The sequence below is a fragment of the Streptomyces sp. NPDC031497 genome (assembly GCF_055580905.1).
In genome coordinates this window covers 168,892-224,716 of sequence record NZ_JBVIKO010000018.1, presented here as the reverse complement: position 1 = coordinate 224,716, position 55,825 = coordinate 168,892, and the positions used below count along the sequence as shown (strand labels likewise).

Annotated in this window: 56 protein-coding genes (2 of these 56 running past the window's edge); 41 read left to right on the top strand and 15 right to left on the bottom strand. The window is 69.7% G+C overall.

Going from position 1 to position 55,825, the window contains the following annotated elements; translation table 11 throughout:
* The 7 genes from ACZ5K7_RS32310 to ACZ5K7_RS32280 all read right to left on the bottom strand — a co-directional run.
* Positions 1-603, bottom strand: the 5' portion of a protein-coding gene (locus tag ACZ5K7_RS32310; protein WP_468918793.1) for a hypothetical protein. The gene continues 75 nt to the left of window position 1, outside the view; 603 of the gene's 678 nt are visible here — the first part of the coding sequence; its start codon is at positions 601-603; its stop codon lies beyond the left edge, outside the window.
* A gap of 30 nt (positions 604-633) precedes the next feature.
* A complete protein-coding gene (locus tag ACZ5K7_RS32305) occupies positions 634-1,299 on the bottom strand; it encodes a hypothetical protein (protein WP_468918790.1) in 666 nt (221 codons plus the stop codon).
* A 24-nt stretch (positions 1,300-1,323) separates the two neighbouring features.
* Positions 1,324-2,667 (bottom strand): putative T7SS-secreted protein, encoded by a 1,344-nt coding sequence (locus tag ACZ5K7_RS32300; RefSeq protein WP_468918787.1) that lies wholly within the window; start codon positions 2,665-2,667, stop codon positions 1,324-1,326.
* On the bottom strand, positions 2,664-2,981 hold the full coding sequence (locus ACZ5K7_RS32295; protein ID WP_450972818.1) for a hypothetical protein: 318 nt from the start codon (positions 2,979-2,981) through the stop codon (positions 2,664-2,666). The genes ACZ5K7_RS32300 and ACZ5K7_RS32295 overlap by 4 nt, the downstream gene beginning before the upstream one ends.
* 258 nt (positions 2,982-3,239) lie before the next feature.
* Entirely contained in the window at positions 3,240-3,941 is a 702-nt protein-coding gene (locus tag ACZ5K7_RS32290) for a hypothetical protein (protein ID WP_468918784.1), read from the bottom strand.
* 18 nt (positions 3,942-3,959) lie between these two features.
* Positions 3,960-4,835, bottom strand: coding sequence for a hypothetical protein (locus ACZ5K7_RS32285; RefSeq protein ID WP_468918781.1), 876 nt, complete (start codon positions 4,833-4,835; stop codon positions 3,960-3,962).
* 155 nt (positions 4,836-4,990) lie between these two features.
* The gene (locus ACZ5K7_RS32280; RefSeq protein WP_468918779.1) at positions 4,991-5,635 is read right to left on the bottom strand and encodes a hypothetical protein; all 645 of its coding nucleotides are present in this window, start codon (positions 5,633-5,635) and stop codon (positions 4,991-4,993) included.
* Between the two features lie 325 nt (positions 5,636-5,960).
* Here ACZ5K7_RS32280 and ACZ5K7_RS32275 point away from each other — a divergent pair, with 325 nt between their 5' ends.
* From ACZ5K7_RS32275 to ACZ5K7_RS32245, 7 genes are all read left to right on the top strand, one after another.
* Positions 5,961-6,245, top strand: coding sequence for a hypothetical protein (locus ACZ5K7_RS32275; protein WP_468918777.1), 285 nt, complete (start codon positions 5,961-5,963; stop codon positions 6,243-6,245).
* Positions 6,242-7,645 carry a hypothetical protein gene (locus ACZ5K7_RS32270; protein ID WP_468918774.1) on the top strand — a complete coding sequence of 468 codons (1,404 nt, stop codon included), beginning with the start codon at positions 6,242-6,244 and terminating at the stop codon, positions 7,643-7,645. Before ACZ5K7_RS32275 ends, ACZ5K7_RS32270 begins: the two co-directional genes overlap by 4 nt.
* Positions 7,646-7,680: 35 nt before the next feature.
* Positions 7,681-8,526 carry a hypothetical protein gene (locus ACZ5K7_RS32265; RefSeq protein ID WP_468918771.1) on the top strand — a complete coding sequence of 282 codons (846 nt, stop codon included), beginning with the start codon at positions 7,681-7,683 and terminating at the stop codon, positions 8,524-8,526.
* Positions 8,523-9,188, top strand: coding sequence for a hypothetical protein (locus tag ACZ5K7_RS32260; protein WP_468918769.1), 666 nt, complete (start codon positions 8,523-8,525; stop codon positions 9,186-9,188). The genes ACZ5K7_RS32265 and ACZ5K7_RS32260 overlap by 4 nt, the downstream gene beginning before the upstream one ends.
* Complete coding sequence (locus tag ACZ5K7_RS32255; protein WP_468918766.1) at positions 9,188-9,784, top strand: hypothetical protein; 597 nt, start codon at positions 9,188-9,190, stop codon at positions 9,782-9,784. The genes ACZ5K7_RS32260 and ACZ5K7_RS32255 overlap by 1 nt, the downstream gene beginning before the upstream one ends.
* A 266-nt stretch (positions 9,785-10,050) precedes the next feature.
* On the top strand, positions 10,051-10,860 hold the full coding sequence (locus ACZ5K7_RS32250; protein WP_468918763.1) for a hypothetical protein: 810 nt from the start codon (positions 10,051-10,053) through the stop codon (positions 10,858-10,860).
* The gene (locus ACZ5K7_RS32245) at positions 10,857-11,318 is read left to right on the top strand and encodes a hypothetical protein (protein ID WP_468918761.1); all 462 of its coding nucleotides are present in this window, start codon (positions 10,857-10,859) and stop codon (positions 11,316-11,318) included. The genes ACZ5K7_RS32250 and ACZ5K7_RS32245 overlap by 4 nt, the downstream gene beginning before the upstream one ends.
* On the opposite strand, the gene ACZ5K7_RS32240 is transcribed toward ACZ5K7_RS32245, so the two are convergent.
* Both ACZ5K7_RS32240 and ACZ5K7_RS32235 read right to left on the bottom strand, forming a co-directional pair.
* Positions 11,308-11,874, bottom strand: a complete 567-nt coding sequence (locus ACZ5K7_RS32240; protein WP_468918758.1) for a hypothetical protein — start codon at positions 11,872-11,874, stop codon at positions 11,308-11,310. The genes ACZ5K7_RS32245 and ACZ5K7_RS32240 overlap by 11 nt on opposite strands.
* An 18-nt stretch (positions 11,875-11,892) precedes the next feature.
* The gene (locus ACZ5K7_RS32235; RefSeq protein ID WP_468918755.1) at positions 11,893-12,564 is read right to left on the bottom strand and encodes a hypothetical protein; all 672 of its coding nucleotides are present in this window, start codon (positions 12,562-12,564) and stop codon (positions 11,893-11,895) included.
* A gap of 589 nt (positions 12,565-13,153) precedes the next feature.
* Between ACZ5K7_RS32235 and ACZ5K7_RS32230 the strand changes: the two genes are divergently transcribed.
* The 9 genes from ACZ5K7_RS32230 to ACZ5K7_RS32190 all read left to right on the top strand — a co-directional run bounded on the left by ACZ5K7_RS32230 (position 13,154) and on the right by ACZ5K7_RS32190 (position 19,613).
* Complete coding sequence (locus tag ACZ5K7_RS32230) at positions 13,154-13,870, top strand: hypothetical protein (RefSeq protein WP_468918752.1); 717 nt, start codon at positions 13,154-13,156, stop codon at positions 13,868-13,870.
* 17 nt (positions 13,871-13,887) lie between these two features.
* A complete protein-coding gene (locus ACZ5K7_RS32225; protein ID WP_351694080.1) occupies positions 13,888-14,727 on the top strand; it encodes a hypothetical protein in 840 nt (279 codons plus the stop codon).
* Entirely contained in the window at positions 14,724-16,031 is a 1,308-nt protein-coding gene (locus ACZ5K7_RS32220; RefSeq protein WP_468918749.1) for a CpaF family protein, read from the top strand. Before ACZ5K7_RS32225 ends, ACZ5K7_RS32220 begins: the two co-directional genes overlap by 4 nt.
* A 30-nt stretch (positions 16,032-16,061) precedes the next feature.
* Entirely contained in the window at positions 16,062-17,018 is a 957-nt protein-coding gene (locus ACZ5K7_RS32215) for a type II secretion system F family protein (RefSeq protein WP_468918868.1), read from the top strand.
* The gene (locus tag ACZ5K7_RS32210) at positions 17,015-17,935 is read left to right on the top strand and encodes a type II secretion system F family protein (RefSeq protein ID WP_468918746.1); all 921 of its coding nucleotides are present in this window, start codon (positions 17,015-17,017) and stop codon (positions 17,933-17,935) included. Before ACZ5K7_RS32215 ends, ACZ5K7_RS32210 begins: the two co-directional genes overlap by 4 nt.
* A gap of 73 nt (positions 17,936-18,008) precedes the next feature.
* Positions 18,009-18,260, top strand: a complete 252-nt coding sequence (locus tag ACZ5K7_RS32205; RefSeq protein WP_468918865.1) for a hypothetical protein — start codon at positions 18,009-18,011, stop codon at positions 18,258-18,260.
* A 28-nt stretch (positions 18,261-18,288) separates the two neighbouring features.
* A complete protein-coding gene (locus ACZ5K7_RS32200) occupies positions 18,289-18,738 on the top strand; it encodes a TadE family protein (RefSeq protein ID WP_468918744.1) in 450 nt (149 codons plus the stop codon).
* On the top strand, positions 18,739-19,155 hold the full coding sequence (locus ACZ5K7_RS32195) for a TadE/TadG family type IV pilus assembly protein (RefSeq protein ID WP_468918741.1): 417 nt from the start codon (positions 18,739-18,741) through the stop codon (positions 19,153-19,155).
* Positions 19,152-19,613, top strand: a complete 462-nt coding sequence (locus ACZ5K7_RS32190) for a pilus assembly protein TadG-related protein (protein WP_468918739.1) — start codon at positions 19,152-19,154, stop codon at positions 19,611-19,613. Before ACZ5K7_RS32195 ends, ACZ5K7_RS32190 begins: the two co-directional genes overlap by 4 nt.
* A 30-nt stretch (positions 19,614-19,643) precedes the next feature.
* Here ACZ5K7_RS32190 and ACZ5K7_RS32185 read toward each other — a convergent pair whose 3' ends face one another.
* Positions 19,644-21,149, bottom strand: a complete 1,506-nt coding sequence (locus tag ACZ5K7_RS32185) for a sigma-70 family RNA polymerase sigma factor (protein WP_468918736.1) — start codon at positions 21,147-21,149, stop codon at positions 19,644-19,646.
* 203 nt (positions 21,150-21,352) lie between these two features.
* Here ACZ5K7_RS32185 and ACZ5K7_RS32180 point away from each other — a divergent pair, with 203 nt between their 5' ends.
* The 5 genes from ACZ5K7_RS32180 to ACZ5K7_RS32160 all read left to right on the top strand — a co-directional run bounded on the left by ACZ5K7_RS32180 (position 21,353) and on the right by ACZ5K7_RS32160 (position 27,973).
* Positions 21,353-21,703, top strand: coding sequence for an SsgA family sporulation/cell division regulator (locus ACZ5K7_RS32180; protein ID WP_382528137.1), 351 nt, complete (start codon positions 21,353-21,355; stop codon positions 21,701-21,703).
* Positions 21,704-22,159: 456 nt separating this feature from the next.
* Positions 22,160-25,168, top strand: a complete 3,009-nt coding sequence (locus tag ACZ5K7_RS32175) for a hypothetical protein (protein WP_468918733.1) — start codon at positions 22,160-22,162, stop codon at positions 25,166-25,168.
* Positions 25,165-26,247, top strand: a complete 1,083-nt coding sequence (locus ACZ5K7_RS32170) for a prepilin peptidase (RefSeq protein WP_468918730.1) — start codon at positions 25,165-25,167, stop codon at positions 26,245-26,247. The genes ACZ5K7_RS32175 and ACZ5K7_RS32170 overlap by 4 nt, the downstream gene beginning before the upstream one ends.
* 72 nt (positions 26,248-26,319) lie before the next feature.
* Positions 26,320-27,519, top strand: a complete 1,200-nt coding sequence (gene mqnC / locus ACZ5K7_RS32165; protein ID WP_351694053.1) for a cyclic dehypoxanthinyl futalosine synthase — start codon at positions 26,320-26,322, stop codon at positions 27,517-27,519.
* A gap of 7 nt (positions 27,520-27,526) precedes the next feature.
* Positions 27,527-27,973 carry an imidazolonepropionase-like domain-containing protein gene (locus ACZ5K7_RS32160; protein WP_468918727.1) on the top strand — a complete coding sequence of 149 codons (447 nt, stop codon included), beginning with the start codon at positions 27,527-27,529 and terminating at the stop codon, positions 27,971-27,973.
* Between the two features lie 86 nt (positions 27,974-28,059).
* Here the strand turns inward: ACZ5K7_RS32160 and ACZ5K7_RS32155 are convergent, their stop codons facing one another.
* Complete coding sequence (locus ACZ5K7_RS32155; protein ID WP_468918724.1) at positions 28,060-29,133, bottom strand: chitinase; 1,074 nt, start codon at positions 29,131-29,133, stop codon at positions 28,060-28,062.
* A gap of 306 nt (positions 29,134-29,439) precedes the next feature.
* Between ACZ5K7_RS32155 and ACZ5K7_RS32150 the strand changes: the two genes are divergently transcribed.
* The 4 genes from ACZ5K7_RS32150 to ACZ5K7_RS32135 are packed head-to-tail and all read left to right on the top strand — an operon-like array spanning position 29,440 to position 34,364.
* Positions 29,440-29,829 carry a hypothetical protein gene (locus ACZ5K7_RS32150; RefSeq protein WP_468918722.1) on the top strand — a complete coding sequence of 130 codons (390 nt, stop codon included), beginning with the start codon at positions 29,440-29,442 and terminating at the stop codon, positions 29,827-29,829.
* A 22-nt stretch (positions 29,830-29,851) separates the two neighbouring features.
* Complete coding sequence (locus tag ACZ5K7_RS32145) at positions 29,852-32,329, top strand: bifunctional polysaccharide deacetylase/glycosyltransferase family 2 protein (RefSeq protein WP_468918719.1); 2,478 nt, start codon at positions 29,852-29,854, stop codon at positions 32,327-32,329.
* The gene (locus ACZ5K7_RS32140) at positions 32,329-33,645 is read left to right on the top strand and encodes an acyltransferase family protein (RefSeq protein ID WP_468918717.1); all 1,317 of its coding nucleotides are present in this window, start codon (positions 32,329-32,331) and stop codon (positions 33,643-33,645) included. Before ACZ5K7_RS32145 ends, ACZ5K7_RS32140 begins: the two co-directional genes overlap by 1 nt.
* Positions 33,646-33,668: 23 nt before the next feature.
* Positions 33,669-34,364, top strand: coding sequence for a demethylmenaquinone methyltransferase (locus ACZ5K7_RS32135; RefSeq protein WP_468918714.1), 696 nt, complete (start codon positions 33,669-33,671; stop codon positions 34,362-34,364).
* Positions 34,365-34,421: 57 nt separating this feature from the next.
* Here the strand turns inward: ACZ5K7_RS32135 and ACZ5K7_RS32130 are convergent, their stop codons facing one another.
* Positions 34,422-34,730, bottom strand: a complete 309-nt coding sequence (locus ACZ5K7_RS32130; protein ID WP_351694030.1) for a PASTA domain-containing protein — start codon at positions 34,728-34,730, stop codon at positions 34,422-34,424.
* A 110-nt stretch (positions 34,731-34,840) separates the two neighbouring features.
* Entirely contained in the window at positions 34,841-35,365 is a 525-nt protein-coding gene (locus ACZ5K7_RS32125; protein ID WP_351694027.1) for a GNAT family N-acetyltransferase, read from the bottom strand.
* A gap of 48 nt (positions 35,366-35,413) precedes the next feature.
* Between ACZ5K7_RS32125 and ACZ5K7_RS32120 the strand changes: the two genes are divergently transcribed.
* Positions 35,414-36,748: a geranylgeranyl reductase family protein gene (locus tag ACZ5K7_RS32120; RefSeq protein WP_382528174.1), complete on the top strand. Its 1,335-nt coding sequence runs from the start codon at positions 35,414-35,416 to the stop codon at positions 36,746-36,748.
* Positions 36,749-37,067: 319 nt separating this feature from the next.
* Here ACZ5K7_RS32120 and ACZ5K7_RS32115 read toward each other — a convergent pair whose 3' ends face one another.
* Entirely contained in the window at positions 37,068-37,418 is a 351-nt protein-coding gene (locus ACZ5K7_RS32115; protein WP_055612311.1) for a putative quinol monooxygenase, read from the bottom strand.
* A 156-nt stretch (positions 37,419-37,574) separates the two neighbouring features.
* Here ACZ5K7_RS32115 and ACZ5K7_RS32110 point away from each other — a divergent pair, with 156 nt between their 5' ends.
* Positions 37,575-37,949, top strand: coding sequence for a MerR family transcriptional regulator (locus tag ACZ5K7_RS32110; RefSeq protein WP_214964288.1), 375 nt, complete (start codon positions 37,575-37,577; stop codon positions 37,947-37,949).
* Positions 37,950-38,352: 403 nt separating this feature from the next.
* Here ACZ5K7_RS32110 and ACZ5K7_RS32105 read toward each other — a convergent pair whose 3' ends face one another.
* Entirely contained in the window at positions 38,353-39,159 is an 807-nt protein-coding gene (locus ACZ5K7_RS32105; protein ID WP_351694019.1) for a C40 family peptidase, read from the bottom strand.
* 754 nt (positions 39,160-39,913) lie between these two features.
* Between ACZ5K7_RS32105 and ACZ5K7_RS32100 the strand changes: the two genes are divergently transcribed.
* The 14 genes in view from ACZ5K7_RS32100 to nuoN are tightly spaced (at most 14 nt apart) and all read left to right on the top strand, a layout consistent with a single transcriptional unit that may run on beyond the window.
* Entirely contained in the window at positions 39,914-40,273 is a 360-nt protein-coding gene (locus ACZ5K7_RS32100; protein ID WP_086791863.1) for an NADH-quinone oxidoreductase subunit A, read from the top strand.
* Positions 40,274-40,287: 14 nt separating this feature from the next.
* Positions 40,288-40,842 (top strand): NuoB/complex I 20 kDa subunit family protein, encoded by a 555-nt coding sequence (locus tag ACZ5K7_RS32095; RefSeq protein ID WP_351694015.1) that lies wholly within the window; start codon positions 40,288-40,290, stop codon positions 40,840-40,842.
* Positions 40,839-41,582: an NADH-quinone oxidoreductase subunit C gene (locus ACZ5K7_RS32090; RefSeq protein ID WP_351694012.1), complete on the top strand. Its 744-nt coding sequence runs from the start codon at positions 40,839-40,841 to the stop codon at positions 41,580-41,582. Before ACZ5K7_RS32095 ends, ACZ5K7_RS32090 begins: the two co-directional genes overlap by 4 nt.
* Entirely contained in the window at positions 41,579-42,919 is a 1,341-nt protein-coding gene (locus tag ACZ5K7_RS32085; RefSeq protein WP_351694010.1) for an NADH-quinone oxidoreductase subunit D, read from the top strand. Before ACZ5K7_RS32090 ends, ACZ5K7_RS32085 begins: the two co-directional genes overlap by 4 nt.
* The gene (gene nuoE, locus ACZ5K7_RS32080; protein WP_351694005.1) at positions 42,916-43,773 is read left to right on the top strand and encodes an NADH-quinone oxidoreductase subunit NuoE; all 858 of its coding nucleotides are present in this window, start codon (positions 42,916-42,918) and stop codon (positions 43,771-43,773) included. The genes ACZ5K7_RS32085 and nuoE overlap by 4 nt, the downstream gene beginning before the upstream one ends.
* A complete protein-coding gene (gene nuoF / locus ACZ5K7_RS32075) occupies positions 43,773-45,119 on the top strand; it encodes an NADH-quinone oxidoreductase subunit NuoF (protein ID WP_450972830.1) in 1,347 nt (448 codons plus the stop codon). Before nuoE ends, nuoF begins: the two co-directional genes overlap by 1 nt.
* A complete protein-coding gene (locus ACZ5K7_RS32070) occupies positions 45,116-47,620 on the top strand; it encodes an NADH-quinone oxidoreductase subunit G (RefSeq protein ID WP_468918703.1) in 2,505 nt (834 codons plus the stop codon). The genes nuoF and ACZ5K7_RS32070 overlap by 4 nt, the downstream gene beginning before the upstream one ends.
* On the top strand, positions 47,617-48,984 hold the full coding sequence (gene nuoH / locus ACZ5K7_RS32065; RefSeq protein ID WP_468918700.1) for an NADH-quinone oxidoreductase subunit NuoH: 1,368 nt from the start codon (positions 47,617-47,619) through the stop codon (positions 48,982-48,984). Before ACZ5K7_RS32070 ends, nuoH begins: the two co-directional genes overlap by 4 nt.
* Complete coding sequence (nuoI, locus tag ACZ5K7_RS32060) at positions 48,977-49,579, top strand: NADH-quinone oxidoreductase subunit NuoI (RefSeq protein WP_351693993.1); 603 nt, start codon at positions 48,977-48,979, stop codon at positions 49,577-49,579. Before nuoH ends, nuoI begins: the two co-directional genes overlap by 8 nt.
* Positions 49,576-50,418 carry an NADH-quinone oxidoreductase subunit J gene (locus tag ACZ5K7_RS32055; protein WP_351693990.1) on the top strand — a complete coding sequence of 281 codons (843 nt, stop codon included), beginning with the start codon at positions 49,576-49,578 and terminating at the stop codon, positions 50,416-50,418. The genes nuoI and ACZ5K7_RS32055 overlap by 4 nt, the downstream gene beginning before the upstream one ends.
* Positions 50,415-50,714: an NADH-quinone oxidoreductase subunit NuoK gene (gene nuoK, locus ACZ5K7_RS32050; protein WP_046726439.1), complete on the top strand. Its 300-nt coding sequence runs from the start codon at positions 50,415-50,417 to the stop codon at positions 50,712-50,714. The genes ACZ5K7_RS32055 and nuoK overlap by 4 nt, the downstream gene beginning before the upstream one ends.
* Before the next feature lie 14 nt (positions 50,715-50,728).
* A complete protein-coding gene (gene nuoL / locus ACZ5K7_RS32045; RefSeq protein WP_468918695.1) occupies positions 50,729-52,624 on the top strand; it encodes an NADH-quinone oxidoreductase subunit L in 1,896 nt (631 codons plus the stop codon).
* A gap of 5 nt (positions 52,625-52,629) precedes the next feature.
* Entirely contained in the window at positions 52,630-54,201 is a 1,572-nt protein-coding gene (locus ACZ5K7_RS32040) for an NADH-quinone oxidoreductase subunit M (RefSeq protein ID WP_468918692.1), read from the top strand.
* Positions 54,198-55,825, top strand: partial view of an NADH-quinone oxidoreductase subunit NuoN gene (gene nuoN / locus ACZ5K7_RS32035; RefSeq protein WP_351693978.1) — the 5' portion only. The gene runs 22 nt beyond the window's last position; only the first 1,628 of its 1,650 coding nucleotides appear in the window; the start codon lies at positions 54,198-54,200; its stop codon lies beyond the right edge, outside the window. The genes ACZ5K7_RS32040 and nuoN overlap by 4 nt, the downstream gene beginning before the upstream one ends.

Sequence of the window (55,825 nt, the reverse complement as noted above, 5' to 3'; positions counted from 1 at the left end):
GTATTGGACGCGTCGTTCCACCGCGGTGGTGCTCAGTGTGAGAACCGCCATGCGCTTGTGGTCCGGGTGGGGAAGGTAGGCGTAGATCTGGAGCAGTGGGGTGGGCGGAAGTCCGGACTCGGGGGAGGGGGTGCGCACGGTCTCACCCATGGATGCCGGTCCGCCGGGCAGGTCCAGGTACTCGACATGGGCATGGTGTTCGGCTGTCGCCACCGCCCGCGCCGCGCTCACCGACCGTGGAGCCCAGGCGATGTCCCGCCATGACACGGTGAAGAGGGAGTGCAGAGTCCCGCCGCTGCCTTCCGCGATGTCGTCGCGGTGGACGCCCAGAGCGCAGTGCACGGTGCCCACTTCCCGCAGAGCGCGGAGGAGCTGCTGTCCCGATGCCAGTTGAGCGATGAACTGCTGCCTGGTGACTCCGTCGGGGATGGCCTCGACCAGGGGGGACAGCGTCTGACGGAGCCGGTCCGCCTCGGCGGAAGCGGGACTGGCGAGGAGAACGTCGATGGGTAGCTCCGTGAAACCGCCAGGCACGGCGAACCAGATTCCGGCGTTCGGGTCACTGGCCGAATCGTCGATGATGAGATTGGGTGCTGTGTCCATGTTCTTCGAAGGTTTCGTCGGTGTCGGAATTCAGGGACGGGCGGGCACAATGCCGGCCCGACGACCGCGTTCGACGTCCTCGGCGGTGGCACCCCAGTCGGCGACGCCGCGAAGTCCTCCGTCCGACCCGGTCTGCTGACGAAGGAAACGGAAGCGGCGCGGCATCGACCCGTCGGACGCGGGCGCGGCCAGCACCCCGATGAAACGGGGGTCGCCGGCCAACCACACCTCGCCGATCTGTGCCTTGAGCTCCGATGCCGCACGGGGTGACATACGGCGGCTCCACCAGCCGACTCCCCAGTGCCGGCCGAACACCATGGGCAGCGCTTCCTCCGGCCGGGCCGGGTTCGGGAACTCGAACCAGCCGAACTGCCTGCCGACGACATCGGTCCGCTTGGTGAGGCCGTACCGCACTTCGTGGGACAGCTGCCACGGGTACACCTGGAGGACCCGACGCATCCGGAAGACAGCGGAGAGGACGAAGAACTGCAGGAAGGCCCGGTAGAAGCTGTAGATCAGGAACGGCACGACGACGATCGCGTATCCGGGCCCCAGGATCACCGCCAGAACGGCCAGCAGGGCGAACCACAGCGCGATCCAGGCGAGGAGAGCCAGTACGTTCATCACCAGCTGCTTGCCCCAGGCGCGCCGGGTCGGAGGGTGCTCCCAGGCTGTGGGATGGTCCGCGGGGTTCATATGGGCTCTCTCTTGCTCTTCGATTCAGAACACATGCCGTGCGAGGTCGATCAAGGCACCGCCGTCCAGGACGCTTCGCACACCGTCGACTCCGGTGCCACTGTCCTTGGCGCCGTCATTGTCCAGGGCGTCCCAAGCGCTGGACACCAGTCCGTACCCTGCGGTCACGGCACCGAGCGAAGCCGAGGTGATCTCCACGATCTCACCGGCCCGCGCCGAGTCCCGCGCTCCACGCACCACGAGGTCCAACGCGGGATTTCCGAGGCCCGTGATCGCCTTGGCGTGCGTCAGCGTTTCACTCCCGAACGTGGTCAGCACCTTCCCGAGGGTGACCGCCTCCTCGCCGGCTCGCAGGGCGTTCACCGCTCCACGGGCGCCCAGGCCCACGGCGCCCACACCCGGAACGGCGCCTAGAACGTCGCCACCGAGGCTGACCACATTGCCCCAGAAGTCGGAGTCGAACTCCCCGTTGGTGAAGCCGTCCTTCAGGGAGGCGAGCACCTCGGAGTCACTCAGCCGCATGGTGAGAGCGGTCGCGCTCAGCGCGGCGGCCGTGAGCAGCAGGACGGCCGCGGCCACACCGCCGGTCGCCACGAACAGCGCCACCAGGCCGATGACACCCGCGGTGAAACTCAGGATGTCGGGCAGGTTTTCGGTGAACCAGTCGCCGAATTCCTCCAGCCAGCCGGGTTCGTGCGGTGCCAGTTTCTGTGTGGCTTCGCGGATCTTTCCGGCGCGGTAGCGCGCCTTTTCCTCGTGTTCTTCGGCGAGCTTCTTCGCGCGACCGATGATCTTGTCGAGCTCGGACTGGGCCGTTTCCACTGCGGTGTTGGCATGAGTCAGGGACTTCTGGGCCTTGTCGTGCTCGCTTCCCTTGCCTTTGAGGCCGGGGTCGTTCTTGGCCTTCGACGCGTTCCCCTGCGCCGCGTCCAGGGCGTCCTGCGCGTCGTTGGCCTCCTGCTCAAGCTTCTTGGCCCGGCGCTGGAACTCCTCGAGCTCGCCCTCCCAGCTGTTGAGCTGGCGAGCGGCTTTGCGAATGGAGTGGGCCGCGTTCTTCAGATTGAGCGGGAGGGGGCCTCCTTCGATCTGCTCACGGAAGGCCACGGCAGCGTCCCCCTCCCAGTAGCTGCCGTCCATCAGCTTGGTGACGAGCCCATGCGACTCTTCCAGGACCTTGGCGCAGTTGCCGAGCTTTGTGTAGAGGTCGTGGACGGTGTCGGTGTCACCCGGAGTCGGGTTGAAGCCCAGGTGCGGATAGTTCGGGTTCGGGATGGGCGGAGAGGATTTCAGGCCCTGGGGCAGGTTGCCGTCCCGAGTGGCTGGGGAGTTGGCGTACGGCGGCTGTTCGAGGCCCGGCGTGTACGTCACTTCTTCCCCTCTGCGCCGCTGCTCTTTGACTTCTTCAAGGCCTCTTCCAGGGCCTTGTCGACCTCTTCGTAACTCTTCTTGCTCTCACCGATGATCTTGGCGAGGTCCTCGGTCTGCTTGCCGATCTCCTCGGTCCCGTACTTCCAGTCGTCCTGGAAGTCCTCGCAGGCCGAGTCCAGGTCGTCCGTGCCCAGCCCCGTGACGGTGGCATCGCTCAGGGCTTTGCGCAGCCCCTTCAGCGAACTACTTGACTTGTTGAGGAGTTTCATGAAATGGGCGAGTTCGCCGCCGTCCACGACCAGCCGGTCAGCCATGCGCCGATTCCCCTCCGCGCCCAGAGTTGACGGCGGCCGACTGCCTGGCGCTCAGCGCGCTCGCGGCGTGTGCTTCGCTGCAACGCGCGTGCGGCAGCGTTCGGCGGCGCTTCAAGAGTGGACTCCCCCGCGAGTCAGAAGTTCGTCAAGAGATACCAACGTTATCTTCAAGAACTTCGCTTCGCCAGCGCGAACGTTCCAGCGGGTACAGGCATTGCTTGGCCCGTGGGGCAGTTCGAAGGGGGAATCGCGTCGTGCTCAATCAGCAGATGTACGTCGGTGGCTACCCGGCCGGGGCTGTTGCATCACGTGCGTGTGCACCTCACTCCGCCTCTCCTCGGTGACGACCGTGAGCCACGATCCGTCGCTGAACCGGATACGCAGCAGGTCGCTCGTGTGCAGCCCGGCGAGGGGATCCTCCACGACCGCTTCGGTGGCCGGAATGTCGGCGACGACCCGAAGTCGTTCTTCCTGTCGTACGGACACGCGCTTGGGCGGGGCGGCGAGGACGATGCGGTCCTGGGTCAGGGCGAGGACGCGGGTGTGGTGCGACGAGTGGCCGTACCAGCGGAGCAGGAACTGGCCGGCCGCTTTGTTCCAGTCGCCGTCGAAGACCTGGTCGAGGCCGTGGGCGCGGACGGCGGCCTTCCCCTCCTTGGCCTCGCGTGCCTTGGCTCGCGCCCTGGCGCGTTCCGACGCCGAGGCACCCAGCCACTCCTCAGCGTCCGCAACCTTCGAGAGAAGGAAGAAGAGGAGCATCAGTGGGGAGAGGAGCCCGGAGAGGACCATGCCGAGCGCACCCAGCGGCCTGATGAGCGCGGGCCTGAGCGGTCCGTCCCCGGCCGCCCGGTGCACGTCCTTCGGAGGCGTGGGGATTCTGCCGATCCTGCACCAGGCGGCACACTCGGCGGGGACACCGAGACGGCTCTGTATGCGTCCGGCGAGGCTTTTCCTGTCCATGATTGGAGATGTATCCCGTCAGCGGTTCACGGCTTGGGCTTCCTGGACCTTGATGTCCTGGGTCGTTCCGAAGGTGCCGTCCGGCAGGTCGCCGCCCGCACCCCCGGTTCCCGACCAGTTGATCTGCCAGGTGATGGTCGCCTTCAGGTGGTAGGCGCCGTCGCCGGACGAGCGCAGGTACTTAATGCCGCAGGGCGGTGTCTGATCGGCCTTGCCCTTGGCGTACTGCTCACCGATCGAGCCGTCGGAGTTCAGGGTGCACACGCCGGAAGCAGGATAGGTCTCGGCGTCGCTGGTGCCCGGCTCGAGTTTCAGGGAGATCGGCTTGGCCGTGGTCGTCGCCTGGATGTTGAGGCCGCCGACATTGAGTGACGCGGTGACCGAGACCACCTTGAAGTCGGCCTTGTCCAGCCAGGCCCAGGTGGCGAGGTTGACCTTGGTGATGTTCGCGGGGGCGTGGGCGACCTTGGTGTCGGGAAGCTGAATCGCGTCGTAGGCGGCCTCGGCCAGGATCTTCGGGGTGACGGCTTGAGGGACTCGGGGGGCGTCGTTGTTCGCCACCCAGAAGGGGAGGTCGCTGCATTCCCAACTGGCCGGGTCGTCCAGGCGGTCGGGATTCTGGACCGCGACCCACCAGTTCCCATCGTCAGCCTTGTCCTCGTTGTAGTTCTTGTACTTGCCGTCCTTGTAGATGCCACGGAACTCGCCGACCGCGGCCTTGGCGTAATTGGCCTGGCCGGGAGTGTTGATCGTGTCCGTGTACATCGTCTCGACGTAGTTCTTGAACTCCGCGACCGAGCAGGGCTCGTACCAGCACGCGGGCGGGGTCCAGTCGGTGACGGGCTGCACGGCGGTACCGCTGCCGCTCGAGCGCACCGAACCGGAATAGGTCACCCTGGAAACGAGCGTGCCGGCGTTGGAGCTACCGCTCTGCTTGGTGCTGCCCTGAGAGCCTTTACTCGGCGGCCAGGTCGCGGACGCCGTTCCCGGGACGGTGAGAACAAGAACTCCTGAGAGCAGCCCCGCCACGATGTATCGGCTGTTGGGTGTCACGGCGTGCACGACTTGCTACCCCTCTGCGAAGTGAGCTTTGTCGTCGGCCATACGCCTTGCTTGTTCTTTTCGATGCGTGTCGTGTAGATGACGTATGAATCGTCGTTTACCGGCGTCTTGATGATCTTGCCTGACTTGCGAACCTTCGCGAAGGCCTTGCTCTGGTCCTCGCAGTACACGACTCCCGCCGACGCCGAGTCGAATACATCGATCTTGGCGTTGTAGTAGCGGTTGGTGCCGGTGATCGAGTAACCGTCCTTCGTGATGGACTCGACCCAGTCCTTGGCGTCCGCCAGTGCGCCGCCGCTGTAGTAGAAGCTGAGCGTCGGCAGTTCGGGATTGCCTTGTGTGATGGCGTAGTTGGTCGCGTTGATCCGCTGGGCGACGTCCTCGAGGACCGCGTCCTTGGTTGAGTCTCCGGTCTTCCAGCTTTCGAAGGTGTCGGTCAGATCACTCGGCAGCGTGATCTTGGGCCTGTCGGCCGTGTTGCCGGCACTTGGCGAGGCCGACGCCTTCGTGTCGCCGCTGTCGGCGCCGGCGATCTTGTCGGTGGCTTTCGAATCCCCGCCGCCGCAAGCCGTTAGTAGCAAGGCTGCGGAGGCGGCGAGCGCGGCAGTGACGGGCAGGGTGCGGCGCTTCACTGTGGACTCCCCGTGAGAATGAAGTTCGTCAAGAGTGTGAACGCTATCGGTGGGGTGCGCGGTTTCGCTACGGCGAACGTCTCAGCAAGCTCCTGCCACCAGAGCGTGGTGTGGTGGTCGGCCGGGCCAGTTGTGGGGGGCGTGTGGATGTGGAGTGGGGACGGTGCGGTCCCGCCGGGCGACACCCCTCCTTTGAGCTCCCTTTGCGGTCCATTGGTTGTGACCCCGAAAACCCTCGACCCACAGTGACCCTGGCCGTCTGCGTCCTGCGGGGCGGCCGGGTACGCGCGTATTCACGGGGGTAGTAGTGGCGGATCACGTCAAGGTGTCCACAAGCGAGTTGCGGGAGATCAGCCGGTCGGTCGCGAAGTTGAAGTCCAGTTTTGAGCATGCGAAGGATCTCGTCGACTCGTACGGCTCCGAGATCGGGTCCGGTGAGGTGGCCGGTGCGCTGGGTGACTTCGCCGACGACTGGAAGAAGAAGCGCAAGCAGCTCTGCGACGGGCTGGAGTTTCTCGGGAAGACCGCGGGCGAGGCGGCCAAGGCCTACGACGGGGTCGATCAGCATCTCGCCGACGCGTTGCTCAAGGCTGGGTCGGGGGACAAGTGAGCGATCACGACTTCTCCGGCGTCGACTGGCAGACGGCTCGGTACGACGACAAGGAGTTCGCGCCCGGGGATCCGTACGAGGTCGCCCGGCTCGGCAAGCGGATCTCCGACACCGCCAGGCTGATCGAGGAGCAGGCCGGCAAGCTGAACAACCTCGTCGACGGGAACGGGTGGGACTCCGACGCGGGCAGGGAGTTCACCAAGAAGACCGGGGAGACCGTCAAGCTGCTCGGTCAGTCGCATCAGCGGTATGCGGCGGCCGGGGCGGCCCTCGGTTCCTCCGTGCCGTACGAGCCCATCGCCGACACCGTCCGGGAGAACTGGGCCACCGCCCTCAACCACGCCCAGAACCGGGTCCGTTCGGCGCTGAAGAAAGCCGCCGCGGCCGATGCCGACAGTAGCAACTACCAGAAGCAGATCGACCAGCATCCGTCCAGTGACGACAACCATCCCGACAAGCAGAAGCTGAAGCGGCAGAAAGAGGCCTCCGACGGAGAGCTCGACGCCGCCAAGCGGGAGCTTCGGGCCGCGCTCGACTACCGGGACACGCAGGCCGGGTATGCCGCCAGGGCGATACGGGACGCCATCGACCACGACGGGCTGAAGGATCCCAAGCACCACTGGTGGGACAACTGGAAGGACTGGGTTGCCACCATCGGCCACTGGGCGGGGGTGGTCGCAGGCGCGTTGTGCCTGCTGTCCCTCGTCATCGGCTGGATTCCCGTCATCGGCCCCTTGATCATTGCGGTGGCCCTGGTCGCGTCCGTGGTCGCCCTCGTCTGCGACACCGTCTCCGCCCTGGACGGCAAGGGAACCTGGTTGGACGTCGCCATCGACGTGGTCGGTGTGCTGTCGTTCGGGGCCGGGCGGATCCTGGGGACGACGGCCAAGGAGGCGGCCCTCGCGGCTCGTGGCTCGTCGGCGGCGAAAGACGTTCTGGCCGCGCGTGAGCTGGGCGCGAGCAAGGAGTTCGCGGCCGAGATCGCCGAGACGCTCTCGGGGGTCAAACCCGGAAAGATCGGTGAGGCGCTGGCGAAGGGACCGACGAGTCTGCTGCCCAGGATGCGGTCGGTCGTCAGGGAATCCTTCGACATCAAGTCCTACTTCACCGCTATCGGCAAGAACGAGGACCTGGCCAATGGCATCGTCCGTGAGGGCAAGCTGCCCAAGCTGCGGATGCTCTCCGACTCCGAGTTCAAGGGTATGGCCCGTTCCGCCAACCGCCTCTACTGGGCGAGCCAGGTCGGGCCGACGGTCGCCGGCGTCCTGAATCTGTCGCCCGCGACGGGCTTGGAGAAGTACGCCGAGGCCGACCTGTTCAGCAGCATCAAGAAGGGCGTACCCGGTCTCGGCGCCAACGGAATCCCCTTCTACAACGGACATCTGACCGTCCAGGGCTGACGTCCGGGGCTGACGAGAGAACGAGGGCACAGCACGTGGCACGACAAGGTGACGACGACAGCGTCGACGAGCAGTTCGCACGGCTTCCGCCGACCGCGCAGACCGCGCTCGAGGAGAATGGGCTCGGTCTGCCCCAGCTGCGCCGGATGGCGCAGGAGGAGGGCGGCGAGCGGCGGGTGCGGCTCATCCTCTCCGAGTTCTCGCCGTCCCCTCCCGATCCGGTCGGGTGGTGGGAGTACGGCGGCGACATCGACGGACTGCGCCGCGGGCCCGTGTGGCCCTGGCTGCGGCTGCTCCTGGTGGCTGTCGCCAGCGTCGCCCTCTGTCTTCTCACCACGTACTGGATCAACCGCCAGGCGCTGTTCGTCGGCGTGGCCCTCGCCGTCCCCGTGGCCTGGGCCGCGTTCAGGACTCGATGGTCGCGTGGCGGGTTCGTGGCCCTGAGCCTGGTCGGGGCCGCGTACGCCGTCCTGGTCTGGACGGGCTCCTATGCCGCCGACGAGTGGTACCTGCAACTTCGCGGCCAGGAGGCCACGGTCACTTATGAGAAGCCCGAGAACGTGGGGTCGCACGGGGTCACGACTCTGGCCTGCCGGGTCAAACTGCCCGACGGATCTGTCCGCCAGGCGTTTGAGAACGACAAGTGGTGCACGGACGAGGTCATGATCGGCACCAAACGGACCGCGGTGATCGACCCGTCAGATCACTACCGGCCGTTCCTGGGGCACAAGTCCGACATCGGCGGCACTGTTTCCGGCTACCTCTGCCTGGGGGCCGCCGCCGTTCTCGTTCTCGCTCCGCTGTCCGCCGCCGTCATGAGCCGCGCGAACGAGGTGCGGGGCAGACGGGGCGGCCGGGCAAAGGGAACGGCAGACGTATGACCGACACTCAACCGGCCCCTGCCACCCCCGTCCCACCCCCCTCCGACTACCGCCTGGCCGTCCCCGACGGCTGGGAGCGGATCGTGCTGGACAGCCCGGAGCGCTGGACCCACCGCATCGACAAGCTGGTCAAGCGGAGGCTGCGGCGGACGCAGGCCACGCCGCAGCTGGAGGCCGCGCTGGCGGAGCGGATGCGGACACAGGCCGAGGCCGCGCAGGCCAACGGTGGCGTGGAGATGTACGTCGTCGACCAGGTCCTCGGCCAGGTCCCGGTCTCCGCCGGTCTGGTCGTGACGGTGCTGCGGCCGGCACCCGGCACCGAACCCGGCGACCTCGGCGACATCGCCCGCTCCCTCGCCCTCCGCGCCGACGCCAAAGACGCCGATGACGCCGGTGGCGCAGGCATCGACGACGTCACCCTCGTCGACCTCCCCGCCGGCCCCGCCGTACGCCACCGCTACCTCCGCCGGCCCGCCGCCGACGACCCCGACGGCAACAGGCTCGTCCTCGCCCACCTGGACGTCTACCTCGCCGTCCCGAACAGCGGCCAGCGGCTGCTGCTCTCCTTCTCGACGCCGACGGCACCGCCGCTGGAGCCGCTGGTGGAGGCCCTGGTCACGCTGTTCGACTCCGTCGCCCGAACCCTGCAATGGATGGCCTGATGCCCGAGTTCGCCGCCGCCACCGTTCGTCTGCGGACGCCGGAGGACGCCGTCGCGCTGCCCGTGCGCACGTCCGTCGAACTGGGCGCCTGGGCGGAGGAGGCCGCCCGGCGGCTCGTCGGCCCCGACGACGGCGACCCGAAGCTGCTCCGCGCCCTCGCCGCCGAACTCCGCGAGGCCGCCGCCGACTCCCGCGGGCGCGGACCCGTCACCGCGCTGTCGTACGTCCCCGAGCCGCGGCTCGGGGAACTGGCCCGTGTCGAACTGTCCGCGCTGGTCGCCGACGACACGTACCCGACCCTGACCGTCGACCTCCTGCAGCGGTATCTCGCCGCTCCCACCGCCGACTCCTACCGTCCGCCCGAGGCCGAGCTCCGTACCCTGCCCGCCGGGCCCGCGGTACGCGTCCGGCACGCGTACGTCCGGGACGTCGGCCGGGACGGGCTGGGGACGATCATGGAGACGTGCGCGTACGGCATCCGGGCCGACGAGACGTGGGGGCTCGTGCTGCTGACGTCCTGGCAGGCGCCGGCCCACACGGACACCCTGTGCGAGCTGACCGACGAGCTGGCCAAGACCGTCCGGGTCACGTCCTAGCCGCGTCGCTCCACCGGGTCAGGCCAACGCCCGCCAGGACGGCAGCCAGGACGGCAGCCATGTGCTGCCGCTCCTGGCCGGCTGGTCGAACCTGGCACACATGCACCCCGGCGAGCCGTGGGGCACCGGGCCGAACCACCTCCAGGGGGCGAAGGAGATCCCGGGCATCGGGGCCGGCGGCACACCGTTCTACGACTGGCACTGGAGTACCAGCGGCCGACCCGGTCGGCTGTCAGGTACCCCAGAGCGGAGAGAGCAAGGATCACGTGGCGAGCGAGGACGAGCGGTCCGTCGACGAACTGTTCGCGGAACTGCCGGAGAAATGGCAACGGGCGCTGGAAGAGGCGGGCTTGGGGCTGCCGGAGCTGCGCCGTGTCGCGGCCGGCCCGGACGGCATGCGGCGGGTACGCACCGTCCTCGCGGAGTTCTCCGAGCCCACCTCCGAGGGCCGGCCGGCACGGTTCGGGTACGGCGGTGGGACTTCGGTGTGGCCGTGGGCCCGGCTGCTCCTGGTGGCCGCCGCGTCGGTCGCCGTCTGTCTGCTCTCCAGCCTGTTCATCGGCAAGGCGGCGGCGTTCGTCGGCCTGCTGCTCGGGCTGCCGGTGTTCTGGGTGGCCTTCAGGACCCGTGACTCCCGCGGGGCCCCCGTCGCCCGGTATGTCACCGCGGCCGCCTATCTCGTGCTGGTCCTGGTCGGCTCGTACTTCGCCAACGCCTGGTATTTGCAGCTGCGCGGGGTGGAACAGACGGTCACCATCGCCGCCCCGACCCATCAGTGGACGCACGGGACCCGTGAGACGTACTGCCGGGTCCGGCTGCGGGACGGGTCCGTCCACGAGGTGATCGACAACAAGGAGGACTGTGCCGACCGCGTCGGGCGGACGACCACGGCCGTCGTCGACCCGGCAGGTCACTACAAGCCCTCCCTCGGCACCAAGTCCGGCATCGGCGGCGTTCTCGAGGGCTACGTCTGCCTGGGCGCCGCCGCGGTGCTCGTGCTGGCACCGGTGACGGTCGTCGTCATGGGACGGCGCGGGCGGTACGGCCAGGCGATCGAGGCAGGGGCAGCGGGATGAACGGCGAGACGGCCAGGTCGGCAGATGCGGCCAGTTCGGCCGCCGCGGACTCCCGCGAGCGCGGCCCGATCACGGCGTTGTCGTACGTCCCCGAGCCGCGCCTCGGCGCACTCGCCCGGATCGAGCTGTCCGGGCTGGTCGCCGACGACACGTACCCGGCCATGACCGTCGGCCTGCTCCAGGGCTATCTCGCCGCCCCCACCCCGGTCTCCTACCGTCCGCCCGAGGCGGAGCTCCGTACGCTTCCCGCGGGCCTGGCGGTGCGGGTACGGCACGCGTACGTCCAGGACGTCGGCCAGGACGGACTGGGGACGGTCATGGAGACGTGCGCGTACGGTATTCGGGCCGACGAGACGTGGGGGCTCGTCCTGCTCACGTCCTGGCGGGCGTTGGCCCACACCGACGCCCTGTGCGAGCTGACCGACGAGCTGGCCAAGACCGTCCGGGTCACGTCCTAGCCGCGTCGCTCCGCCGGGTCAGGATCACCGTCAGCCACACCAGCACTACGACCGTGGCGAGCGTCGAGAAGATTCCCACCGCCCACAGCCAGGGGTAGTGGCCGAAGACCCAACTCGGTGGTCCCGAGCGGTGTTTGCTCTTGCCGCTGTCCACCGCGTTGAAGGCCAGGGACAGGAAGGGCACGAGCGGGGCCGCCGCCAGGACGGCGAGCATGGTGGAGCCCAGGGCGCGGGCCGGGTGGGCCTTCCAGGACTTGCGGTCCGTGCCGCCCATCGCCCGGAGGAAGAGGGCGAAGAGGAGCGGGGCGGCCACGCCAAGGCACACCGCGAAGGCATACGCCCCGCCCGGCCAGTTCCGTGCCGCCCACCGCCAGGTGCCGTCGCCCCACAGCGCGTCGATCGCCGCCAGCAGGACGATTGCGCCCACGATCAGAAGGAAGACCAGGCACCCGAACAGGCCGTCCCTGCTCTTCTTCTCCTTCTTCTTGCCGGCCCCCCGGACCCGCAACGCGGCCGGAGCGGCCCTCGGGCGCCTGGGCTTGGCCGATCCGCCCACGGTGTACCTCCCTCTCGGTCAGCCGGCGGTCAGATGACGAAGCAGGGCGTCGCCCTCCGAGGACGTCAGACGGCACCAGGAGCCGTCCGTGAAGGTGATCCTGAAGTCCCGCTGGCCGACGCTGAACGGGCGTCGTTCGACCGAGGCGACCGTGCTCAGGTCTGTCTCCCAGAGGACCTCCTCCCAGGGCTCCCTGGGGTCCTTCAGCCCACCGAGCACCAGCAACCGGCGGTCGGTCACGACCAGGTGTGTGACGTCGGTGTCGGGGCGGCGGGCCGGGTCGAGTTCCCAGGGGAGGGTGCGGGCGGTCGTGCCGGGGGCGGCCCACAGCACCGGGAAGTCCGTCTCCTCGTTCTCGGGGTCCTCGCTCCTGCGCAGGGAGTTCGGGCCACCGGGGCCGCCGTTCGGCCCATTGCCTCCGGAGACCATGGTCAGGACGAAGAGCCCGAGGAGGAACACGGCCGTCAGCACGGCCCAGACGATGGGACCCACCCGCGACACGAGCCGGTACGTCGGACCGGTCGGCCAACCATCCAACTCACCCTGGATGTCCCGTCGTTCGGGGTCACGGAACCAGCGCCGCCCCTTCACCCGGTCGGCCGCACCGGTCGCGTAGGACACCGTGGCGCGCGCCACGAGTTCCTCCCCCGCAGGGGGCTTCCACTGATGGCGGTACGACGGCTCGATCACGGCCTGGCACCCTCCCCGTCATTCATGCCGGCGAACCTTCACCCGGCCGGCTGATCCTATTCGGACCGCTCCGCCGGCAACCGCCGCGGCCCCCACGACAGTTCGGGCACCGCCGCCACGACCGGCAGGGCCGTGACCGCCATCACGCGCAGGGCCGGCCCGGCCTGGCCCGGCACCCGCCAGGCAAAAATCATGGCATGTGTCGGTCAAACCGACGTGAGTGATTCGTGCAGGCCTCATGGGTGCGTGGTGAGGGCTCGTGGCGTGGAGGGCGTGCGAGCAGGGCGTTCGGGATTCGCCGGCGCACAGCTCGACTCGTGTCCGCGGCCCCCTACTCCCAACTGGCCCAATGGCCACCCTCGTTGCAGATCGCAACGACGATTTCAGTGAGGTCAAGGAGTCCGTCCGCGCCTTGAGGGGCTTATGTGCGGCTGATACGGTGCGATCGCTTGACACTCACCCCGCGGCGGAGTAATCCCCCGATTCGGGGTGATTCGTGTGGAGTGTCCGCTTTCGCGGTGTGGAAAGCGTTGACGGCATTTCAGAGTTCTTGACAGACAAAGTCTTGGCTTTAACGGGGAGCGGTTGCGTGAAGATCCAGGAGCGTACGGGGGCGGGCGCCGGTCGTTCCGCCGGTCCGGCTCAGCCTTCGGTCGGTGACCGGCTTCCCACCGCACCGCGCGAGCGCAAGCCCGCCCTGGCCGCGCTCGCCGTGCTGCTGATCCTGCTCGGCGCGCTGGGTGCGACGACGCTCGTGCTGCAGGCCGGCAAGCGGATCGAGGTCATAAAGATCACGCAGGAGATTCCGGCCGGCTCGTCCGTGACCGGGAGCAACGTGACCTCCGTCATGGTCGCCGACGACTCCAGCATCCACTACGTCAGGTGGTCCCAGCTGGAGAGCCTGAAGAAACTGAAGGCCGTCAGCACCATCCCGGCCGGTGTCGTCGCCGTCGGTGAGATGTTCGGCAGCGGCAGCAAGCTTCCCGCCGGAAAGTCCACCGTCGGCCTGGCCCTCAAGGAGGGGCAGTACCCGTCCGGTATCGAGATCGGTGACACCGTCGCCGCCTACCGCGTCACCGGCTCCTCGTCTGCCGGCGGTTCGTCCTCCTCCGCCGGCACCGACTCGCTGATCACGGGCAACGCCAAGGTCAGCGCCGTACCGAGCGACAAGAGCAGCTCGGACCTGGTCAGCAGCACCAACTACGCCATCACGCTCACCGTCGACAGCGACAAGGCCGCCGACCTGGCCGACGCCGCGTCCAACGGCGAGGTCGCCCTCGTCCTCGTACCCGGCAACGGCAACTAGAAGGCGGCCCCCACCCCATGGCGCTCATCGCAATCGCCGCCGACAAGGGTTCCCCCGGCGTCACCACCGCGGCCGTCGCTCTGGCCGCGGTCTGGCCGCGCCGGGTCCTGCTCGCCGAGGCCGACCCGGCCGGCGGGGACCTGGTCTACCGCAGTGCCGCCGCGCACGGCGGGCCGCTCAACCCCAACACCGGCATGCTCTCCATCGCCGCCACCGCCCGGCGCGGGCTCGTGCCCGACCAACTCTGGGACCACGTGCAGCCGTTGAGCGGGGGCCTCGAAGTCCTCGTCGGGCTCGGTATCGCCGAGCACGCCGCCGGTCTCGCCGGACTCTGGCCCACCCTCGGGCACGCCTTCGCCTCCCTCGCCGACTCCCCGAACGCCCCCGCCGACGTCATCGCCGACTGCGGCCGGATCAGCGGCGACACCCCCGCCGTGGAACTCCTCCCGCACGCCGCGCTCGTCCTGCTGGTCTCGCGCACCGAGCCCGAGGCCCTCGCCCGCGTCCGGGACCGTGCCGCCGCGCTCGCCCAGAAGCTGCACGGCGGCCCGCGCGGTGCCGCCGCGCTCGCGACCCCGCTGATCGGGGTCGTCCTGATCGCCGACCCGGCCGGCTCCGGCAAGCTGGTCAACCAGGTCAACGACATGCTCGTACACGCCCAGACCGGTGCCCGGGTGGTCGGCACCATCGCCGACGACCCCGCCGGCGCCGACCAGTTGGCCGGCCGCAAGCGCGGGCGCCTCGACAAGTCCCTGCTCATCCGCTCGGCCCGCAAGGTCACCGCCGACCTCCACCAGCAGTACGGCGCCGCCTGGTCCGTACCGACGCAGGCGCCCCATGCGGGGGCCGGCCGATGACGGCTGTCGACCACCAGTTGGTCAAGCGGTTCCGGCAGGACGCCGGCGACCGGATCGCCGAGCAGCGCCGCCAAGACCAGGTGTCCGGCGTCACGCCGATGTCCACCGAGGACGAACGGCAGTACGCCCGCGCGGTCATAGCCCAGATCCTGGAGGAGAACGCCCGTTCGGAGATCAACGCCGGGCGCACCCCGCTGGACGCGGAGACCGAGGAGCAGTACGCGGCCGCCGTGCACGCGGCGCTCTTCGGGGTGGGGCGGCTGCAGCCGCTGCTGGACGATCCCGAGGTCGAGAACATCGACATCAACGGGTGCGACCAGGTGTTCGTCGGGTACAGCGACGGGCGGGAGGCCAAAGGGGAACCCGTCGCGGAGACGGACGAGGAGCTCGTCGAGCTCATCCAGGTGCTCGGCGCCTACTCCGGTCTCTCCTCCCGGCCCTTCGACTCCGCCAACCCGCAGCTCGACCTCCGCCTCCCCGACGGCTCCCGGCTCTCGGCCGTCATGGACGTCACCCGGCGGCCCGCGCTGTCCATCCGCCGCGCCCGCATGGGCAAGGTCTTCATCTCCGACCTGGTCGGCAACGGCACGCTGACGCCCGAGGTCGCGCACTTCATGGCCTGCGCCGTGCGCGCCCGCAAGAACATCATGATCGCGGGGGCGACCAACGCCGGAAAGACGACGCTGCTGCGCGCCCTCGCCAACGAGATCCCGCCGCACGAGCGGCTCATCACCGTCGAGCGCGCGCTGGAGCTCGGCCTGGACACCTTCCACGACCTGCACCCGAACGTCGTCGCGTTCGAGGAGCGGCTGCCCAACTCCGAGGGCCAGGGCACTATTTCCATGGCCGAACTGGTCCGCCGTTCCCTCCGTATGAACCCGTCCCGGGTCATCGTCGGTGAGGTCCTCGGCGACGAGATCGTCACCATGCTCAACGCGATGTCGCAGGGCAACGACGGGTCCCTCTCCACGATCCACGCGAACAGCTCCAGCGAAGTGTTCAACCGCATCTCGACCTACGCCCTCCAGGCCTCCGAGCGACTGCCCATCGAGGCCAGCCAGATGCTGATCGCGGGCGCGGTGAACTTCGTCGTCTTCATCCAGCGGCGCAACAACTACCAGACCGGCGGCCGCCTCCAGCGCATGGTCACCTCGGTCCGTGAGGTCAACGGCGTGGACGGTCGGGTGCTGTCCAGCGAGGTGTTCGCGGAGGCCCACGACGGCCGGGTCGTACCGCACGCGCCCATAGCCTGCCTGGAGGACCTGATGGCCTACGGCTACCAGCCGCACGGGGCGTGGGGGTGACGTGACATGAACCTGGGTTCCCTGGGCTCCATGGGCGGGCTCTTCTCCGTCCCGGTCCTCTCCGCGCTCGCCTGCGGTGTCGCCGTCGGCGGCGGGCTCGCGCTGCTGATCCTGGCGATCCGCGGCCTGCCCGCCAAGCCCGACCACGAGAAGCAGAAGGCCAACGAACGGGCCGCCGAGCTCATCCGGTTCGCCGGTCAGCGCGGTTCCCTCGCGGCCATCGTCGGCCTCGCCGTGCTGCTGCTGACCCGCTGGGCGGTGGCCGGTGTCGCCGCCGGCGTCCTGGTCTTCTTCTGGGACAAGCTGTTCGGCGGCGCCGGCGAGGAACGGGCCGCGATGAAGCGCGTGGAGGCGCTCGCCTCCTGGACCGAGTCGCTGCGCGACACCATCGCCGGCGCGGTCGGCCTGGAGCAGGCCATCCCGGCCTCCGCCCGCGCCGCCGCACCGATCCTGCGGCCGCACCTCGACGCCCTCGTCGACCGGCTGCGCGCCCGCACCCCGCTGCCCGACGCGCTCCAGCACCTCGCCGACGAGATCAACGACGCCTCGGCCGACATCATCGTGGCGGCGCTCATCCTCAACGCCCGCCTCCGCGGCCCCGGACTGCGCCAGGTCCTCGGCGCGCTCGCCAAGTCGGCCCGCGAAGAGGTCGACATGCGGCAGCGCGTGATGGCCCAGCGGGCGTCCACGCGGCGCTCGGTGCAGATCGTCGTCGCCGTGTCGGTCGCGTTCGTCCTCGGCCTCGCCGTCTTCAACCGTGACTTCGTGGAGCCGTACGGCACCGCCGTCGGCCAGCTGGTCCTCGCCCTGGTCTGCGCGCTGTTCGCGCTCGGCTTCTGGTGGCTGCGCAAGCTGTCCACCATCGAGACCCCGGAACGGTTCCTGGTCCGTGACCAGTCCTCCGTCCAGTTCGTACGACCGCCCCGCACCGCGGCCGGGCAGCCCGGTCAGCAGCAGCTGCCCACCGAGGAAGGGGTACGCCGATGAACCTCACGATGCCGATCCTCGTCGGCGTGACCCTCGGACTGGGCGTCTACGCCCTGATCCGCGCCCTGATGCCGTCAAAGCGCAGCGCCGTCGCCCAGGTCGCCCGGATCGACGCGATGCGGGCCCGCGGCGCGGCCTACGAGTCGGCGCGGCAGACCCAGGACACCGGCCGCTTCGGCTCGCTGCGCGCCGAAGTCGGTGAGCGAGTTGCCGAGTTCTACCGGCAGCAGGGCTGGGAACAGCGCTCGCTCCGAGCCGACCTCGCCGTGCTGGACCGCAGCTGGGAGAAGTTCCTGGCGACCAAGGCGCTGCTCGCCGCCGCCGGCCTGATCTTCGGGCCGTTCTTGTTCGCCGTCGCCTACACGATGGGCTTCGGCCACAACCCGGTCATCCCGGTCTGGCTGGCCCTGGCCTGCGCGGCTCTGTTCTTCTTCCTGCCCGACCTGGAGGTACGACGGGACGCGGCCGAGAAGCGCCGGGACCTCAGGCGGGTCATCGGGGCCTACCTCGACCTGGTGTCGATGAGCCTCGCCGGTGGCCGGGGTCTTCCCGAGGCGCTGATGGCGGCCGCGGAGATCTCCGATGGCTGGGCCAACGTGCGCATCCGCAACGCCCTGTCCGACGCCCGGATCACCGGCGTCAGCCAGTGGCAGGCCCTCGGCGCGCTCGGCGAGGAGCTGGGTGTCGAGGAGCTGAAGGACCTGTCGGCCTCGCTGGCCCTGGTCGCGGACGACGGCGCCAAGGTCCGTGAGTCCCTCGCTTCCCGTGCCGAGACCATGCGCCACCGCGAACTCGCCGAGATCGAGGGCAGCGCGGGCGAGAAGTCCCAGTCGATGCTCGTCGCCCAGCTGCTGCTGTGCGCCGGCTTCCTGGTTTTCCTGATCTTCCCGGCGGCGATGCGGGTGTTCCAGGTGTGAGCTGTTCCAGAAACCTTCGACAACTGCTGATTCGATCAACGTAACGGGAGAACTCACCATGAACGAACGGAACATGACCGGGCGGAACTTCAGCACCGGTATCCCGGCGATGGACTTCCTCGTCACCTTTCTCCAGGGCCGGGTGCAGCGCGCCCGCTCCGGCGAACTCGACCGCGGTGCCTCCGCCGTCGAGTGGGTCATCATCTCCGCGGTCGTTGTGTCGATCGTCGGTGTGGTGGCCTTCATCATCAGTAACGCGCTGCAGACCGGCGCCAACAAGGTCGGTACCTGCATTGCGGGCACGACCGACAGCAAGACCTGCTGACCAGGCGCACGACGGAGACGAAACGGGGATGACGGGGGTCTGTGTGGACGTGAACGGATGGCTGCGCCGGCGTGCGGCCGCCGCGCGCGGTGACTCGGGCATGACCGCGATCGAGTTCGTGTTCCTCACCCCCGTCCTCTTCTTCATGATCTTCGCGACCGTGCAGTTCGCGCTGTACTTCTTCGCCGACCACGTGGCCCAGGCGGCGGCCCAGGCCGGCGCCCGCAAGGCCCGCGCCACCGCCGACGCGGAGCCCGGCGCCTGGCGTGGCGAGGCGCAGGACGTGGTCGACTCCTACATCAGCCAACTCGGGCCGCAGCTGGTCCTGTCGCCCGACGTGAAGATGCTCCAGCCGGAACAGAACACGGTCGGCGTCGAGATCACGGCCCGCATCCCTACGGTGTTCCCGGGCCTGGACCTGACGGTGCACGCGCAGTCCTCGGGGCCGGTCGAGCGGTTCGTGGAGGATACGAACTAGATGTCCACCCGCCGCGAAACCGCGCTCGACGACCGGGGGTTGTCGACCGTCGAGGTCGTCATCCTCGCCCCGGTCATGATCCTGTTCATTCTCGTCCTGGTCGCCTTCGGCCAACTCGTCGACGGGCGGGGCGCGATCGACGGCGCCGCGCGCGACGCGGCCCGGGCCGGCTCCATCCAGAAGGACCACACCACGGCCATGTCGGAGGCGCGCAAGGCCGCCGAGGCGGACCTGTCGGACGTCTGCTCCGGCCCGGTCTCCGTCGTCCAGACCAGCGCGGGCTTCGCGCCCGACACCATCTTCACGGTCGAGGTGAGCTGCGAGGTGCGGGGCCTGGCCATGCTGGGCCTGGACATCCCGACCACCCTCACCGCGAGCTTCTCCTCGCCGCTGGACCCGCTCCGGAGGTCGGCGTGAGCGTCGCACTGCTGCGCAACTGGTGGGCCGCGCGCCGGCTCCGGCTCGACGACCGGGGCTCGGGCGCCGGCGCGGTCATCATCTTCAGCCTGGTCTTCCTCTCCCTTTCCGCCTTCGTCATCGACGGCGGACTGTCCATCTCCAAGCGGGAGCGTGCCGCCGACATCGCGGAACAGGCGGCCCGGTACGCGGCGCAGGACATCGACAGGGAAGCCCTGTACGAGAACAAGGGCGCCGCGCCGATCAACTTCCAGGACTGCGACGCCCGGGTGAAGACCTTCGCCCGCGAGATGGACATGTCCACCGCCGACATCGCGGGCACGCACTGCGTCGCCGCCGACGCCCAACAGGTCCAGGTCGAGGTCCAGTTGACGTACGACCCGGTCTTCACGGGCATGTTCTACGGCGGCGCCGTCGTCGTCCACGGCCAGGCGACCGCGGAGAACGAGGTCGGCTGAGGGTTGCCGCGCCGACGGCTGTTGCCGCTACTACTGCGGGACTCGGACGTTGTTGCCGTTGCCGTTGCCGTTGCCGTTGCCGTTGCCGTTGCCGTTGCCGTGCCCGGGTGTGCAGTCGTCGGCGGGTGGGGTGGCCGGGGCCGGGTCGGGGTCCTGGACCGGCGGGGTGTCCACGGGAGCCGGGTCGGTCGGCTCGGCGGGGGGAGCGGGGTCGGTCGGCTCCGCCGGGGGAGTCGGTTCGGTGGGTTCCGTCGGAGGAACGGGGTCGGCCGGGGGAGTCGGGTCGGTCGGGTCCGTGGGCTCGGACGGTGCCGGCTCGGTCGTCACGGGCGGCGCGGCGTCACCGTTCCCACCGTCTCCCGCGCCTCCCGAAGCCTTCCCGCCGGGATCCGACGCGGCCCCACCGGCGTCCGACGGCCGGGTGACGACCGTACGCACCTGCTGGGCCGTATCCCCGGACCCGCCCGCACGCTCCGCCCGTGCCGCCCCCGCACCGCCACCCTTCCCGGTCGCCGCGGGCTCGTCCTTCGGCACCACCGGCGTCCCGGCCACCGGCACCTGGGTCACCGGTGCGTCTGCGACCGGCGTCCGCTGGGCCGGGACCGAGGCGGACCGGCCCGGGCTGAGTATGAGCACCAGTGCCGCCGCCCCGGCCACCATCGCGCCCGCCGCGACCGCCACCGGCGTCTTCGCACCGCCGATCGTCGTGCCCTGCCGTACGCCGTGCAGCAGCCCGCCGCCGCCCCCGCCCCCGTGCGCGCTCGCGGCGGTGCCGGAGGTGAGGGCGAGCAGGAACCTGCCGGCCGTACCCCCGACCGCGAACACCAGCAGAGCCGGGCCGACGAGGGCCGGGAGCCGGTCGTTGGCGGTCATCAGCGCGGCGAGGCGGGCACGGCAGTCGTCGCAGGTGTCCACATGGGCGAGCAGCCGGTCGGACTGCCGTTCCGTCGCGGTGCCGCGCACGTACGCCGGCATCCGGCTCCAGTGGACCTGGCAGGCGGGGTCGTCCGGCGCGCCGGTCTGCGTGCGCAGGAACGCCTGCCGCATGCCTTCGCGGGCGCGGTGCAGCAGCACGGCGGTGGCGCCCTCCTTGGTGCCCAACTGCGGTCCGATCTGCGCCAGCGACTGCCCCTCCGCCTCGGCCAGCCACAGCGCCTTGACCCAGCGTTCGGGCAACTGGGCCAGCACACGCACCAGCAGATCGGCGGAGGAGACCTGCTCGGCCGGGTCGTCGCCGTGCCGACCCGCCTCGGCCTGCTCGTCGGCGTGCGGATCCCGGGGCGTCTCGCGCACCGCACCGCCGGCGGCGTACGCGAGGTGCCGGACGGTCGTCATCAGATACGCCGACACGTTGTCGATCTCGTGCCCCTCGGCCAGCCGCCGCCAGACCCTGAAGTGCGCCTCGGCGACGAGGTCTTCGGCGACCCACGCGTTCCTGGTGAGGGAGCGGGCATACGCGACGAGACGCGGTTGCTGCTCCTCGTAGATCCGGGCGTAGGCGGTGGCGCTGATGACTGCAGAGGAACCGTCGTGCATGGCGGAACGCTCCAGTTGCCGGCGTAGGGCGGGGAAAGGGCTTGTCACTGTAGATGGCAGAACTTTCAAGCAAAGTTTCAAGCACCTCGAAAAGTGACACATGTCACTCAACTAGCTTGTGTTTCCCGCGTAATCAAACGGAATCCGGGCGCTCTCACAGTTACGACGACCTGCACCGCATCGCATCGCACCCGGAGAAGCCCGTGCCCATCACGCTCGAACAGCCCACCGGCGCCCGCCTGCTCACCGCGGACGAGCAGGAGGTGGCGGTCCCCGCGACCCTCCGCTACACCTCGGCCGATCCGCAGGCCGTGCACTTCGTCTTCCCGCCGTGGATCTCCCTGGACGGCGAGGAGGTCACCTGGACCTTCGCCCGCGCCCTGCTGGAGGAGGGCCTGGCGGGGCCGGCCGCCGTGGGCAACGTGCATGTCCGCCCGCACGGCCCTGCCCGCACGGTCGTCGAACTCCGCGCGGAGGAGGGCGTGGCGGCGATCAGCTTCGCCACGTCCGCCCTCACCCGCTTCCTGCTGTCCTCCCTGAGGGTCAGCGGTTGACGGACTGGATCTCCTGGACGGTGATCTCCTGGGCGGTGATCTCCTGCGTGGTGCCGAAGGTGCCGTCGGGGAGCTCGCGGCCGGCGCCCCCGTCTCCGATCGCGACGGTGGGCGTGGCTCCCGGCAGGACCGCGACGGGTGCGGCCGGCCACGGTTGAGTCTCCCCCGGAGTTCGACGTGTGTGCAGCTGGGAACGAAGCTATCAGGGGGGTATGACAGTCCCTCGGGTGCTGGTGGGGGGTTGTGTGGGGCGTGTGGAGAGGCGGTGTGCGCACCGGGTGGCGGTAACTCCGGCCAATGGGGCCCCGCTTGATGAAAGCGGAGGAAACGGGCCGCCGTTCGCCGCTCTTCCCTTCGACGCTGTCGGTGCCAGTCAATAGGATCGTCAAGGGGACCTCGATAGGCTCGATGCGCCCCCGGCCCACTCCGTCCACTCACGACCCCAGGACACCCGCCATGGCGCGACGCAGCACATCAAGCTCGACGGGAAGACCGACGGGGAACCCGTCGGGTCCGCGGAACCGGACCCCGCAGCCGGTGCGGGTGCGACGGCGTACGTTCGGGGACTTCGTCAAGGCGTTCCTCGCTTTCGTGGCGCTGCTCGCGCTCGTCGTCGGCGTCCCCGGCGCCCTCGCCATGGCCGGCTGGCCCCTGCCGCACAGCGCGCCGACGATGGACTGGCTGTCGCAGCCGATCGGCGTCGATACGTTCGTGAACATCCTGACGGTCATCGTGTGGCTGGCCTGGGCCCAGTTCACGGCCTGCGTGCTGGTGGAGGTCAAGGCCGCCGTCTCCGGCGTCGGCCTGCCCAGCCGGGTCCCCGGCGCCGGCCCCAGCCAGCTGCTCGCCCGGCAGCTGGTCGCGGCCCTGCTGCTGGTCGGCGCCACCGCCGCCAGCCTCACCCCGGGCCTGTCGCAGCTCGGACACAGCATGGAGGGCAACCAGAAGGGCACGGTGGCCGCCGCCCAGGCGACCCCCGGTCTCCTCGCCCAGCAGCAGGAGCAGGCCAAGAGCACCGCCGCCGCCCTCGCCGAGCAGGCCGGCCATGCCGCCGCCCAGGCCCAGGCCGAGCACGGCTCCACCACCGCCGCGCACGGCGCGACGAAGTACTACCGGATCCAGCCGCCCGAGGGCCGCCACCACGACTCCCTCTGGGAGATAGCGCAGCGCCACCTCGGCGACGGCCGCCGGTACAAGGAGATCTACGAGCTCAACAAGGACCGCGTCCAGCCCGACGGCTCCCGGCTCTCCGAGGCCAGCCTCATCCGGCCCGGCTGGATCATGGAGATGCCCGGCGACGCCCACGGCGGCGAACTCGTCGAGAACCCCGACGCGCATGTCTCGCCGGACGTCCAGCGGCAGATCGGCGACTACGCCAGGACCGGCGACCACGCCCAGCAGCACCAGCACCAGCAGGGCGGGCAGCACGCGGGCGAGGACGGGGCCACCGCGCAGATCTCGGTGCCCAGCCAGCGCCAGGCAGGCGACGCGGGCACGCCCGCCCAGGCGCACGACGCCTCCGGCCACTCCTCCTCCGGATCGGCCTCCGGGTCGGCCTCCGGATCGGTCTTCGGGGCTGCCTTCGGGCTGTCCGAGGCGCTGCTCGGCGCTCCCCTCCTCGCCGCCGGGCTGCTCGCCGCCCTCGGCCGCCGGCGCCGGCAGGCCCTGTGGCAGTCGGCGCTCGGCGCCCTCGGCGGCCGGCGCGGCATGGAGCCGCCGACCCCGACCGGCGACGCCCAGGACGTGCAGGACGCGCTCCTGGTCGGCGCGGACCCGGAAGGCGTACGACTGCTCGACCGGTCCCTGCGCGGACTCGCCGCCGCCCTCACCGCCGAATCCCGTTCGCTGCCGGTGGTCTACGCGGCCTGGCTCAGCCACGGCGACCTGCATCTGCAACTCGCCCAGCCCGCGGGCAAGCCCCCCGCCCCCTGGCAGCTCGGCCAGGACCAGACGTTCTGGACGCTGTCCCGCGCGGACGCCGAGCGCTACGAGGACACCGACGCCGCGGCGCCGTACCCCGGCCTGGTCAGCCTCGGCACCATGGACGACTCGCGGCTGCTGCTCAACCTGGAGGCCGTGCCCGGCATCGTCTCGCTGAGCGGCCGGGAGGCCGACCGGGACGCCGTGTTCGCCTCGGTCGCCGCCGAACTCGCCACCAACGGCTGGTCGGACCGCATGACCATCACCCTCGTCGGCTTCGGCGCCGACCTCACTCCGCTCGCCCCCAACCGGCTGCGCCATCTCGACGACGTGGAGGCGCTGTTCGAGACGATGGAGGCGGAGACCCGGCAGCGGCGCGGCGCGCTGGGCGCCGCCGACCACCACTCGGTCCTCACCGGCCGCACCGGCCCGGCCCAGCACACCCGCTGGGCGCCGAACCTGGTGCTGCTCGCCACCCAGCCGTCCGCCGAGGACGCGGTACGGCTCGCCGAACTCGCCGCCGACGCCGCCCGGCTGGGCATCGGCTACCTGGTCGGCACCGAGAGCGCCGACCTGCCGGGCGCCTCCTGGGCGATGGAGATCACCCCGGACGGCAAGCTCCTCGCCCCGCTCCTCGGCCTCGAACTGGAAGCCCAGCTGCTGCCCGCCGTGCAGCAGCGCGCGGTCGTCGAACTGTTCGTCGAGGCCGACCCCGAGCACGACCCGGACGGACCGACCAACGCCCCGCCGTTCCTCGTCGACATCAGCGAGCAGGGGCGGCCCGCGGTGTACGCGCGGCTGGTGGGACCGTACGAGATCATGGGCCTCGACACCCCGGACGGGGACCGCAGCGCGCTCCTCCACGAGGCCTTGGCGCTTCTCCTGCTGCACCGCGAAGGTGTGCACCCGCGCGTGCTGTCGTCCGCGCTGTGGCCGCGCGGGGTGACGGAGGACGTCCGCGACGCGCTCCTCGAGCGGCTGCGGGCCTGGCTGGGCACCGACCCGGACGGCAGCCCGCGGCTGCGCGCCGACGCCACCGGCCGTCTCATGCTCGCCAAGTCGGTGGTCTCCGACCTGGACGTGCTGCGCTCCCTCTACTACGAGGCCACCCAGGGCAAGGGCGTCGACAGCCGCGCGGTCCGCGGCCGCCTCCTCACCGACGCCCTCGTGCTGGTGCGCGGCCCGTTGCTCGCCGATCGCGCGGAGGGCCGGTACCGCTGGCTCACCCACGAGATCATCGACGCCCAGCTCCCGCTGCTGGTCGCCGACATCGGCCTCGCCCTGTCCGCGTTCCACCTGGAGAAGGACCGCGCGGAGAAGGCGATCGAGGCGCTCGGCGCGGCGCTGAGGACCGCCGCGACCGACGAGCGCCTCTGGAACGAGCTGCTGCGCGCCACCCACGCCACCGGCGACCCGGACCGCGTCCGCGCCCTCGCCGCCGACCTCGTCACCCGCAGCGGGGCGCGCGGCCTGCCCCCGCGCACCGAGGCTCTCCTCGACGAACTCCTGCCGACCTGGCGCGAGGGCGCCGCCGCGACCGGATGACCGCCCTGGACCTCGCCCTCCCGGCCGCCGCCGCCCTCTGGGGCGCGGCGGCCGGCACCCTGCTGCCCCGCGCCGCGTACCGCTTCTCGGCACCGGCGGGGGAGCAGTGGCGCACCACCTGCCCCGCGGGCCACCCACTCAGGGGCTGGCTGGGCCGCGCGCGCTGCACGGAGTGCACGACACCCGAGGGGGCGCAGACCTCCCCGCTCACACCGGCGCACGCCCCCAACCCCACGCCGACGCCCGACAACCGCCCCACACCGGCGCCCGAAGACAGCCCCGCGCCCGGCGCCCACCCCACCGCGCCGGCGCTCACCAACAGCTCCACGCCCGCACATGCCGACGGCGGCGCGCCCGGCGCGCACCCCACGGAGCCGGCGCCCGGCGGCGGGTCCGCGCCCGTGCCCGACGACGGGTCCGCGCTCGGCGCCCACCCCATCCAGCCCGCGCCCAGCGATGGCCGCGCGCCCGGCGCCCACCCCACTCCGCCCGCGCCCGGCCAGCAGTGCACGCCCTCCTCTCGCCCGCGCGCTGTCTACGGCCCCCGCACCACCCCCCTCGCCGTCGCCACCGCGCTGGTCTGCGTAGCCCTGGCGCTCGTCACCGGTACCCGTCCCGAGCTGGCCGTCTGGCTGGTGCTCGCGCCGGTGGGCGTGCTGCTCGCGGTCGTCGACTTCCGGGTGCAGCGCCTCCCGGACCCCCTCACGCTCCCCCTCGCGGCCGCGGCGCTCGCCCTCCTCGGTGGGGCCGCGCTGCTCCCCGAGCACGCCGGCGACTGGCCGACCGCCCTCTACGCGGCCCTCGCGCTCGGCGGCGCCTACTTCGTTCTCTTCCTCATCAACCCGGGCGGCATGGGCTTCGGCGACGTGAAGCTCGCGCTCGGCATGGGCGCCGTCCTCGGCTGGTACGGCTGGCCCACCGTGCTGCTCGGCACCTTCGCGGGCTTCCTGTTCGGCGCGCTGTACGGCGGTGCGCTCGTCGTCGTTCGGCGGGCGGGGCGCAAGACGGCGATCGCGTTCGGACCGTTCCTGATCGCCGGCGCCTTCGCGGGGCTGCTGGTCGGCGCGTACACGGCCTGAGGTCGGGCCGCCCGGAGGCCTGGCGTAGGCTGGCCGGGTCCGTCCACAACCCTTGACGAAAGGGACCTCCTGGTGACCGAGAAGGCCGACCTCCAGTCTGTCCTCGACCGTGCCGCCGCCGGTGGGCGGATCACCCCGGAAGAGGCGCTCGACCTCTACCGCGACGCGCCCCTGCACGCGCTGGGCGCCGCCGCCGACGCCGTACGCCGCCGCAGGTACGCGGGTACCGAGCACATCGCGACGTACATCATCGAGCGGAACATCAACTACACGAACGTGTGCGTCACGGCGTGCAAGTTCTGCGCCTTCTACGCGGCCCCCAAGGACACGGCCAAGGGCTGGACCCGCGACCTCGACGACATCCTGCGCCGATGCGCGGAGACGATCGAGCTGGGCGGCACCCAGATCATGTTCCAGGGCGGCCACCACCCCGACTTCGGCGTCGAGTACTACGAGCAGAACTTCAAGGCGATCAAGGACGCGTTCCCGCAGCTGGTGATCCACAGCCTGGGGGCGTCCGAGGTCGAGCACATGGCCCGGATCTCCGGCGTCTCGGTCGAAGAGGCCATCACCCGCATCCACGAGGCCGGCCTCGACTCCTTCGCGGGCGCCGGCGCGGAACTCCTCCCCGCGCGCCCCCGCAAGGCCATCGCACCCCTCAAGGAGAGCGGCGAGCGCTGGCTGGAGATCATGGAGGCGGCGCACCAGCTGGGCGTGGAGTCCACGTCCACGATGCTCATGGGCACCGGCGAGACCAACGCCGAGCGCATCGAGCACCTGCGGATGATCCGGGACGTCCAGGACCGCACGGGCGGCTTCCGCGCCTTCATCCCGTACACCTACCAGCCCGAGAACAACCACCTGAAGGGCCGCACGCAGGCGACCCTCTTCGAGTACCTGCGGATGATCGCGATCGCCCGGATCTTCCTCGACAACGTCGCCCACATCCAGGGCTCCTGGCTGACGACCGGCAAGGAGGTCGGCCAGCTCTCGCTCCACTACGGCGCCGACGACCTCGGCTCGATCATGCTGGAGGAGAACGTCGTCTCGTCGGCCGGTGCCAAGCACCGCTCCAACCGTCTGGAGATCATCGACCTGATCCGCAAGGCGGGCCGGGTCCCGGCACAGCGCGCGACGACGTACGAGCACCTGGTCGTCCACGACGACCCGGCGAACGACCCCGTGGACGAGCGGGTGATGTCGCACATCTCGTCGACGGCGATCGAGGGCGGCACGGCGCACCCGGAGTTGAAGCTCCTCACCTCCAACTGACCGGGCCGTGGAGACGATTCACACGGCGGGCCGGGTCTTCGTCGCCTGGGACTGCGAGCCGGTCGAGAACGGCGCCGTGGTGGTCGTACAGGACCGGATCGGTGCCGTGGGGACGTACGAGGAGCTGCGTGAACGGTTCCCGCAGGCGCGGGTACGCCGGTGGCCGGGGTCCCTGGGCCCCGCCCGGCTCCACGACGGCCCCCTTCCGGACGCCCCGAGCCCGCGCGAGCGCGTGCACGCCGTGCTGAAGCTGGGAGCGGTGGTGGTCCTGGAGGCGTACGCCGACTCACCCGGACTCCGGGCGGCGGCGGCACGCAACGACGTCTTGGTGGTCTCCGCACCGCACCCCGCCCGGCTCGTCGAGACAGCCAGAGCCGACCTGGCCGTGTTCGACGAGACGGAGGCGTGCATCGCCACCGTCTGCGCGGGGCGGCTTGTCCACAGACGGAAGTAGCGGCGTCCCGTGGGGGCGCGGGGGTGTGTCAGTAGGCGCTCCGCCGCGTGGGCGCGCCCCTCGTCCCACCGGCACGCAGACGCCACTCACCCCGCGAACGCCTTCGCGAACGCCCCCGAACTCTGACTGACACCACTGCAGTTGGTCGCGGCGTCGTCGTCCCCCGAACTCCCGCTCTCGCACTGCTGGTCCCGGAACGTCGACCACATCGAGACCCAGGCGATCCCGTTCTCCTCCGCGAAACTCCGCACGTCGGCGGCGTCCGACAACGTGAGTGTCTCCCCGGCCACGTCGTTCACCCCGATCATCGAGGTCAGCGCCATCCCGCCCCACGCCCCCGCGTCGGACAGCCCGAACACCTTCTTCAGCTGCGTGTGCGTGGCCTTCGCCGAGGTGACCGCGTAGTCGCCCATGTCCCCGTCGTACGACTCGCCGTAGTTCATCGTCATGATGTCGACCGTCGAGACCTGCACGTCGTACTTGTTCGCGGACTCCAGCAGCGCGATGCCGTCGGAGTCGAGCCCCGACGGCATCACGGGCAGGGTGAAGGTGACCTCCAGGTCGGGCCGTTCCTTCTGGAGCTGTGCGATCGCCTGCGACCGCAGGGCGACCGAGTCGGAGTCGGTCAGCGTGTCGCCCTCGATGTCGAAGTCGGCCTGGGTGGAACCCGCGGCGTCCAGCGCGGCGCCGTAGGCCGCGGCGAGCTTCGACGCGCTGGAGCAGGTCGTCGCGAGCTCCTTGCCCGAGGCCCCGCCGAAGGACACCCGGACCGACGCGCCGTCCTGCTTCAGCTCGGAGATACGGGACTTCACGGGCGAACTGCCGATCGCGGTCGTCCCGTTCCACTTCGGCGTGCAACTGCTGCCGCCGGAGATCACGAAGGCCAGGTTGTACGTCGACGGCGAGCCCGCGTCGTCCGTGCCGGAGGCCTCCGTCGCGCTGACGTAAGGAGCGTAGGACGTACTCGATGTATCGGATGTATTGGATGTATCGGATGAGTCTGATGTGCCGGACTCGGCGGTCGCGCTCGGCGAGGCCGAATCCCGCTTCGACGGTGCGGGCGCCGCGTCCGACGTGCCGTCGGAGCCCGCTGAGCACCCCGTCACTGCCATGGCAAACAGGCAGGTAAGCCCAGCGGCCGGCCTCAGGAAACCCCGCATTAAGATGCACCCGCTCTCGTGATTTGTGTCTCAGGGTCGAAACAAACCCTGATTCGAAAGGAAAACGTCTCACACGTACATGGTGTTCAACCGTTCGGTCGATACATAGAAAACTCATGGAATGAAGGGTGTGAATCGGGTGAATGGCGCGCCGCAAAAGGGGTGTTGAGTAGGTTTCCTCTCCGGGGTGGTCTCCGCAGGTGTTCACAGAATCTCACAGCGAAAAGACAGGTTAAGGCGTTTCTCATGGGCGCCTCACAAGAACTCTGAAGGCGATCACATAAAGGCTCCCTAATATCTCGGGATATGCAATCCGAGCCTGCCATCGAAAGCCGCACCGCCGGGCGCGGTCGCCGCCGCAAACAAGGCAACGGGTCTGCCGAGGGGCCCGTGTTCGTCGACTCCTCGGGACGCCGGTCCAAGCTGCTGCGCCGCGTCGGCCTTCTCCTCGGCGTTGTCTGCCTCGCCTACACGGGCGTGCTCGGCGCCGCCTTCATGGGCTGGGGCACCTCGCTCACCCCGGACTCGCTGATCCCCGACTTCGCACGCGCGGGCAACGCCCCCGGCGGCGAGCGCCCGCAGGGCGGCATCGGCCGTCAGGCCGGCCTGCCCAGCGGCCGCCCGTCGGGGCCGCCCTCGACGGCCGCCACCCCGTCGGCATCCGCATCCGTGTCCGCCTCCGCCACCGCCAACTGACCGGAACGCAGGCCCCTTTCCCATGACTACACCGACCTCCTCGCGCGGCCGCAGGCGCGCCCCCTCCCGCATCGAGCGGGCGGCCGGCCGGGCCGCGGCGCTGCAGAAACCACGTGTCATCCTCGCCCTGCTGCTCCTGCTGGCGCTGACCTGCGTGATGCTGCTCGACGGCTATCTGCGCGCAGAGGTCGGCGGCGACCAGCGGGTCCGCACCGGCGCCAGCTCCAGCAAAGTGCCGGACAAGGTCCTCGACGGCGGCCCGATCCTCACCTTCCGGGGCGGCCAGGCGACCACGATCTCGGTCCCCTCCAAGACCATCGCGCTCACTTTCGACGACGGCCCGAACCCGACCTACACCCCGCAGGTCCTCAAGATCCTCGACCAGTACGACATCCCGGCCACGTTCTTCCTGGTCGGTTCGATGGTGTCGCGCTACCCGAGCATCGTGAAGACCATGGTCGAGCAGGGCAACGAGGTGGGCATCCACACCTTCACGCACGTCGACCTGTCGTACCAGAGCGACGCCCGGATCAACCGCGAGATGCAGCAGACCCAGCTCGCGCTCGCGGGCGCGGCCGGGATCACGACGACCCTGTTCCGCGCGCCGTACTCCTCGGAGACGGACGCCATCGACAACTACAGCTGGCCCGTCTACCAGAAGCTCGGCAAGGAGGGCTACACCAGCGTCTTCGTCGACACCGACAGCGACGACTGGAAGAAGCCGGGCGTCTCCAAGATCATCAACTGGGCCACGCCGAAGAAGAACAAGGGCGCCTCGGTGCTCTTCCACGACGCCGGCGGCGAGCGCTCGCAGACCATCAAGGCGCTGCCGCAGTACATCAAGAAGATGAAGGCGAAGGGCTACACCTTCACCACCATCAGCGGTGTCATCCAGAAGCAGGGCACGGGCAACGGGCAGTCCGCCACCACGGCCGGAGGCGCCGGAGGTACCGGGGGCACGTCCGCCACCGGAGTCGCCGAGGCCGGCACCCTCACCGGCACCGGAACGGGCTCCAGCAGCGGAACCGGCAGCGGAACCGGCAGCGCAAACGCCGCCGGAAACGGCACCGGCACCCTGCCCGGTGGAACCGCCCCGAACGGCGAGAACGCCCCGAACACCAGCACCAGCACCGGCACTGGCACCGGGACCGGCAACACCAACCGCAACCGCAACTCCCTCACCACCGGCCTCCAGGCGGCCCACCGCACCGCCACCGGCATGACCCTCTACGAGGGCAAGGCGCTCCTCGTGGCGGTCGCGATCGCCGAATGGGCGCTGCCGGTGCTGTCGGTCCTGCTCCTCGTCGTCGGCGTCGCCGTCATGGGCCGCTTCGGCATGATGCTGCTCATCGCCCGCCGCCACTACCGGCTGCGCAACAAACGCCGGTTCAGCTGGGGGCCGACGGTCACCGGACCGGTGAGCGTGATCGTCCCGGCGTACAACGAGAAGGAGTGCATCGCCAACACCCTGGAGTCGCTGGCGCGGAGCACGCATCCGATCGAGGTCATCGTCGTCGACGACGGTTCCACGGACGGCACGTCGGAGATCGCCCGCGCCGCCGCCGACAAGCTCGGCATGGCCAACGTCCGGGTCATCCGCCAGGAGAACGCCGGCAAACCGGCCGCCCTCAACAACGGCGTCCGCAGCGCCAGTTACGACATCGTCGTGATGATGGACGGCGACACGGTCTTCGAACCCGAGACGGTACGGCACCTGGTGCAGCCCTTCGCCGACCCCGAGGTCGGCGCGGTCGCCGGCAACGCCAAGGTCGGCAACCGCAACACGATCATCGGTGCCTGGCAGCACATCGAGTACGTGATGGGCTTCAACCTGGACCGCCGCATGTACGACCTGCTGCGCTGCATGCCGACGATCCCCGGCGCGATCGGCGCGTTCCGCCGCGAGGCGGTGCTGGAGGTCGGCGGGATGAGCGAGGACACCCTCGCCGAGGACACCGACATCACCATCGCCATGCACCGCGCGGGCTGGCGGGTCGTCTACCAGGAGCACGCCAAGGCCTGGACCGAGGCGCCCGCTTCGCTCAAGCAGCTGTGGTCCCAGCGATACCGCTGGTCGTACGGCACCATGCAGGCCCTGTGGAAGCACCGCAAGTCCCTGACGGACAAGGGTCCCTCCGGCCGCTTCGGCCGGGTCGGCATGCCGCTGGTGGTGCTCTTCCAGATCGTCACGCCCGTCTTCGCCCCGCTCATCGACGTCTTCACGGTCTACTCCATGATCTTCGTCGACTTCGAGGCGGCCCTGCTGGCCTGGCTGGCGGTCCTCGGCATCCAGCTGGGCTGCGCGGCCTACGCGTTCCGGCTGGACAAGGAGCGGTACCGCTACCTCCTGATGATGCCGCTCCAACAACTGGCCTACCGTCAGATGATGTACCTCGTCCTCATCCACTCCTGCATCACCGCCCTCACCGGCGGCCGCCTGCGCTGGCAGAAACTCAAGCGCACCGGCGAGGTAGGCACCCCGGCGGGAGTGAGCGGCTGATGACCTGGGACCAGCAGCAGAACCCGTACCAGCAGGGCTACGGCTACGACCACGGCGGCTACGAGCACGGCGGATACGGTCAGCAGCCGCCGTACGGTCAGCAGCAGTACGCGCAGCAGCCGTATCCGCAGCAACAGCAGTACGTCGAGTACGGGCCCGCCCCGGTGGCGGAGCAGACCGCTCCGCTTCCGGCGGTGGAACCGGAGCCCGAGCCCGATCCCGATCCCAAGCCGGAGTCTCCTGCCGAGGAACCGGCACCCGCTCCCGATCCGCAGCCCAGGCCCCCGGGCAGGGACCGCTACTTCGACACCCTCCGCGCGGTCGCCCTGATCCGTGTCGTCACCTACCACACCTTCGGCTGGGCCTGGTGCGGCCTGGTGTTCCCCTCCATGGGCATCATGTTCGGCCTGGCCGGCACGCTGATGGCGAAGTCCCTGGAGCGTCCGGCGCTGAAGGTGGTCAAGAGCCGGCTGCGCCGTCTCCTCCCGCCGTTCTGGTTCTGGGGCCTCTTCGTCGTGCTGGCGATGCTGGTCCACGACTGGATGCCGGGCTGGCAGATCGTCTACTGGGTCGTGCCGCTCGGCGACCCGCCGGGCAACGCGTGGGGCGAGCAGGCCTGGGAGATCCTCTGGTACCTGCGGACGTACCTCTGGTTCGTCCTCCTCTCCCCGGCCCTGCTGTGGATCTTCCGCAAGGCGCCCGTCCCGGTCCTCGTCCTCTCCCTCGTGCCGATCCTGATCCTGAACTTCGTCTGGTCCGGCCCGGACAACCGGCTCGGCAGCGCCCTGTGGGACCTGTCGACGTACCTCTTCTGCTGGATCCTCGGCTTCGCACACCGCGACGGCGTGCTCCAGCGGATGAAGCCGGCCCTGGTGGTCGTCGCCTCGCTCGCCGCGCTGGGGTACGGCGGCTGGTACGCCTTCTCGCACCAGGCCGACTTCGGCACCTACGACCTGGACGAGAACCCCCTCGCGCAGGCCTTCTGGTCGGCCGGGTTCGTGCTGCTGCTGATGTGGGCGAAGGCGTACTTCAGGATCGACTTCGCCTGGCTGACCCGCTTCCGTCGGCTGGACCGCACGGTCACCGTCTTCAACGCCCGCGCGGTCACGATCTACCTCTGGCACGAGATCGCGCTGATCCTGGCGGTCCCGTTGATCGACCAGATGTGGAACGTGCCCGCGTTCGAGAAGTGGCTCCCGCTGGACAGCCAGTGGTTCATGTTCGGCGTCGGCTGGATCCTGATCGCGGTGTTCATCCTGCTGTGCGGCTGGGTGGAGGACGTGGCGGCGAAGAAGAAGCCCCGGCTTCTGCCGTGACGGCGGGCTGCAAGAATGGCGAGGTGACCCGCGCCTCCCTGAACAAGCAGCCGCACGAAGTCGCCTCGATGTTCGACGACGTGGCGGAACGGTACGACCTGACCAACGACGTGCTGTCGCTCGGCCAGGACCGGCACTGGCGGAAGGAGGTCGCCCGGGCGGTCGACGCGCGGCCCGCGCAGAAGATCCTCGACCTGGCGGCCGGCACGGGCACCTCCTCCCAGCCGTTCGTCCGGGCCGGCGCCTACGTCGTGCCCTGCGACTTCTCCCTCGGCATGCTCCAGGTCGGCAAGCGGCGCAGCGCCTGGATGCCCTTCACGGCCGGGGACGCCACCCGGCTGCCCTTCCGGGACGACACCTTCGACGCCGTCACGATCTCCTTCGGCCTGCGCAACGTCCAGGACACCGACGCGGCCCTGCGGGAGATGTACCGGGTGACGCGGCCCGGCGGCCGGGTAGTGATCTGCGAGTTCTCGCACCCCACCTGGGCGCCCTTCCGGACCGTCTACACCGAGTACCTGATGCGCGCGCTGCCGCCGGTCGCCCGCACGGTCTCCTCCAATCCGGACGCCTACGTCTACCTCGCCGAGTCCATCCGGGCCTGGCCCGACCAGCCCGCGCTGGCCGGACGGCTGCGCGAGGCGGCCTGGTCGAAGGTGGCCTGGCGCAACCTCACCGGCGGGGTCGTCGCCCTGCACCGGGGCTTCAAGGAGGCCTGAGCCCGCTTCAAGGGGGCCTGAGCCCGCTTCCGGGAGGCCCGAGCCCCGTCCCGGGCGTCACCCGCCGATCACCTCGAAGGTGTCACCGGGCTGGTCCAGCTCCCGTTGCAGCCCGCCCGTCGGTGGCCGTGGGATGCGCGGCTCGCGCACGCCTCCGCCGCCCTCGCCCTCACCGAAGTCGAACCACACGTACACCATCGAGTCCCGCGGCACCTCGGCACCGGCCTGCGGGAACTGGCGTACGACGTAGTCGACGACGGCGAGATGGAAGTCCGGCCGGTCCGGCGCGTTGAGGAACAGTCCCCGCGCCTGGGCGGTCTCGCGCGCGTCCACGGCCATCAGTCCGACCAGCCGCGGTACGCGCACTTCGGGTGTTTTGGGTGTTATATGCACAGATGTCACCCCCAGCGGTACTGGAAGGGTAACCCCCGGCACTTGGCACCCGGAAGCGCCAAGTGTCTTTCTGTAACAGATCGTTACTCTGTGTTACCAACTTGCAGGTCGAGTCGGAAGCAGAGCGCGTCCTCCTGGAGCCGCGGATGCGGGAACGTCTCCGTGAGCTCCATCCCGAGGCGCCGGGCGACCGCGACCGACCGCTCGTTCCCGGGCCGCACCATCGCCACCACCTTCGGCACGCCCGCCGCCCGCAGCCGCTCCAGCGTCGTCAGCGCCGCCGCCGTCGCGTACCCCTGGCCCCAGTGCTCCCGGCCGAGCCGCCAGCCGATCTCGATCTCGCCCCTGGGCCCCCAGTCCTGCGGCCACGGCTGGGCGCCCGTGAAGCCGATGACCCGCCCGGACTCGTCGGCCATCGTCCACAGGCAGAAACCGAACTCCGCGTCGTGCCGGCGCTGCCGGGCGGTGAGCTCCTCGTAGGCCGACAGCTCCGCGGACCTGCCGCCGTGGAACTCCATGACGTCCGGGTCGTCGAAGACCCGGTACCAGGCGAACGCGTCCTCGTGCGTGGGCACACGCAGCCGTACCGCGGGGAGAGCTCGGTTCACAGGGGCAGCCCTTCAGCCGGGTGATCAGTACCGCTGAATAGACTGCCCATGTCCAGTGCCGGTCGGCACGCAGATTTCGAGCCTTGGGGAGCCCCCGCCGTGACCGAGCCCCTCTCCGAAAACACCGCCGATGTCATCGTCGTCGGCGCGGGGCCAGCCGGCTCCACGACGGCCTACCACCTCGCCAAATCCGGTCTGGACGTGCTCCTGCTGGAGAAGACCGAGTTCCCGCGCGAGAAGGTGTGCGGCGACGGACTCACCCCGCGCGCGGTGAAGCAGCTGGTCGCCATGGGTGTCGACATCTCCGAGGAGGCCGGCTGGCTGCGCAACAAGGGCCTGCGCATCGTCGGCGGCGGCACCCGCCTCCAGCTTGACTGGCCGGATCTCGCCTCCTTCCCCGACTACGGCCTGGTCCGCAAACGCGACGACTTCGACGAACAGCTCGCCCGGCAGGCGCAGAAGGCGGGTGCCCGCCTCTTCGAGCGCTGCAACGTCGGCGCCCCGATCATCGACGACCGCACCGGACGGATCACCGGTGTGCACGCCAAGCTCGGTGAGGAGAAGCGGGAAGTCACCTTCCACGCGCCGCTCGTCGTGGCCGCCGACGGCAACTCCACCCGCCTCTCCCTGGCGATGGGCCTGCACCGCCGCGAGGACCGCCCGATGGGCGTGGCCGTCCGGACCTACTTCACCTCCCCCCGTCACGAGGACGACTACCTGGAGTCCTGGCTGGAACTCTGGGACCGCCGCGGCCCCCAGGACCGCCTGCTGCCCGGCTACGGCTGGATCTTCGGCATGGGCGACGGCACCTCCAACGTCGGCCTGGGTGTCCTGAACACCTCCGACTCCTTCAAGGAACTGGACTGGCGTGAGGTCCTCAAGGCCTGGTGCGCCTCCATGCCCGCGGACTGGGGCTACACCCCCGAGAACATGACCGGCCCGATCCGCGGCGCGGCCCTCCCCATGGCCTTCAACCGCCAGCCCCACTACACGCGCGGCCTGCTCCTCGTCGGCGACGCCGGCGGCCTGGTGAACCCCTTCAACGGCGAGGGCATCGCCTACGCCATGGAGTCCGGCCAGATCGCCGCCGACGTCATCGTCCAGGCGCACGCGCGGGCCACGCCCGGCCAGCGCGAGACGGCCCTGCTGCGCTACCCGCAGGTCCTCAAGGACACCTACGGCGGCTACTACACGCTGGGCCGCGCCTTCGTGAAGCTCATCGGCAACCCGAAGGTCATGCAGATCGCGGCCCAGCGCGGCCTGACCCACCCGCTGCTGATGAAGTTCACCCTGAAGCTCCTGGCGAACCTCACCGACCCGACCGGCGGCGACGCGATGGACCGCATCATCAACGGCCTGAGCAAGGTGGCCCCGAAGGCGTGACCGCGCCAAGGGGTGACGGCCTCTACGGGGTGACTGCAGCTAAGGGGTGACGGCCGGTGCGAGGCGGCTGCCTGTCTGTCGTCAAACCCTGTCATCAATCAGCATTGGATCTGCTTGGATTCGCGCCGCCGCGAACCCCCGGATTGCAGGGGTTCATTGGACGCGTCGGCTGCCTGTCGTCAAACGATCCTTTGCCGACAGGCGGCCCGCAGCGTGGACCGGCCAGCAGCCATACCTCTGCCCGCATGCCGCGCCCTCGCGGACGGCGATCCGGATGCGGCCGGCCCCGCGTGGCGCGGGGGCAGCCGTGTGCCGTGGGTCAGGAGAGGGGGTGCAGCCAGTGGGCCTCCAGTTCCCCCTCGACCAGGCCCGCGATGGCGGCGAAGTACGTCTGCATGAACGGCTGCGAAACGTGCGCCAGCAGGTGGGCGCCGGAGGACCAGCGCTCGTAGAAGGCGAAGGCGCCCGGCTGGTCCGGCGTGGTGTGCACCACGTACTGCTCGCATCCGTCCTCCTTGCGGGTGAGGCCGATGATCGCCTGGATCTCGCCGAGCATCCGGCCCTCCCCGCCCGCCTTGGCCCGGGCGTATCCATATACCGCGACCGGCGTGTCCGAGGCGAGGATGGCGGCGGGGATGAGGCCGTCGGGTGTCGTGTCGTCAGTGCTCATGAGGTCCTACTCCGTCATGGTCGGTTCCGCCGGTGCTGGCCGGCTACCGGAGTGTAAAAGTTGACGTTAACGTCAAAGGCAAGTCGGGTGACGAACCCCGGGACGGCCCGACAGCAACCGGGACCCAGCGGCATGCGGAGCAGAGGGAGCGACGGGATGCGAATCGGCGAGGTGGCATCGGCTGCGGGAGTGAGCACGCGGGCGCTGCGCTACTACGAGCAGCAGCAGCTCATCGCGTCGAGCCGCAGCACAGGCGGGCAGCGCCTCTACACCCCGGACACGGTCGAGCGAGTGCGGTGGATCCAGCTCCTCTACGCTGCCGGGCTGAGCAGCCGGACGATCGTGGAGTTCCTGCCGTGCGTGCACACCGGTATCGCCGGCCCGGAGATGATCGCCCGGCTTCGCGCGGAGCGGGACCGCCTCGACGATCACATGCGGGACCTTGCCGCCACGCGAGCCCGACTGGACTCTGTCCTCGCCGCCGCCGAGTTCGGCGCGACACGGCCGGCCGGCGAGGCCGCGGGGGTCTGAGGCTCGACCAGCACGCGCACGCCTTGGCCCGGTGCCCAGGCCGAGGACGCCGAGCTGGTCCGCCATGCCCTCGCGGTAGCCGACGACCACATCCGGGCCGAGGACGCCGAGGAGTGGCTGTTCTCGGACTTCAGCTGGGCGGAGTTCGACACCGAGGTGCATCTGATGCGCACGCTGGGCCGGTTCGAGGGCGGCGTTGACGCAGACCGGCCCCTTGGGGACTCCTTGGAGGAGTTCACGGCCTCCGTGACCTTCCGCGCGGAGCCGGCCCGTCGTAAAGCGGCCGCACGCGGCCGGCGCCGGGCGGGCGTGCCGGAAGGGCCGCTGCCCCCGAGCGGCCGCGGCCCTACCGTGCTTGTGCGATGCCCGAGTTGCCTCGGGTTGTCTCGGGTTGCCCTTGTTGTCAGAGCACCCGCACCGCGCCGGTCGGCGGGTCGTAGTCCAGCGGGTGCTCCCCGACGCCGCTGGAGGGGTTCTGCGCGCCCACGAACATGCCGTCGCCCACGTACACGGCCACGTGGTACGCGCTGCCGGCGCTGCCCCAGTAGAGGATGTCGCCGGGCTGGAGGTTGCTCAGCGAGACCTGGGTGCCCTGCGTCGACTGGTCCTGGGAGACGCGCGGCAGGCTGACGCCGACCGACTTGAAGGCGGCCTGGACGAGACCCGAGCAGTCCCACGAGTTGGGGCCCGTGCCGCCGGAGACGTAGGCGTCGCCGATCTGTGCCTTCACGAAGGCGACCACGGCGGCGGCCGAACCGGTCGCCGTGGACGTGCTCGTGGAGGCGCTGGAGGTCGTGGTGGTGGCGCTGAGCGTGGTCCGCTCTGCGCTGCGCGAGGCGGCGCGCTCAGCGGCCTCCTTGCGGGCCTCCTCGGCCTTCTTCTTGGCCTCGGCCTTCTTCTTCGCCTCCGCGAGGTCCGACTTGGCCTGCTTGGCGGCCTTTGCGGCGGCCGCGTCGCGCTCGGCCTGGAGCGCGTAGTTCGCGGCGGCCTGCTGAGTGGCGTCGGCGGACTGAGCCACCTGGGTGGCCACATCGGCCGTCAGGGTGGGCAGTTCGAGCGTCTGCGTCACGGGTTCGGCGGCACTCGCCGAGGCCGCGCCCGCCGCTGCCATGCCGAGGACGCCACTGGCAACTCCGGCGCGCACGGCGATGCTTGTCGTCGCGCTGCGGCGGGGTTTCCGGTGGCTGCGTATGTGAGCGGTGTGGGACATGGGAACAACCGGTACCAGGGGCTCCTTCATATCTTCAAGAAACGTGTGCTGCGCCACAGTTGTTCAATCGGGGCTGTGAATCCTGTGCGTGTCATTCCTTATTGACGCCGTAACGGACATTGCGGGCGCATGTGATCACGCCTGTGATCACGTTCTTTCGCCATAACGTCCGAATTGCCCCCCGCCTACCATCGGTTGAGATGATTGGCCAAGCCCGGTTCTCAGGGGTCTCTCATCGATGTGGCGGAGGTCACGGAACGGTTACCGGGAGGGGTGCGTCTCGTGCGCGGGTCGAGCTCGCCCGAGTTCGTGAACGTGTGCACGCGTCCACATCACCTCCCGTGCCTCCCTCTCATGTGTGAATGCGGTCCACTATCAGCGCGGTCCGTCCATCGCGAATTTGCATGCAGAGGAACCCTCTTGATATAGAGACGCCCACTCCGGACCCTCTCCCGCCTGCGCGGACGGTCGAAAATGTCACCTCTGGTGATCAGCTGAACGCTTCGGGTGCGAAGATCACCACTCATCCGACTTCATGATCGATCGTCAGGTGGTGGAGATCACAAAGCTTGTGTAATACCCCGTGTCGCAGATCACAGAGCGACGGGCATAAGATGCGAGGCAGCTGGGCTTGTGACCTGCTTCACATGTTCGCGATCTTCGCCCGGGACGTGCGGGGTTCGTGTGACGCAAGAGGCGAGTGGGCCCGGTCGAACCGCCACCAGTCAGTGCCGACTGAGAGGAGCGAGGAGCGGTGAACGCGTATGCGCCCATCCTCGTACTGGGAGCCCTCGGGGCAGGCTTTGCGATCTTCTCCGTGGTCATGGCCACGCTGATCGGTCCGAAGCGGTACAACCGCGCCAGGCTCGAAGCCTACGAGTGCGGAATCGAGCCGACCCCCACGCCGGCCGGCGGCGGGCGTTTCCCGATCAAGTACTACCTGACGGCGATGCTCTTCATCGTCTTCGACATCGAGATCGTCTTCCTCTACCCCTGGGCCGTCACCTTCGACGCCCTGGGTGTTTTCGGGCTCGTGGAGATGCTGCTCTTCGTGCTCACCGTCTTCGTCGCCTACGCGTACGTATGGCGGCGCGGCGGCCTGGAATGGGACTGAGGGGCTTTTAAGTCATGGGACTCGAAGAAAAGCTGCCGAGCGGTTTCCTGCTGACCACCGTCGAGCAGGCCGCGGGCTGGGTACGCAAGGCGTCCGTCTTCCCCGCCACCTTCGGCCTCGCCTGCTGCGCCTTCGAAATGATGACGGCGGGAGCGGGCCGGTACGACCTGGCACGGTTCGGCATGGAGGTCTTCCGCGGCTCACCGCGCCAGGCCGACCTGATGATCGTGGCCGGCCGCGTCAGCCAGAAGATGGCGCCCGTCCTGCGGCAGGTCTACGACCAGATGCCCAACCCGAAGTGGGTGATCTCCATGGGCGTCTGCGCCTCCTCGGGCGGCATGTTCAACAACTACGCCATCGTCCAGGGCGTCGACCACATCGTCCCGGTCGACATCTACCTGCCCGGCTGCCCGCCCCGCCCCGAGATGCTGATGGACGCGATCCTCAAGCTCCACCAGAAGATCCAGAGCTCCAAGCTCGGCGTCAACGCCGAGGAAGCTGCCCGCGAGGCGGAGGAGGCGGCGCTCAAGGCTCTGCCCCTGATCGAGATGAAGGGGCTGCTGCGGTGAGCGACGCGAACGGCCACAACGGGGCCAACCCCGAGAAGGACCTCGCCACCGACAACCTCCCCGGCCAGCGCGGCCAGGGCGGCGAGGAGATCCGCGTCCAGCGCGGCATGTTCGGCGCCAACAACGGCGGCGACACCTCCGGCTACGGCGGCCTGGTCCGCTCGGTCCGGCTCCCGGGACCGGCGACCCGACCGTACGGCGGCTGGTTCGACGAGGTCGCCGACGAGCTGGAGGGCGCCCTGGAGGAACAGGGCCTGCTGCCCGGCAACGCCATCGAGAAGACGGTCGTCGACCGCGGCGAGGTCACCTTCCACATCGAACGCGAGCACCTGCTGCGCGTCGCCCGCACCCTGCGTGACGACCCCGCGCTCCGGTTCGAGCTGTGCACCGGCGTCAGCGGCGTCCACTACCTCCACGACAAGGGCCGCGAGCTGCACGCCGTCTACCACCTGCGCTCGATCACCCACAACCGGCTGATCCGGCTGGAGGTCAGCGCCCCGGACGCCGACCCGCACATCCCGTCCCTGGTCTCCGTCTATCCGACCAACGACTGGCACGAACGGGAGACCTACGACTTCTTCGGGATCGTCTTCGACGGTCACCCGGCCCTGACCCGCATCCTCATGCCGGACGACTGGCAGGGCCATCCGCAGCGCAAGGACTACCCCCTCGGCGGCATCCCCGTCGAGTACAAGGGCGCCCAGATCCCGGCTCCGGACCAGCGGAGGTCGTACTCGTGAGCACACAGTCAGCATCCGCCGCGTCGACCGCCTCGGCGCGCGAGACCACCGAGGGCACCGTATACACGGTCACCGGTGGCGACTGGGACGAGATCGTCCAGTCCGCGGCCCGCGCCGACGACGAACGCATCGTCGTCAACATGGGTCCCCAGCACCCCTCCACCCATGGGGTGCTCCGGCTGATCCTGGAGATCGACGGCGAGACCGTCACCGAGACCCGCTGCGGCGTCGGCTACCTGCACACCGGCATCGAGAAGAACCTCGAGTACCGCACGTGGACGCAGGGGTCCGCCTTCGTCACGCGCATGGACTACCTGACGTCCTTCTTCAACGAGACCGCCTACTGTCTGGGCGTCGAGAAACTCCTCGGCATCGAGGACCAGGTCCCCGACCGCGCGACGATCATCCGGGTGCTCCTGATGGAGCTGAACCGGATGTCCTCGCACCTGGTCGCCATCGCCACCGGCGGCATGGAGCTGGGTGCCACCACGCTCATGATCTACGGATTCCGTGATCGTGAAATGATTCTCGACCTCTTCGAGCTGATCACCGGCCTGCGGATGAACCACGCGTACATCCGCCCCGGCGGACTCGCCCAGGACCTGCCGCCCGGCGCGGTCGACCAGATCCGCGAGTTCATCAAGAAGATGCGGAAGAACCTCCCCGAGTACGACAAGCTCGCCACCGGGAACCCCGTCTTCAAGGGCCGCATGCAGGGCATCGGCTATCTGGACCTGGCCGGCTGCATGGCCCTCGGCGCCACCGGCCCCATCCTGCGCGCCACCGGCCTGCCGCACGACCTGCGCAAGTCCCAGCCCTACTGCGGCTACGAGAACTACGACTTCGACGTCGCCGTCGCCGAGACCTGCGACGCCTACGGCCGCTTCCTGATCCGCCTGGAGGAGATGCGCCAGTCGCTCAGGATCGTCGAGCAGTGCCTGGACCGGCTCCAGCCCGGACCGGTCATGGTCGCCGACAAGAAGATCGCCTGGCCCGCGCAGCTCGCCCTGGGACCGGACGGACTCGGTAACTCCCTCGACCACATCAAGAAGATCATGGGCACCTCCATGGAGGCCCTGATCCACCACTTCAAGCTGGTCACCGAGGGCTTCCGGGTGCCGCCCGGACAGGTCTACACGGCCATCGAGTCACCCAAGGGCGAACTCGGGGCGCACGTCGTCTCCGACGGCGGCACCCGCCCCTACCGGGTCCACTTCCGCGACCCGTCCTTCGCCAACCTGCAGGCCATCGCGGCGATGTGTGAGGGCGGCCAGGTGGCCGACGTCATCGTCGTCATCGCGTCCATCGACCCGGTACTGGGAGGCGTCGACCGGTGAACACCTCTTCTTCGGAGCGGGGCGTCAGCCTGGGCATGCCCGAGCTGCCCGCGCCCGCCTATCCGGACGACGTCCGGGCCCGACTGGAGACGGACGCGCGCGACATCATCGCGCGCTACCCCGACTCCCGGTCCGCCCTGCTGCCGCTGCTGCATCTCGTGCAGTCGGAGGAGGGCCACGTCACGCGCACCGGGATGCAGTTCTGCGCCGACGTGCTGGAGCTGACCACGGCGGAGGTCACCGCGGTCGCCACCTTCTACACGATGTACCGGCGCAAGCCCTCCGGCGACTACCAGGTGGGCGTCTGCACCAACACCCTGTGCGCGGTGATGGGCGGCGACGCCATCTTCGAGACCCTCCAGGAGCACCTGGGCGTCGGCAACGGCGAGACCACCGACGACGGCAGCGTCACCCTGGAGCACATCGAGTGCAACGCGGCCTGCGACTTCGCGCCGGTCGTGATGGTCAACTGGGAGTTCTTCGACAACCAGACCCCCGCCAGCGCCCGGCGCCTGGTCGACGACCTGCGCGCGGGCCGGGACGTCGAGCCCACGCGCGGGGCCCGGCTGTGCACCTTCAAGGAGACCGCGCGGATCCTGGCCGGCTTCCCCGACGAGCGGCCCGGGGCCGTCGAGGAGAGCGGAAGCGCCGGACCCGCGTCCCTGGTGGGCCTCCACCTGGCCAGGGGAGAGTCCGCACCCGCGCGCGTGGTCCATCCGCGCACGGGTCCGCAGGACCGCACGGTGCACGAGCCGTCGCCGGCCGAGCACCTCAGTTCCCATGACGCGCCGCAGGAGACCTCGGCCTCCGACCCGTCGCACCCGGCAGGGCCTGCCGCCGAGGAGGGGGAGTGATGACGGTGGTACCCGACCTCAAGGACACCAGCCCCGAGAAGCTGCTCGCACCCGTGCTGTCGGCCTTCTGGGACGAGGACCGGTCCTGGTCCCTGGACGTCTACCGACGGCACGAAGGATACGAGGGGCTCCGCAAGGCGCTCGCCATGTCTCCGGACGACCTGATCGCCTACGTGAAGGAGTCCGGGCTGCGCGGCCGCGGCGGCGCGGGATTCCCGACCGGGATGAAGTGGCAGTTCATTCCGCAGGGAGACGGCAAACCGCACTATCTGGTTGTCAACGCCGACGAATCGGAGCCCGGGACCTGCAAGGACATCCCGCTCCTCTTCGCGAACCCGCACAGCCTCATCGAGGGCATCGTGATCGCGTGCTACGCCATCCGGTCGTCGCATGCCTTCATCTACCTGCGTGGTGAAGTCGTCCCCGTCCTGCGGCGGTTGCACGAGGCCGTGCGCGAGGCCTACGCGGCCGGCTACCTCGGCGAGAACATCCTGGGCAGCGGTCTCGACCTGAACCTCACCGTGCACGCCGGCGCCGGCGCGTACATCTGCGGTGAGGAGACCGCACTGCTCGACTCGCTCGAAGGCCGCCGTGGTCAACCGCGACTGCGTCCTCCCTTCCCGGCTGTCGAAGGGCTCTATGCCTGCCCGACTGTTGTGAACAACGTCGAGTCCATCGCCTCGGTTCCCGCCATCCTGCACAAGGGCAAGGACTGGTTCAGGTCCATGGGGAGCGAGAAGTCACCCGGCTTCACGCTCTACTCCCTCAGCGGCCACGTCACCAGCCCCGGCCAGTACGAGGCACCGCTCGGCATCACCCTGCGCCAGCTCCTCGACATGAGCGGCGGAATGCGCACCGGCCACCGCCTGAAGTTCTGGACACCTGGCGGCTCCTCGACGCCCATGTTCACCGACGAGCACCTCGACGTCCCTCTCGACTACGAAGGAGTGGGGGCCGCCGGTTCCATGCTCGGCACCAAGGCCCTCCAGTGCTTCGACGAGACCACCTGCGTCGTGCGCGCCGTCACCCGCTGGACCGAGTTCTACGCCCACGAGTCCTGCGGCAAGTGCACCCCGTGCCGCGAAGGCACCTACTGGCTGGTGCAGCTGCTGCGCGACATCGAGGCCGGCAAGGGCGTGATGTCCGACCTCGACAAGCTGAACGACATCGCCGACAACATCAACGGCAAGTCCTTCTGCGCCCTCGGCGACGGCGCCGCGTCCCCCATCTTCTCCTCACTGAAGTACTTCCGCGAGGAGTACGAACAGCACATCACGGGCCGGGGCTGCCCCTTCGACCCGGCCAAGTCGACGGCCTGGGCGGACCGCCCGGAGGTGAACGCATGACCGTGACCACGAGTTCCCCCTCCTCCGGGGGAACGGCGGCGGTCCCGCCGCAGGACCTCGTCACGCTGACGATCGACGGCGTGGAGATCAGCGTGCCCAAGGGCACCCTGGTCATCCGCGCCGCCGAGCAACTCGGCATCGAGATCCCGCGCTTCTGCGACCACCCCCTGCTGGACCCGGCCGGCGCCTGCCGCCAGTGCATCGTCGAGGTCGAGGGCCAGCGCAAGCCCATGGCGTCCTGCACGATCACCTGCACCGACGGCATGGTCGTGAAGACCCATCTCACCTCCCCGGTCGCCGAGAAGGCCCAGCACGGGGTGATGGAGCTGCTGCTCATCAACCACCCCCTGGACTGCCCGGTCTGCGACAAGGGCGGCGAGTGCCCGCTGCAGAACCAGGCGATGTCGCACGGCAACGCCGAGTCCCGCTTCCACGGCAGGAAGCGCACCTACGAGAAGCCCCTCCCGATCTCCACCCAGGTGCTCCTCGACCGCGAACGGTGCGTGCTGTGCGCGCGCTGCACCCGGTTCTCCAACCAGGTCGCCGGCGACCCGATGATCGAGCTCCTGGAACGCGGCGCGCTCCAGCAGGTCGGCACCGGCGAGGGCGACCCGTTCGAGTCGTACTTCTCCGGGAACACCATCCAGATCTGCCCGGTGGGCGCGCTGACCTCGGCGGCGTATCGCTTCCGCTCCCGCCCCTTCGACCTGATCTCCTCTCCGTCCGTGTGCGAGCACTGCTCGGGCGGCTGCGCCACCCGCACCGACCACCGGCGCGGCAAGGTCATGCGGCGGCTCGCCGCCAACGACCCCGAGGTCAACGAGGAGTGGATCTGCGACAAGGGACGCTTCGCGTTCCGCTACGGGCAGCAGAAGGACCGCCTGGAGACCCCGCTGGTCCGCAACGCCCAGGGCGTGCTCGAACCCGCCTCCTGGCCGGAGGCGCTCGAAGCGGCCGCCCGGGGACTGACCGCCGCCCGCTCCCGGGCCGGCGTCCTCACCGGCGGCCGGCTCACCGTCGAGGACGCCTACGCGTACAGCAAGTTCGCGCGCGTCGCCCTCGACACCAACGACATCGACTTCCGCGCGCGCGTGCACAGCAGCGAGGAAGCCGACTTTCTGGCCGCGCGGATCGCCGGCCGCGGCCACGATCTCGACGGCACGGGCGTCACCTACACCGCCTTGGAGAAGGCACCGGCCGTGCTCCTGGTCGGGTTCGAGTCCGAGGAGGAGGCGCCCGGCGTCTTCCTGCGGCTGCGCAAGGCCTGGCGCAAGCACAAGCAGCGGGTGTTCTCCCTCGCCACCCACGCCACGCGCGGCCTGGAGAAGGCGGGCGGCACCCTGCTGCCGGCCGCCCCCGGTACCGAGACCGAATGGCTGGACGCCCTCGCGGGCGGCATCGGCCTGGAGGAACCCGGCACACAGGCCGCCGAGGCGCTGCGCGCCGAGGGCGCGGTCATCGTCGTGGGCGAGCGGCTGGCGTCGGTCGTCGGCGGCCTGACCGCCGCCGTACGGGCCGCCACCGCCACCGGCGCACAACTGGTGTGGATCCCGCGCCGGGCCGGGGAGCGCGGCGCGATCGAGGCGGGCGCGCTGCCGTCGCTGCTGCCGGGCGGCCGCCCGGCCACCGACCCACGCGCGCGTGACGAGGTCGCCGCCGCCTGGGGCGTGTCCGAACTCCCGCTTCGCTACGGCCGCGACACCGGCCAGATCATCGAGGCCGCCGCCCGCGGCGAACTCTCCGCCCTCCTGGTGGCCGGCGTCGAGGTCATCGACCTGCCCGACCCCACGCGCGCGCGTGCGGCACTCGAAGCCGTCGGCTTCCTGGTCTCGCTGGAGCTGCGGCCCAGCGAGGTCACCGAGCGCGCCGAGGTCGTCCTCCCGGTCGCCGCCGTCGCCGAGAAGGCCGGCACCTTCCTCAACTGGGAAGGCCGGGTGCGGTCCTTCGAGGCCGCGCTCAAGCCCGAGCAGATGACCCGACGGCTGGCGCCCACCGACGCACGCGTGCTGCAGATGCTCGCGGACGCCATGGACGTCCACCTCGGCCTGCCCGACCTGCGCACCACGCGCGCGGAACTCGACCGGCTCGGCGCCTGGGACGGGCCGAAGGCCTCCGAACCGCTGGAGACGGCCGGACCGCTGCCGCGGCCGGCGGCCGGAGAGGCCGTGCTCGCCGGACACCGGCTCCTCCTCGACCAGGGCGTCCTCCAGGACGGCGACGAGGCCCTCGCCGGCACCCGGCACACCGCCCACGCCCGGCTGTCCGCCGCGACCGCCGCCGAGGCCGGCATCGACAACGGCGACCTCGTCGCCGTCACCTCGGCCGCCGGCACCGTCGAACTCCCGCTCAGGATCACCGAGATGCCCGACCGCGTGGTCTGGCTCCCGCTGAACTCCGTGGGCGGCGGCATCGCCTCCGACACCGGGGCACTGCCCGGCTCCCTCGTCCGTATCGGCCCGGCGGCCACCGCCGGTGAGGCCCCCAAGGAGGTGGAGGCATGAACCCGTACCTCGCTGCTGAAGACCTCTCCATGTTCGGCCGCGACCCCTGGTGGCTGGTCGTCGTCAAGGCGGTCTTCTGCTTCGCCTTCCTGATGGTGACCGTGCTGATCTCCATCGTCATGGAGCGCAAGGTCATCGCCTGGATGCAGCTGCGTATCGGCCCCAACCGGCACGGCCCCTGGGGCATGCTCCAGTCGCTCGCCGACGGCGTGAAGCTGATGCTCAAGGAAGACCTCATCGTCAAACGCGCGGACAAGGCCGTCTACATCCTCGCGCCGATCGTCGCGGCCATCCCCGCGTTCATGGCCATCGCGGTCATCCCGTTCGGACCGGCCGACAACGAGGTCTCGATCTTCGGCCACCGCACCACGATGCAGCTCACCGACCTGCCGATCGCGATGCTCTACATCCTCGCGGTCGCCTCCGTCGGCATCTACGGCATCGTCCTCGCCGGCTGGAGCTCCGGATCCACCTACCCGCTCCTCGGCGGCCTGCGCTCCTGCGCGCAGATGATCTCCTACGAGATCGCCATGGGCGCCGCGTTCGCGTCGGTGTTCCTGTACTCGGGCTCCATGTCGACGTCCACGATCGTCGCCCAGCAGCACGACCGCTGGTACATCCTGCTGCTGCCGGTCTCGTTCATCCTCTACGTCGTCACCATGGTCGGCGAGACCAACCGCGCCCCCTTCGACATGCCGGAGTCCGAGGGCGACCTGGTCGGCGGCTTCAACACCGAGTACTCGTCGATCAAGTTCGCGATGTTCATGCTCGCCGAGTACGTCAACATGGTGACGGTCTCCGCCGTGTCGACGACGCTGTTCCTCGGCGGCTGGCGCGCCCCCTGGCCGATCAGCACCGTCTGGGCGGGCGCCAACCACGGCTGGTGGCCGATGCTCTGGTTCGTCGCCAAGGTCGTGGTGCTGCTGTTCGTCTTCGTCTGGCTGCGCGCCAGCCTTCCCCGGGTGCGCTACGACCAGCTGATGAAGCTCGGCTGGAAGGTCCTCATCCCGGTCTCGGTCGTCTGGCTGATGCTCGTCGCCACCGTACGGACCCTCCGCAACGAGAACTACGGCTTCGCCGACATCGCCCTCTACGTCGGCGGCGGAGTCCTCGCCCTGCTGCTCCTGTCCTTCGTCGTCGACATGTTCCGCGACAAGGGCGGCAAGGAGCCCGCGCAGGCCGCCGCCGAACCGGTCGCGTTCGACCCGATGGCAGGCGGATTCCCCGTACCGCCGCTGCCCGGACAGGAGCTGCCGCCGGTGCCCCGGCGCAGCCCGCGCCGGGAGCGCGAGCTGATTGTCAGTGGTGGACCGGACACTGTCAGTGACGGATCTACGGATGGAAAGGAGGCGTCCGATGGCTGAGGAGCCCAAGGAGACCGAGCCCGGTTTCCTGAACCCCGTGGCCGGCTTCGGCGTGACCTTCAAGGCCATGTTCAAGAAGCGGCTGACCGAGCAGTACCCGGAGCAGAAGAAGACCACGGCCCCGCGGTTCCACGGACGGCACCAGCTCAACCGCCATCCGGACGGCCTGGAGAAGTGCATCGGCTGCGAACTGTGCGCCTGGGCCTGCCCCGCCGACGCCATCTACGTGGAGGGCGCCGACAACACCGACGAGGAGCGTTACTCGCCGGGCGAGCGCTACGGCCGCGTCTACCAGATCAACTACGCCCGCTGCATCCTGTGCGGCCTGTGCATCGAGGCGTGCCCCACGCGCGCGCTCACGATGACCAACGAGTTCGAGCTCGCCGACACCAGCCGCGCCAACCTCATCTACACCAAGGAGCAGCTGCTCGCCGGCCTGGAGGACGGCATGGTCGACAGCCCGCACGCGATCTTCCCGGGCACCGACGAACAGGACTACTACCGGGGCCTGGTGACCGAGGCCGCGCCCGGGACCGTCCAGCAGGTGGCCGTCTCGAAGGGCGAGAAGCCGGACGAAGAGGGGGTGGAGGCATGAGCGCGCAGCTCGCCGCCTACGCCACCTCCACCGGCGAGGCCTTCCAGTTCTGGGTCCTCGGCACCGTCGCCGTCATCGGCGCCCTGTGCACCGTCCTCATGAAGAGGGCCGTGCACAGCGCCCTCTGTCTCGCCGGCACCATGATCGTCCTGGCGGTGTTCTACCTCGCCAACGGCGCCTACTTCCTGGGCATCGTGCAGATCGTCGTCTACACCGGCGCGATCATGATGCTGTTCCTCTTCGTGGTGATGCTGGTCGGCGTGACCGCCGCCGACTCCCTGACCGAGACCATCAAGGGCCAGCGCTGGCTGGCCCTTCTCTGTGGGGTCGGCTTCGGCGTCCTGCTCTTCGCGGGCATCGCCAACGCCTCCCTCAAGAACTTCAACGGCATCGGCCAGGCCAACGCCAACGGCAATGTGGAGGGCCTCGCCGCCCTCATCTTCACCAAGTACGTCTTCGCCTTCGAAATCACCGGCGCCCTGCTCATCACCGCGGCCGTCGGCGCCATGGTGCTCACCCACCGCGAGCGCACCGAGCGCGCCAAGACCCAGCGCGAGCAGTCCGAACAGCGCGTCCGCGACGGCAAGCACCTGCCGCCGCTGCCCGCCCCCGGCGTCTACGCCCGGCACAACGCCGTCGACATCGCCGGTCTGCTGCCCGACGGCACCCCGTCCGAGCTCACGGTCAACAAGACGCTGCGCGATCGCGGCCAGATCCGTGACGTGTCCGCGGAGGCCATCAACGACCTGCGGGCCCTGGAACAGCGCGCCGAGGAACGGCTGGAGCGGACCCCGATCGAGCCGGAGAACCTCAAGCGGCCCGAGGAGGCGTCGAAGTGAACCCGGTCTATTACCTCTATCTCGCCGCCCTGTTGTTCACGATCGGCGCCACCGGTGTGCTGATCAGACGGAACGCGATCGTCGTCTTCATGTGCATCGAGCTGATGCTCAACGCCTGCAACCTCGCGTTCGTCGTCTTCTCCCGCATGCACGGCAACCTCGACGGCCAGATCATCGCCTTCTTCACGATGGTCGTCGCCGCCGCGGAGGTCGTGGTCGGGCTCGCGATCATCGTGTCGCTGTTCCGTACCCGCCACTCGGCCTCGGTCGACGACGCCAGCCTGATGAAGCTGTAAGGGGTCGCTGAATCGTGGAGAATTTGATCGCGCTGCTGATCGCGGCGCCCCTGCTCGGAGCGGCCGTCCTGCTGGTCGGCGGCCGACGCCTGGACGGCGTGGGCCACTGGATCGGCACGCTCCTGTCGACGACCTCCTTCGTGTTCGGCGTGATCCTCTTCGCCGACCTGCTGGGCAAGAACGCCGAACACCGCACCCTGATGCAGCACCTGTTCACCTGGGTCCCGGTGGCCGGCTTCCAGGCGGACGTCACCTTCCGCCTCGACCAGCTGTCGATGACGTTCGTCCTGCTGATCACCGGCGTCGGCTCGCTCATCCACCTGTACTCGATCGGGTACATGGAGCACGACGAGCGCCGCCGCCGCTTCTTCGGCTACCTCAACCTGTTCCTCGCGGCGATGCTGCTGCTCGTCCTCGCCGACAACTACCTGCTGCTGTACGTCGGCTGGGAGGGCGTCGGTCTCGCCTCCTACCTGCTGATCGGCTTCTGGCAGCACAAGCCCAGCGCGGCCACCGCCGCGAAGAAGGCGTTCCTGGTCAACCGGGTCGGCGACATGGGCCTGTCGATCGCGATCATGCTGATGTTCACGACGTTCGGCACGTTCGCCTTCGGCCCGGTCCTCAGCCACGCGACCGACGCCTCCGAGGGCAGGCTCACCGCGATCGGCCTGATGCTGCTGCTCGCCGCCTGCGGCAAGTCCGCCCAGGTGCCGCTGCAGTCCTGGCTCGGGGACGCCATGGAGGGCCCGACCCCGGTCTCCGCCCTCATCCACGCGGCGACCATGGTGACCGCGGGCGTCTACCTCATCGTCCGCTCCGGAGCGATCTTCAACGCCGCCCCCGACGCGCAGCTGGTCGTCACCGTCGTCGGCGCCGTCACGCTCCTGTTCGGTGCGATCGTCGGTTGCGCGAAGGACGACATCAAGAAGGCCCTCGCCGGCTCGACCATGTCGCAGATCGGCTACATGGTGCTCGCCGCCGGCCTCGGCCCGATCGGCTACGTCTTCGCGATCATGCACCTGGTGACGCACGGCTTCTTCAAGGCCGGCCTGTTCCTGGGTGCCGGTTCCGTCATGCACGGCATGAACGACGAGGTCGACATGCGCAAGTACGGCGGCCTGCGCAAGTACATGCCGGTCACCTTCATCACCTTCGGCCTCGGCTACCTCGCCATCATCGGCTTCCCGGGCCTGTCCGGCTTCTTCTCCAAGGACAAGATCATCGAGGCGGCGTTCGCCAAGGGCGGCACCGAGGGCTGGATCCTCGGCACCTGCGCCCTGCTCGGCGCGGCCATCACCGCGTTCTACATGACGCGCGTGATGCTGATGACGTTCTTCGGCGAGAAGCGCTGGCAGCCCGACGAGCACGGCCACGAGCCGCACCCGCACGAGTCCCCGAAGGTCATGACCATCCCGATGATCGTGCTGGCGATCGGCTCGGTCTTCGGCGGCGCCTTCTTCAGCATCGGCGACCGCTTCCTGCACTGGCTGGAGCCGATCACCGGCCACAGCGAGGGCGACTCCCCGATCAGCGCCGCCACGGTCACCGGCGCCACCATGGTGTGCCTGGTCATCGGCGTCGGCATCGCCTACCTGCAGTACGGCCGCCGTCCCGTCCCCGCCGTCGCCCCACGCGGTTCGCTGCTCACCCGCGCGGCCCGCCGCGACCTCCTCCAGGACGACTTCAACCACGTCGTCCTGGTCCGCGGCGGCGAACACCTCACCCGCTCCCTTGTATATGTCGACCACACCCTGGTTGACGGCGTCGTCAACGGCACGGCGGCGGGCTTCGGCGGACTGTCCGGCCGACTGCGCAAGCTCCAGAACGGCTACGCGCGCTCGTACGCGGTCTCGATGTTCGGCGGCGCCGCCCTCCTGGTCGCCGCGACCCTGCTGATGAGGGCGGTCTGATACCGATGTCCTTTCCTCTGCTGACAGCGACGGCGGTGCTCCCGGCCGTCGGGGCGATCGCCACGGCCGCCGTACCGGCCGCGCGACGCACCGCCGCCAAATGGCTCGCGCTGCTGGTTTCGCTCGCCACTCTGGTGCTCGCGATCGTCGTCCTGGTCCGCTTCGACCCGGGCGGCGCCCGCTACCAGCTCACCGAATCCCACGCCTGGATCGCGGACTTCGGTGTCCGCTACGAACTGGGCGTCGACGGCATCGCGGTCGCCCTGATCGCGCTGACCGCCCTGCTGATGCCGTTCATCATCCTGGCGGGCTGGCACGACGCCGACCCGCTGGAGACCGGCAGCAAGCGGTGGCGGCCCACCCAGGGCTTCTTCGCCCTGATCCTGGCCGTCGAGGCGATGGTGATCATCTCCTTCGAGGCCACCGACGTCTTCCTCTTCTACATCTTCTTCGAAGCCATGCTGATCCCGATGTACTTCCTCATCGGCGGCTTCGGGGACCGTGCCCACGCGGGCTCCGACGAGAACGCGGCGGCCCAACGCTCGTACGCCGCCGTGAAGTTCCTCCTCTACAACCTGGTCGGCGGCCTGATCATGCTGGCCGCGGTGATCGGCCTCTACGTGGTCGCCGGGAACTTCTCCCTCGCCGAGATCGCGCAGGCCCGCGCGAACGGCTCGCTGCACATGGCGACCAGCACCGAACGCTGGCTGTTCCTCGGCTTCTTCTTCGCCTTCGCGGTGAAGGCACCGCTGTGGCCGCTGCACACCTGGCTGCCCAACGCCATGCAGGAGTCCACCGCCCCCGTCGCCGTGCTCATCACGGCGGTCGTCGACAAGGTGGGCACGTTCGCGATGCTCCGCTTCTGCCTCCAGCTGTTCCCGGAGGCCTCGAAGTGGGCGACACCCGTCATCCTCGTCCTCGCCGTGATCAGCATCATCTACGGCGCGCTGCTCGCCGTCGGCCAGCGGGACATCAAGCGGCTGGTCGCCTACGCGTCCATCTCGCACTTCGGCTTCATCATCCTGGGCATCTTCGCGATGACCAGCCAGGGCCAGTCCGGCGCCACCCTCTACATGGTCAACCACGGCATCTCCACGGCCGCGCTGATGCTGGTCGCCGGCTTCCTGATCTCCCGGCGTGGCTCGCGGCTCATCGCCGACTACGGCGGTGTGCAGAAGGTCGCCCCGGTGCTCGCCGGCACCTTCCTGATCGGCGGCCTGGCCACCCTGTCGCTGCCGGGTCTCGCACCCTTCGTGAGCGAATTCCTCGTCCTGGTCGGCACGTTCACGCGCTACCCGGCCCTCGGCATCATCGCCACCCTCGGCATCGTCCTCGCCGCGCTCTACACCCTCGTCCTCTACCAGCGGACGATGACGGGCCCGGTGAAACCGGAGGTCTCCGCGATGCCCGACCTACGCGCGCGGGAACTCGTGGTCGTCACCCCGCTGATCGTTCTGCTGATCTTCCTGGGCGTCTACCCGAAGCCCGTCACGGACATCGTCAACCCGGCGGTCAAGCAGACCATGTCGGACGTACACAAGACCGACCCGAAGCCCGCAGTGGAGGCGGCCAAGTGAGCGCAGCAGCCGTCCACAGCCTGTGGACAACCGCGGCCGAACCGATCTCGAAGATCGACGCGCCGAAGATCGAATACGGACAATTGTCCCCCACTCTGATCGTGCTCGGCGCGGCGATCGTCGGGGTGCTCGTCGAGGCGTTCGTCCCGCGCAAATCCCGCTACTACGCGCAGGTCTTCGTCTCCGCCGTCGCGCTGTGCGCGGCCTTCGCGGCGGTCATCGCACTGGCCGCGGACGGATACGGCACCACCAAGGCACACATCGCCGCGATGGGCGCGATCGCCGTCGACGGACCGTCCCTGTTCCTGCAGGGCACGATCCTGCTGGCCGGCCTGCTCGGCCTGTTCACCTTCGCCGAACGCCGCCTCGACCCGGCCGCCCACGGCAACCGCGTCGACTCCTTCGCCGCACAGGCCGCCTCCGTGCCCGGCAGCGACAGCGAGAAGGCCGCGGTGAAGGCCGGATTCACCACCACCGAGGTCTTCCCGCTGCTCCTCTTCGCGGTCTCCGGCATGCTGGTGTTCCCCTCGGCCAACGACCTGCTGACGCTCTTCGTGGCCCTGGAGGTCTTCTCCCTCCCGCTCTACCTGATGTGCGCCCTGGCCCGCCGCAAGCGCCTCATGTCCCAGGAAGCCGCCGTCAAGTACTTCCTGCTCGGCGCCTTCGCCTCCGCGTTCACCCTGTTCGGCATCGCCCTGCTGTACGGCTACGCCGGCTCCGTGTCGTACGCCACCATCTCCCAGGTCGTCGACGGCACCGTCACCAGCGTCGACCCCGCCCTCGCCGGCACCATGGGCAACGACGCACTGCTCCTGATCGGCACCGCCATGGTCGTCATGGGCCTGCTCTTCAAGGTCGGCGCCATCCCCTTCCACATGTGGACGCCCGACGTCTACCAGGGCGCGCCCACCCCGGTGACCGGCTTCATGGCGGCGGCGACCAAGGTGGCCGCGTTCGGCGCGCTGCTGCGCCTGCTGTACGTCGTCCTGCCCGGCCTGCGCTGGGACTGGCGGCCGGTCATGTGGGGCGTCGCGATCATCACCATGCTGGGCGGCGCGATCGTCGCGATCACCCAGACCGACATCAAGCGACTGCTCGCGTACTCGTCGATCGCGCACGCCGGATTCATCCTCGCGGGTGTCATCGCGACCTCGAAGGACGGCGTGTCGTCCGTCCTCTTCTACCTGGCCGGGTACTCCTTCGTGACCATCGGCGCCTTCGCCGTGGTCACCCTGGTGCGCGACGCCGGCGGCGAGGCCACGCACCTGTCCAAGTGGGCCGGCCTCGGCCGCCGCTCACCACTGGTCGCGGCCGTCTTCGCGGTGTTCCTGCTGGCCTTCGCGGGTATCCCGCTGACCTCCGGCTTCGCCGGGAAGTTCGCCGTGTTCAAGGCGGCGGCGGAGGGCGGGGCGGCCCCGCTGGTCGTCGTCGGTGTGATCTCGTCGGCGATCGCCGCGTTCTTCTACATCCGCGTGATCGTGCTGATGTTCTTCAGCGAGCCCAGGCCCGACGGCCCCACGGTCGCCGTCCCGTCACCGCTGACCATGACGGTGATCGGAGTCGGCGTCGCGGTCACGCTGGTGCTCGGTGTGGCACCGCAGTACTTCCTGGACCTGGCGAGCCA

What these genes read in the sequence shown, in the direction of transcription:
- ACZ5K7_RS32305 (WP_468918790.1), bottom strand. Translation starts at nt 1,299, where the DNA reads ATGAACCCCGCGGACCATCCCACAGCCTGGGAGCACCCTCCGACCCGG.
- ACZ5K7_RS32295 (WP_450972818.1), bottom strand. Translation starts at nt 2,981, where the DNA reads ATGGCTGACCGGCTGGTCGTGGACGGCGGCGAACTCGCCCATTTCATG.
- ACZ5K7_RS32290 (WP_468918784.1), bottom strand. Translation starts at nt 3,941, where the DNA reads ATGGACAGGAAAAGCCTCGCCGGACGCATACAGAGCCGTCTCGGTGTC.
- ACZ5K7_RS32260 (WP_468918769.1), top strand. Translation starts at nt 8,523, where the DNA reads ATGACCGACACTCAACCGGCCCCTGCCACCCCCGTCCCACCCCCCTCC.
- ACZ5K7_RS32255 (WP_468918766.1), top strand. Translation starts at nt 9,188, where the DNA reads ATGCCCGAGTTCGCCGCCGCCACCGTTCGTCTGCGGACGCCGGAGGAC.
- ACZ5K7_RS32245 (WP_468918761.1), top strand. Translation starts at nt 10,857, where the DNA reads ATGAACGGCGAGACGGCCAGGTCGGCAGATGCGGCCAGTTCGGCCGCC.
- ACZ5K7_RS32225 (WP_351694080.1), top strand. Translation starts at nt 13,888, where the DNA reads ATGGCGCTCATCGCAATCGCCGCCGACAAGGGTTCCCCCGGCGTCACC.
- ACZ5K7_RS32220 (WP_468918749.1), top strand. Translation starts at nt 14,724, where the DNA reads ATGACGGCTGTCGACCACCAGTTGGTCAAGCGGTTCCGGCAGGACGCC.
- ACZ5K7_RS32215 (WP_468918868.1), top strand. Translation starts at nt 16,062, where the DNA reads ATGGGCGGGCTCTTCTCCGTCCCGGTCCTCTCCGCGCTCGCCTGCGGT.
- ACZ5K7_RS32210 (WP_468918746.1), top strand. Translation starts at nt 17,015, where the DNA reads ATGAACCTCACGATGCCGATCCTCGTCGGCGTGACCCTCGGACTGGGC.
- ACZ5K7_RS32205 (WP_468918865.1), top strand. Translation starts at nt 18,009, where the DNA reads ATGACCGGGCGGAACTTCAGCACCGGTATCCCGGCGATGGACTTCCTC.
- ACZ5K7_RS32200 (WP_468918744.1), top strand. Translation starts at nt 18,289, where the DNA reads ATGACGGGGGTCTGTGTGGACGTGAACGGATGGCTGCGCCGGCGTGCG.
- ACZ5K7_RS32195 (WP_468918741.1), top strand. Translation starts at nt 18,739, where the DNA reads ATGTCCACCCGCCGCGAAACCGCGCTCGACGACCGGGGGTTGTCGACC.
- ACZ5K7_RS32185 (WP_468918736.1), bottom strand. Translation starts at nt 21,149, where the DNA reads ATGCACGACGGTTCCTCTGCAGTCATCAGCGCCACCGCCTACGCCCGG.
- ACZ5K7_RS32175 (WP_468918733.1), top strand. Translation starts at nt 22,160, where the DNA reads ATGGCGCGACGCAGCACATCAAGCTCGACGGGAAGACCGACGGGGAAC.
- ACZ5K7_RS32170 (WP_468918730.1), top strand. Translation starts at nt 25,165, where the DNA reads ATGACCGCCCTGGACCTCGCCCTCCCGGCCGCCGCCGCCCTCTGGGGC.
- ACZ5K7_RS32155 (WP_468918724.1), bottom strand. Translation starts at nt 29,133, where the DNA reads ATGCGGGGTTTCCTGAGGCCGGCCGCTGGGCTTACCTGCCTGTTTGCC.
- ACZ5K7_RS32150 (WP_468918722.1), top strand. Translation starts at nt 29,440, where the DNA reads ATGCAATCCGAGCCTGCCATCGAAAGCCGCACCGCCGGGCGCGGTCGC.
- ACZ5K7_RS32145 (WP_468918719.1), top strand. Translation starts at nt 29,852, where the DNA reads ATGACTACACCGACCTCCTCGCGCGGCCGCAGGCGCGCCCCCTCCCGC.
- ACZ5K7_RS32140 (WP_468918717.1), top strand. Translation starts at nt 32,329, where the DNA reads ATGACCTGGGACCAGCAGCAGAACCCGTACCAGCAGGGCTACGGCTAC.
- ACZ5K7_RS32120 (WP_382528174.1), top strand. Translation starts at nt 35,414, where the DNA reads ATGTCCAGTGCCGGTCGGCACGCAGATTTCGAGCCTTGGGGAGCCCCC.
- ACZ5K7_RS32115 (WP_055612311.1), bottom strand. Translation starts at nt 37,418, where the DNA reads ATGAGCACTGACGACACGACACCCGACGGCCTCATCCCCGCCGCCATC.
- ACZ5K7_RS32110 (WP_214964288.1), top strand. Translation starts at nt 37,575, where the DNA reads ATGCGAATCGGCGAGGTGGCATCGGCTGCGGGAGTGAGCACGCGGGCG.
- ACZ5K7_RS32105 (WP_351694019.1), bottom strand. Translation starts at nt 39,159, where the DNA reads ATGTCCCACACCGCTCACATACGCAGCCACCGGAAACCCCGCCGCAGC.
- ACZ5K7_RS32095 (WP_351694015.1), top strand. Translation starts at nt 40,288, where the DNA reads ATGGGACTCGAAGAAAAGCTGCCGAGCGGTTTCCTGCTGACCACCGTC.
- nuoF (WP_450972830.1), top strand. Translation starts at nt 43,773, where the DNA reads ATGACGGTGGTACCCGACCTCAAGGACACCAGCCCCGAGAAGCTGCTC.
- ACZ5K7_RS32070 (WP_468918703.1), top strand. Translation starts at nt 45,116, where the DNA reads ATGACCGTGACCACGAGTTCCCCCTCCTCCGGGGGAACGGCGGCGGTC.
- nuoH (WP_468918700.1), top strand. Translation starts at nt 47,617, where the DNA reads ATGAACCCGTACCTCGCTGCTGAAGACCTCTCCATGTTCGGCCGCGAC.
- nuoI (WP_351693993.1), top strand. Translation starts at nt 48,977, where the DNA reads ATGGCTGAGGAGCCCAAGGAGACCGAGCCCGGTTTCCTGAACCCCGTG.
- ACZ5K7_RS32055 (WP_351693990.1), top strand. Translation starts at nt 49,576, where the DNA reads ATGAGCGCGCAGCTCGCCGCCTACGCCACCTCCACCGGCGAGGCCTTC.
- ACZ5K7_RS32040 (WP_468918692.1), top strand. Translation starts at nt 52,630, where the DNA reads ATGTCCTTTCCTCTGCTGACAGCGACGGCGGTGCTCCCGGCCGTCGGG.